General features: G+C 46.7%; 42 protein-coding genes, 2 tRNA genes and 2 pseudogenes (1 of these 46 running past the window's edge). 19 read left to right on the plus strand and 27 right to left on the minus strand.

Annotated elements, in window-relative coordinates; translation table 11 throughout:
- Positions 1 to 804 precede the first annotated feature (804 nt).
- Positions 805 to 1320 (plus strand): TlpA family protein disulfide reductase, encoded by a 516-nt coding sequence (locus CFT61_RS13050; RefSeq protein ID WP_089544855.1) that lies wholly within the window; start codon positions 805 to 807, stop codon positions 1318 to 1320.
- 64 nt (positions 1321 to 1384) lie between these two features.
- Here CFT61_RS13050 and CFT61_RS13055 read toward each other — a convergent pair whose 3' ends face one another.
- The 4 genes from CFT61_RS13055 to rsmA are packed head-to-tail and all read right to left on the minus strand — an operon-like array spanning position 1385 to position 4713.
- Positions 1385 to 2305 carry a helix-turn-helix domain-containing protein gene (locus tag CFT61_RS13055; RefSeq protein ID WP_089544856.1) on the minus strand — a complete coding sequence of 307 codons (921 nt, stop codon included), beginning with the start codon at positions 2303 to 2305 and terminating at the stop codon, positions 1385 to 1387.
- Positions 2306 to 2342: 37 nt separating this feature from the next.
- Positions 2343 to 3275, minus strand: coding sequence for a ribosome small subunit-dependent GTPase A (gene rsgA / locus CFT61_RS13060; protein ID WP_089544857.1), 933 nt, complete (start codon positions 3273 to 3275; stop codon positions 2343 to 2345).
- 43 nt (positions 3276 to 3318) lie between these two features.
- Positions 3319 to 3879, minus strand: coding sequence for a ribosome recycling factor (gene frr, locus CFT61_RS13065; protein WP_089544858.1), 561 nt, complete (start codon positions 3877 to 3879; stop codon positions 3319 to 3321).
- A gap of 24 nt (positions 3880 to 3903) precedes the next feature.
- Positions 3904 to 4713, minus strand: coding sequence for a 16S rRNA (adenine(1518)-N(6)/adenine(1519)-N(6))-dimethyltransferase RsmA (gene rsmA, locus CFT61_RS13070; RefSeq protein ID WP_089544859.1), 810 nt, complete (start codon positions 4711 to 4713; stop codon positions 3904 to 3906).
- A gap of 193 nt (positions 4714 to 4906) precedes the next feature.
- On the opposite strand from rsmA, the gene CFT61_RS13075 reads away from it, so the two are divergent.
- The 4 genes from CFT61_RS13075 to CFT61_RS13095 all read left to right on the plus strand — a co-directional run bounded on the left by CFT61_RS13075 (position 4907) and on the right by CFT61_RS13095 (position 10647).
- Positions 4907 to 5905, plus strand: a complete 999-nt coding sequence (locus CFT61_RS13075; RefSeq protein WP_089544893.1) for a lysylphosphatidylglycerol synthase transmembrane domain-containing protein — start codon at positions 4907 to 4909, stop codon at positions 5903 to 5905.
- A 78-nt stretch (positions 5906 to 5983) separates the two neighbouring features.
- A complete protein-coding gene (locus CFT61_RS13080) occupies positions 5984 to 7447 on the plus strand; it encodes an aminoacyl-histidine dipeptidase (RefSeq protein ID WP_089544860.1) in 1464 nt (487 codons plus the stop codon).
- Between the two features lie 311 nt (positions 7448 to 7758).
- Positions 7759 to 8685 (plus strand): magnesium transporter CorA family protein, encoded by a 927-nt coding sequence (locus CFT61_RS13090; RefSeq protein WP_089544862.1) that lies wholly within the window; start codon positions 7759 to 7761, stop codon positions 8683 to 8685.
- A gap of 201 nt (positions 8686 to 8886) precedes the next feature.
- Entirely contained in the window at positions 8887 to 10647 is a 1761-nt protein-coding gene (locus CFT61_RS13095; RefSeq protein WP_089544863.1) for a DUF349 domain-containing protein, read from the plus strand.
- 155 nt (positions 10648 to 10802) lie between these two features.
- On the opposite strand, the gene CFT61_RS13100 is transcribed toward CFT61_RS13095, so the two are convergent.
- Both CFT61_RS13100 and CFT61_RS13105 read right to left on the minus strand, forming a co-directional pair.
- Positions 10803 to 10873: transfer RNA gene (locus CFT61_RS13100), tRNA-Gln, on the minus strand.
- 35 nt (positions 10874 to 10908) lie between these two features.
- Positions 10909 to 10979 (minus strand) — tRNA-Gln (locus CFT61_RS13105).
- 213 nt (positions 10980 to 11192) lie between these two features.
- Here CFT61_RS13105 and rsfS point away from each other — a divergent pair.
- From rsfS to CFT61_RS13120, 3 genes are all read left to right on the plus strand, one after another.
- Positions 11193 to 11552 carry a ribosome silencing factor gene (gene rsfS, locus CFT61_RS13110; protein WP_089544864.1) on the plus strand — a complete coding sequence of 120 codons (360 nt, stop codon included), beginning with the start codon at positions 11193 to 11195 and terminating at the stop codon, positions 11550 to 11552.
- A 132-nt stretch (positions 11553 to 11684) separates the two neighbouring features.
- Entirely contained in the window at positions 11685 to 13856 is a 2172-nt protein-coding gene (ftsH, locus tag CFT61_RS13115; RefSeq protein ID WP_254918979.1) for an ATP-dependent zinc metalloprotease FtsH, read from the plus strand.
- An 11-nt stretch (positions 13857 to 13867) separates the two neighbouring features.
- On the plus strand, positions 13868 to 14734 hold the full coding sequence (locus CFT61_RS13120; RefSeq protein ID WP_089544865.1) for a phosphatidate cytidylyltransferase: 867 nt from the start codon (positions 13868 to 13870) through the stop codon (positions 14732 to 14734).
- A gap of 427 nt (positions 14735 to 15161) precedes the next feature.
- Here CFT61_RS13120 and lpxB read toward each other — a convergent pair.
- Positions 15162 to 16301: pseudogene (gene lpxB / locus CFT61_RS13125) on the minus strand (lipid-A-disaccharide synthase); the annotation flags it as partial.
- Positions 16298 to 17062 carry a 5'/3'-nucleotidase SurE gene (surE, locus tag CFT61_RS13130; RefSeq protein ID WP_176425608.1) on the minus strand — a complete coding sequence of 255 codons (765 nt, stop codon included), beginning with the start codon at positions 17060 to 17062 and terminating at the stop codon, positions 16298 to 16300. The gene surE and the pseudogene lpxB, both read right to left, overlap by 4 nt.
- 154 nt (positions 17063 to 17216) lie before the next feature.
- On the opposite strand from surE, the gene CFT61_RS13135 reads away from it, so the two are divergent.
- The 6 genes and pseudogenes from CFT61_RS13135 to CFT61_RS16640 form a co-directional block, all read left to right on the plus strand.
- Positions 17217 to 17981: a ParA family protein gene (locus CFT61_RS13135; protein WP_089544868.1), complete on the plus strand. Its 765-nt coding sequence runs from the start codon at positions 17217 to 17219 to the stop codon at positions 17979 to 17981.
- 61 nt (positions 17982 to 18042) lie between these two features.
- A complete protein-coding gene (locus CFT61_RS13140) occupies positions 18043 to 18954 on the plus strand; it encodes a ParB/RepB/Spo0J family partition protein (RefSeq protein ID WP_089544894.1) in 912 nt (303 codons plus the stop codon).
- 86 nt (positions 18955 to 19040) lie between these two features.
- Positions 19041 to 19799 carry a DUF5683 domain-containing protein gene (locus CFT61_RS13145; RefSeq protein WP_089544869.1) on the plus strand — a complete coding sequence of 253 codons (759 nt, stop codon included), beginning with the start codon at positions 19041 to 19043 and terminating at the stop codon, positions 19797 to 19799.
- A 69-nt stretch (positions 19800 to 19868) separates the two neighbouring features.
- Positions 19869 to 21245: a lytic transglycosylase domain-containing protein gene (locus CFT61_RS13150; RefSeq protein WP_089544870.1), complete on the plus strand. Its 1377-nt coding sequence runs from the start codon at positions 19869 to 19871 to the stop codon at positions 21243 to 21245.
- A gap of 92 nt (positions 21246 to 21337) precedes the next feature.
- Positions 21338 to 23620: a RelA/SpoT family protein gene (locus CFT61_RS13155; protein WP_089544871.1), complete on the plus strand. Its 2283-nt coding sequence runs from the start codon at positions 21338 to 21340 to the stop codon at positions 23618 to 23620.
- Between the two features lie 151 nt (positions 23621 to 23771).
- Positions 23772 to 23906 (plus strand): annotated as a pseudogene (locus CFT61_RS16640) (pectinesterase family protein); the annotation flags it as partial.
- Between the two features lie 56 nt (positions 23907 to 23962).
- Here CFT61_RS16640 and CFT61_RS13160 read toward each other — a convergent pair.
- The gene (locus CFT61_RS13160; protein ID WP_089544872.1) at positions 23963 to 24310 is read right to left on the minus strand and encodes a MerR family transcriptional regulator; all 348 of its coding nucleotides are present in this window, start codon (positions 24308 to 24310) and stop codon (positions 23963 to 23965) included.
- 180 nt (positions 24311 to 24490) lie between these two features.
- On the opposite strand from CFT61_RS13160, the gene alaS reads away from it, so the two are divergent.
- Together alaS and CFT61_RS13170 are read left to right on the plus strand one after the other, a co-directional pair.
- Positions 24491 to 27154, plus strand: a complete 2664-nt coding sequence (gene alaS, locus CFT61_RS13165) for an alanine--tRNA ligase (protein WP_089544873.1) — start codon at positions 24491 to 24493, stop codon at positions 27152 to 27154.
- A 178-nt stretch (positions 27155 to 27332) separates the two neighbouring features.
- Complete coding sequence (locus CFT61_RS13170) at positions 27333 to 27842, plus strand: gamma carbonic anhydrase family protein (RefSeq protein WP_089544874.1); 510 nt, start codon at positions 27333 to 27335, stop codon at positions 27840 to 27842.
- 220 nt (positions 27843 to 28062) lie between these two features.
- On the opposite strand, the gene CFT61_RS13175 is transcribed toward CFT61_RS13170, so the two are convergent.
- The 6 genes from CFT61_RS13175 to CFT61_RS13200 form a co-directional block, all read right to left on the minus strand.
- Positions 28063 to 28392, minus strand: a complete 330-nt coding sequence (locus tag CFT61_RS13175; RefSeq protein WP_089544875.1) for a cation transporter — start codon at positions 28390 to 28392, stop codon at positions 28063 to 28065.
- 44 nt (positions 28393 to 28436) lie between these two features.
- A complete protein-coding gene (locus tag CFT61_RS13180) occupies positions 28437 to 30560 on the minus strand; it encodes a TonB-dependent receptor plug domain-containing protein (RefSeq protein WP_176425609.1) in 2124 nt (707 codons plus the stop codon).
- A gap of 165 nt (positions 30561 to 30725) precedes the next feature.
- On the minus strand, positions 30726 to 31139 hold the full coding sequence (locus tag CFT61_RS13185) for a hypothetical protein (protein ID WP_089544876.1): 414 nt from the start codon (positions 31137 to 31139) through the stop codon (positions 30726 to 30728).
- A 157-nt stretch (positions 31140 to 31296) separates the two neighbouring features.
- The gene (locus CFT61_RS13190; RefSeq protein ID WP_176425610.1) at positions 31297 to 32535 is read right to left on the minus strand and encodes a DUF4421 family protein; all 1239 of its coding nucleotides are present in this window, start codon (positions 32533 to 32535) and stop codon (positions 31297 to 31299) included.
- A 181-nt stretch (positions 32536 to 32716) separates the two neighbouring features.
- Positions 32717 to 34444, minus strand: a complete 1728-nt coding sequence (locus tag CFT61_RS13195) for an alpha-amylase family glycosyl hydrolase (RefSeq protein WP_089544896.1) — start codon at positions 34442 to 34444, stop codon at positions 32717 to 32719.
- A gap of 66 nt (positions 34445 to 34510) precedes the next feature.
- On the minus strand, positions 34511 to 36613 hold the full coding sequence (locus CFT61_RS13200) for a glycoside hydrolase family 97 protein (protein WP_089544878.1): 2103 nt from the start codon (positions 36611 to 36613) through the stop codon (positions 34511 to 34513).
- A gap of 216 nt (positions 36614 to 36829) precedes the next feature.
- Between CFT61_RS13200 and CFT61_RS13205 the strand changes: the two genes are divergently transcribed.
- The gene (locus tag CFT61_RS13205; RefSeq protein WP_089544879.1) at positions 36830 to 38464 is read left to right on the plus strand and encodes a DUF6377 domain-containing protein; all 1635 of its coding nucleotides are present in this window, start codon (positions 36830 to 36832) and stop codon (positions 38462 to 38464) included.
- Positions 38465 to 38753: 289 nt separating this feature from the next.
- On the opposite strand, the gene CFT61_RS13210 is transcribed toward CFT61_RS13205, so the two are convergent.
- Both CFT61_RS13210 and CFT61_RS13215 read right to left on the minus strand, forming a co-directional pair.
- Positions 38754 to 40385, minus strand: coding sequence for a RagB/SusD family nutrient uptake outer membrane protein (locus tag CFT61_RS13210; RefSeq protein ID WP_301331336.1), 1632 nt, complete (start codon positions 40383 to 40385; stop codon positions 38754 to 38756).
- A 44-nt stretch (positions 40386 to 40429) separates the two neighbouring features.
- Complete coding sequence (locus CFT61_RS13215; RefSeq protein ID WP_089544880.1) at positions 40430 to 43582, minus strand: SusC/RagA family TonB-linked outer membrane protein; 3153 nt, start codon at positions 43580 to 43582, stop codon at positions 40430 to 40432.
- A 539-nt stretch (positions 43583 to 44121) separates the two neighbouring features.
- On the opposite strand from CFT61_RS13215, the gene CFT61_RS13220 reads away from it, so the two are divergent.
- The gene (locus tag CFT61_RS13220; RefSeq protein ID WP_089544881.1) at positions 44122 to 46383 is read left to right on the plus strand and encodes a glycoside hydrolase family 3 C-terminal domain-containing protein; all 2262 of its coding nucleotides are present in this window, start codon (positions 44122 to 44124) and stop codon (positions 46381 to 46383) included.
- A gap of 92 nt (positions 46384 to 46475) precedes the next feature.
- On the opposite strand, the gene CFT61_RS13225 is transcribed toward CFT61_RS13220, so the two are convergent.
- Complete coding sequence (locus CFT61_RS13225) at positions 46476 to 48119, minus strand: DUF6377 domain-containing protein (protein WP_089544882.1); 1644 nt, start codon at positions 48117 to 48119, stop codon at positions 46476 to 46478.
- Positions 48119 to 48298 (minus strand): hypothetical protein, encoded by a 180-nt coding sequence (locus tag CFT61_RS13230; RefSeq protein WP_089544883.1) that lies wholly within the window; start codon positions 48296 to 48298, stop codon positions 48119 to 48121. Before CFT61_RS13230 ends, CFT61_RS13225 begins: the two co-directional genes overlap by 1 nt.
- Before the next feature lie 166 nt (positions 48299 to 48464).
- On the opposite strand from CFT61_RS13230, the gene bglX reads away from it, so the two are divergent.
- Positions 48465 to 50810: a beta-glucosidase BglX gene (bglX, locus tag CFT61_RS13235; RefSeq protein WP_089544884.1), complete on the plus strand. Its 2346-nt coding sequence runs from the start codon at positions 48465 to 48467 to the stop codon at positions 50808 to 50810.
- Between the two features lie 158 nt (positions 50811 to 50968).
- On the opposite strand, the gene CFT61_RS13240 is transcribed toward bglX, so the two are convergent.
- The 8 genes from CFT61_RS13240 to CFT61_RS17040 all read right to left on the minus strand — a co-directional run.
- Complete coding sequence (locus CFT61_RS13240) at positions 50969 to 51922, minus strand: helix-turn-helix transcriptional regulator (RefSeq protein WP_089544885.1); 954 nt, start codon at positions 51920 to 51922, stop codon at positions 50969 to 50971.
- A gap of 289 nt (positions 51923 to 52211) precedes the next feature.
- On the minus strand, positions 52212 to 52685 hold the full coding sequence (locus CFT61_RS13245; RefSeq protein ID WP_089544886.1) for a DIP1984 family protein: 474 nt from the start codon (positions 52683 to 52685) through the stop codon (positions 52212 to 52214).
- A gap of 54 nt (positions 52686 to 52739) precedes the next feature.
- On the minus strand, positions 52740 to 53648 hold the full coding sequence (locus CFT61_RS13250; protein WP_142990640.1) for a hypothetical protein: 909 nt from the start codon (positions 53646 to 53648) through the stop codon (positions 52740 to 52742).
- Positions 53617 to 54432, minus strand: coding sequence for a hypothetical protein (locus CFT61_RS13255; RefSeq protein ID WP_089544888.1), 816 nt, complete (start codon positions 54430 to 54432; stop codon positions 53617 to 53619). Before CFT61_RS13255 ends, CFT61_RS13250 begins: the two co-directional genes overlap by 32 nt.
- Positions 54395 to 55162, minus strand: a complete 768-nt coding sequence (locus tag CFT61_RS13260; RefSeq protein WP_089544889.1) for a hypothetical protein — start codon at positions 55160 to 55162, stop codon at positions 54395 to 54397. Before CFT61_RS13260 ends, CFT61_RS13255 begins: the two co-directional genes overlap by 38 nt.
- 74 nt (positions 55163 to 55236) lie before the next feature.
- Positions 55237 to 55851: a hypothetical protein gene (locus tag CFT61_RS13265; RefSeq protein WP_089544890.1), complete on the minus strand. Its 615-nt coding sequence runs from the start codon at positions 55849 to 55851 to the stop codon at positions 55237 to 55239.
- A 3-nt stretch (positions 55852 to 55854) separates the two neighbouring features.
- Positions 55855 to 56445, minus strand: a complete 591-nt coding sequence (locus CFT61_RS13270) for a DUF4112 domain-containing protein (RefSeq protein ID WP_089544891.1) — start codon at positions 56443 to 56445, stop codon at positions 55855 to 55857.
- A 5-nt stretch (positions 56446 to 56450) separates the two neighbouring features.
- The coding region annotated (locus CFT61_RS17040; protein ID WP_176425611.1) for a hypothetical protein crosses the window boundary (this coding region is incomplete at its 5' end): on the minus strand, positions 56451 to 57671 show 1221 of its 1480 nt. The annotated region continues 259 nt past the right edge of the window.

Here is a 57671-nt window from a genome sequence, read left to right on the forward strand (position 1 = left end):
CGGAGCCGCTTACCGAAAAATCTGTGTAAATCTATGAAATCTGTGGGACATAAAAAAAGTGGTTTCAGCCCCCCAACCGAACAGGGCGAGCTTCCGTTTCAATTCCGTGCGCAATCCGAAGGTGAAGAGTGGTGAAGAGTGGTGAAGAGTGGTGAAGAGTGGTACGTAACTCTTCACCTCTCGCAACCCCAGTGTTTATCGGGGTTTCAGCCGATTTGGTGAAGAGTGAAGAGTAAAAAGAAGAGTGGTGCTTTTATAAAAAAAACTCCCGACGTATCGTTTTGTGCCTGGCAATGGCAGATTATTGCCCTGGTAAGGGGCAATGTTGTGCCATAGTGAGGCAATAATCGCTACAAGCTGCTTTACGCATCGTCAGTACTATCATCGTGCCTTGTAAGTGCTATCATTGTTGCATCGGTTTAACGTAAGAAGTCTTCGGAGTAACCTTTACTTGTTGTCAGAAGGATTAATGGTATAAGCCGGAGAAGCCTATATCTTCAGCCGCACAACAGGTGTTGTGCGCTTGCATATCAGCTGTTATGCGCTCGCCCAACACCTGTTGTGCAAGCGGAAATCAGCTGATGGGAGATAAGTTGTTGGATATAAGTTCTGTGTATGTATATGAACGAGCCGTAAACGGCAAAGCCTATTCTGAGAAAGTGATCTTAAAATAAAACAGAAAGTAGAGGCAAAAACAATGCCGGGCCATCTTTTTCAAGATGCACCCGGCATTTTTTCTTTCATCCGATAGCAAATTCAAAAAAATATCCGTATCTTTGCAGCAGTTTTTAAATACAAAGAAAAATGAAAAAAGCAATATTCTCTTTGCTCCTCATGACAGCATCTGTTATCGGAGCCAGCGCTCAGGGCAGCGCAACAACTGCCCAGAACCCACAGGATGTGGATGTACTCTATGCCAAGAATCTCCTGGCTGCAGGAACTGAGGCCCCAGCCTTCCCTGCTCTCAAGAAGGGAACATGGACGGTATTGGATTTCTGGGCTACCTGGTGTCCTGATTGCCGTAGAGAGATTCCTACCGTCAAGGAGATGTTCCAAAAGTACGGCACCCGTGCCAAGTTCATCGGTGTATCCATGGATACCGACAAGCAGAAGCTCGACAACTACACCCAGGCAAACGGTGTGGAATGGGAGCAGTACAGCGAGTTCAAGAAGTGGAAGGAAACCCAGATTTCCAAGGATTACAAGATTTCCTGGCTTCCTACCATGTATCTCATCAACCCGGAGGGCAAGGTAGTTTATACCACCGTACTCGCTGAGCGTATGGCAAAGAAACTGGCAGAAATCTTCCCAGAGAAGTAAGAAAGAAAAATGGCAACCGAATTATTTCCGGTTGCCATTTTTCTTGAGATAGCATAGCAAAACGCTATTTCTTCCTCAAACTTTCGCGGTATTTCAATGGCGACATGTGGAGATGCTCCCTCACATACTTGCCAAAGAAAGATGTGTTGGAGAAACCAAGAATGCCTGAAATCTCCTTGATGGTCTTCGAGGTGGAACGGAGGAGATAAGTGATGTCGGCAAGCGTATATTCCGTAATCCACTCTATCGCCGTCTTGCCCGAATGGCGCTTGCAGATGATGGAGAGATACTTCGGGGTGATGCAGAGCTTGCGGGCGAAATTCTCCACCGGCTGATGCTTCACCTCCGCCTGCTGCAACAGCTCCAGAAACTGATCGAAAAGTTCGCTAGAACTGGAATTCAGCTCCTCCTTCGGCATATCCTCCAGCAGCATGTTGCTCACCGCCAGGAGCGCACTCTTCAAGAGCGTCTCCACAATCTCTCGGCGATAAGGCTTCCACGAAGTGCGCTCGCAGAACGACGGATCCAGGCACAGACGCACCAGATCGGTGAACTTGGCATAGAATACCATATCCACCTCGTTCATCTTCAGCACAGACACCTTGCTCACATACATCGCCCGATTCCATACCGAAATATGAGAACGAAGGATATTCAGCATGCCGTGATTGCTCACACACATCGCCGTGCACGCAAAATCGCCCGACACTTCCACGATGTCGAGTGTAGAGTTGGGAGGACAGATAAAGATATCGCCCTTCTCTACCAAGAGGATATTGCCATTATACTCTACTTTCAGACTGCCACGCAAGCAGGATGCTATCATGTTCATCTGCAATCTCACGGGGTCTGGATTCTGCAACACCTTGACATTGTCTATGATCAGGATGTCTTCGTCGAGATAACTGGCAGAAATCTCTGCGCTCTGTGCAAATTCGCCTTCCTCTACGCGCTGTTTAAAATCCTTCAGTTCCTGTTTTGCCATAATTCTTATTTTATATCCACTCCGGAAACCATGGTTTCTAGAATGCCTCACGATACTTATTCTCGTCCTTATCCTCGAGCATAGAAAGATAGCTCTGATAGCGGCTGGCAGCAATATAATGCTCCTCCACAGCCTTGATGACGGCACAGCCCGGTTCGTGGGTGTGGGTACAGTCGGAGAACTTGCAGTTCTGCGAAAACTTGAAAATTTCCTTGAAATAGCTGGTGAGTTCCTCCTTCTCGATATCAAAGGTACCGAAGCCCTTGATGCCCGGAGTATCAATGAGATAGCCCCCTTCCGGCAGTTCCAGCATCTCGCTGAAGGTGGTGGTATGCATACCGCTGTTATGCGCCTCGCTGATTTCGGCGGTGCGCTGTCCGGCATCCGGAATGAGCTGGTTGATGAGGGTTGACTTGCCTACGCCACTGTTGCCGCTGAGCAGCGACTTCTTGTCTCGGATGAGCGGACGCAACTCATCTACGCCCTCACCGGTAGCAGCCGAAATCTCTACACACTGGTAACCAATGGTCTCATAGAGGGTGCGCATCATTTTCTCGTAGCGCAGCTCTTCTTCGGTTAGAAGGTCGCACTTGTTGAACACGATGATGACGGGCACTCTGTATGCCTCGGCTCCAGCCAGGAATCGGTCGATGAAGGTGGTGGAAGTCTCAGGGTAATTCACGGTAACCACAAGCAGCGCCTGATCGAGATTAGCCGCAAGGATGTGACTCTGCTTGCTGAGGTTGGGTGATTTACGGATGATATAGTTCTGGCGGTCTTCGATGGAAGAGATGAACGCCGTGCCCTCCTGGTTGGTGATGAGCTGCACATAGTCGCCCACAGCCACAGGATTGGTGCTGCGGATGCCCTTCAATCGGAAATTGCCCTTGATTTTGCTTTCAATCAGCTGGCCATCGTCAGTCTTGACGGTGTACCAGCTGCCTGTATTCTTAATAACGAGTCCTCTCATTATCACATATTAATAATGTAAGTCTGATAAACATGACGTCTTTCTAGACAGTCATGATTTCCTTTTCCTTCTCGTCCATCAAACCTTCGAGCTGCTTGATGTACTTGTCGTGAAGCTTCTGCAAATCATTCTCTGCATCCTTCTCCAAGTCCTCTGAAAGACCATCCTTGATAGCCTTCTTCAGCTTCTCCTTGATTTCCTGACGCACGTTGCGAACCTCAATCTTGGCACGCTCCGCAATCTTGTTGCACTGCTTAACCAGCTCCTTACGGCGCTCACCAGTAGGCTGAGGGATTCCGAGGCGTACGATTTCACCGTTGTTCTCTGGTGTAATACCCACGCCACTGTCCATGATAGCCTTCTCGATATCCTTGATAGCCTTCTTGTCCCAAGGGCGGATGGCGATAGTGCGGGCATCTGGAGTGGTTACGGTAGCCACCTGGTTCAATGGAACCATGCTGCCATAGCTGTTAACACGCACGCCGTCGAGGATAGCCACGTTGGCGCGACCAGCACGAATATGAGAGAGCTCTTCTGCGAGATACATTGCAGCCATCTCCATACGCTCTGCTGCAGAATTCAAAGTTTCTTTTACGTCGATCATAGTCTGTATATATTTTTTTGTTTATTATTTTATTAATTCCAATCGTTTCAGTTCTTCGCCCACATAGTTGGTGAGTTCCACAAACTGCTGGATGCTGAGCTGCTCAGGGCGCTTGGTCATGATGTCGGTGGTGTAGAAATCCTCACGTGGGGTTACACCCGGGAACATCTGCTTGAGGCTTACTCGGAGCATCTTGCGGCGCTGGTTGAACACGGTCTTCACCAGTCGCTTGAAGAGTTTCTCATCACATCCCAGATCGGTCACCTTGTTACGGGTCATGCGGATGACGGCACTCTTCACCTTTGGCGGTGGATTGAACACGCCCTCATCTACGGTGAAGAGATACTCCACATCATACCATGCCTGGATGAGTACGCTGAGGATACCATACGCCTTGTTGCCCGGCTCGGAAGCCATGCGCAAAGCCACCTCTCGCTGAATCATACCCGTGCAGCAAGGAATGAGATCCTTGTAATCGAGCATCTTGAAGAAGATCTGCGAAGAGATATCGTATGGATAGTTGCCCGTGAGCACGAACTGCTTTCCATCGAATATCTGGTTGAGATCCATCCTCAGGAAATCCTCTCCGATAATGTTATCCTTCAGTGTCGGGAAATTCTCGTGGAGATATGCTACCGACTCAGAATCGATTTCCACCGCCTTTACCGGGCGAGGCTTCTCTACGAGATATTGGGTAAGAACGCCCATACCCGGTCCAATTTCAAGAACAGGTATATCAGGGCAGGCATCCACCGTGTCGGCGATGCGCTTGGCTATGTTGAGGTCAGTAAGGAAGTGCTGACCTAGATTTTTCTTTGGCTTTACAGCTTTCATACGTTCTATACGATATTGATATATTTATTTTGCAAAAATACGATTATTTTTCGAGAAATCACCCCTTGAATGCTTTTTTTTCATCTTTTATATAAAAAAGAGGAAATAAAAAGGAGTCTAACCGTTTATTTATGCTAAAAATATGCGAAAGTAGTGCCATATAAGCGATAAAAGTGTTACCTTTGCAGCTATGATGGAAAAGAAAAAGATAGCAAACAATATTTGGCAGGTGGCACTCTCCTTGTTTCTGGGCGGTGCCATCCTCTATTGGATGTATCGCGGATTCGATTTCAAGCAGGTGGAGGAGGTACTGCTCCACAAGATGAGCTGGACCTGGATGCTGCTGTCGTTCCCCTTCGGTATCTCGGCACAGCTCTTCAGAGGATGGAGATGGAAGCAGGCGCTGGAGCCCATCGGCGAAAAGTCGCGCAGCAGCGTAAGCATCAACTCCATATTCCTCTCGTATGCCCTGAGCCTCGTCATCCCCCGCTCGGGTGAATTTGCAAGATGTGCCGTACTGAAGAGATGGGACGGCGTTTCGTTTCCGAAAGCACTGGGTACCGTGGTGACCGAGAGAGCCATCGACTCGCTGCTCGTACTACTTATCACAGGACTGGTGTTCCTGATGCAGATTCCCGTCTTCCTGAACTTCTTCGACAAGACGGGCACGAGTATGGACAGCATCCTGGGCAACTTCACAGCCACAGGATACCTGGTTACCACCATCTGCGGCATCGCCGTACTCTTCCTGGCTCACATACTGCTCAAGAAACTGTCTATATATAATAAGGTGAAAGCTACGCTGAACGGACTCTGGCAGGGAGTAATCTCGCTGAAGGGCGTGAGAAACGTACCGCTCTACATCGCCTTCACCCTGGGCATCTGGCTGAGCTACTTCCTGCACTACTATCTCACCTTCCAGTGCTTTGAATCTACGAGCCATCTCAATCTGATGTGCGGACTGGTGACCTTCATCGTGGGAAGCATAGCTGTAATCGTACCTACACCCAATGGAGCGGGTCCATGGCATTTCGCAGTGAAGACAATGCTTATCCTCTATGGCATCCAGCAGAACGACGCCCTCTACTTCGTGCTCATCGTTCACTCCGTACAGACCCTGCTCGTCATCCTGCTGGGCATCTACGGATGGATAGCACTGGCGTTTACAAAGAAGCTTCAAATTCAGAAATAAGCGATGTTTTCGAACACAGGAACAAGAAGCATAACATTCAAAAACAAATAGAACATTAACAATTTAAATAAAGATATTATGGCTGACATTAAGAATCTTAGTCCAGTGGAAATCTGGCGTAATTTCGACAAGTTGACACAAGTTCCACGTCCATCAGGACATTTGGAGAAAATTCAGGCTTATTTGCTCGACTGGGCAAAGGAAGCTGGCGTAGAGGCTTTCCAGGATGCTGCCGGAAACATCGTGATGCGCAAACCTGCTACTCCAGGCATGGAGAACAGAAAGGGTGTTATCATGCAGGCACACATGGATATGGTGCCTCAGAAGGCTCCTGAAAGCAACCACGACTTCGAGAACGATCCAATCGAGACCATCATTGACGGAGACTGGGTACGTGCCAATAAGACTACTCTGGGTAGCGACGACGGCCTGGGTGTAGCTACCATCATGGCTGTGATGGAGGCTAAGGACCTGCAGCACGGACCAGTAGAGGGTCTGATCACTGCAGATGAGGAGACAGGCATGTTTGGTGCCAACGGTCTTCCTGAGGGCGAGTTGAACGGTGACATTCTCCTGAACCTCGATACTGAGGTATGGGGCGAGTTCGTAATCGGCAGCGCCGGCGGTATCGACATTACAGCAACACTCGACTATAAAGAGGTAGAGACAGACAAGGAAGATGCAGCCGTGAAGGTTACCTTGAAGGGACTGAAGGGCGGTCACTCCGGCATCGAGATCAACGAAGGCAGAGCCAACGCCAACAAGTGCATGGTTCGCTTCGTACGCGAGGCCATCTCTGAGCTTGACGCACGTCTGGCTTCATGGCAGGGCGGCAACATGCGCAATGCCATCCCATTCCAGGCACAGGTAGTCCTCACCCTGCCAAAGGAGAACGTAGAAGCACTGAACGACATGGTAGCCGACTGGAAGGACGAGATCTGCGATGAGTTCAACGGCATTGAAAACATCGAGAACATTGAATTCTTCACCGAGAACGTAGAGACTCCAGCTACAGAGGTTCCTGCAGAGATTCAGGACAACCTGGTAGATGCCATCTATGCCTGCCACGACGGCGTATTGCGTATGGCTCCATCTATGCCAGGCATCGTAGAGACATCTTCCAACCTCGCCATCATCGAGATTGGCGGTGGCAAGGCTGCCATCAAGATTCTGGCCCGTTCCAGCCACGAGTACTACAAGATGTATCTCGCTACCATGATGGAGAGCTGCTTCAACATGGCTGGCATGAAGGTAGAGTTCAGCGGCGCTTACGGCGGCTGGAACCCTAACCCTAAGAGCGACATTCTGGAGCATGTACTGAAGGTTTACAAGGAGCAGAACGGCAAGGACGGCGTAGTACAGGCTGTTCACGCAGGTTTGGAGTGCTCTATCATCCTGGGCAAGTATCCTCACCTCGATGTAGTTTCATTTGGCCCTACATTGCTCAGCCCTCACACAGCCAACGAGCGCTGCCAGATTAGCTGCGTAGCTCCTTTCTGGAACCTGATGAAGCAGCTCCTGGCTGAGATTCCTGCTAAATAAGAAAAAAGAAATTACAAAAAGATGAAAAAAGAAAGCCGAGAAAGAAATTTCTCGGCTTTTTTGTTCCTTTTCTCAATTAAAATCATTACCTTTGCAGGCGATTTGGCAAGAACTGTAAAACTGCGAAGAACAGAATACAGAAAAGCTTGCAGATGTTTCATTAAATAACAACCAAAATGGACGATTATCACGCGGAGAACAATAACGAATTGTAAGGCGTGGAGATTCAGCAACCGTAAGCCCACAAGAAGGGCGCAACCCAATGCTCATCTCCATACCCAAACCTTTTATTATTTGGAGATTAGCAAACAATGAAGACTTTCTGGAATATCGATAAGAATCTGACTGCACTCAATGAGTGGCAGCCAAACTGTTGGGTACAGGTAACATGTCCAACCGATGAAGACCAGCGACTGCTGGAAGAAGAATTCAAGATCCCTGATTATTTCCTTTCGGATATCAGCGATACCGATGAGCGTGCCCGCTACGAATACGACGACGGTTGGATGCTCATCATCCTCCGTATCCCTTACGTCAAGGAAATACGCAGCCGCACCCCATATACCACAGTGCCGCTAGGCATCATCCATAAGCGCGACGTAACCATTACCGTATGCTTCTACGAAACCAATATGATGATAGACTTCGTAAGCTATCAGCAGAAACGCGGCGAAGGATTCACCGACTATGTGGATATGATATTCCGACTCTTCCTCTCTTCTGCCGTATGGTATCTGAAACGACTCAAACAGATCAATTCGCTCATCGAGAAGGCCAAGAGAAATCTTGACCACGGCGTGAACAACGAGAGTCTGATAGGCCTGAGCCGCCTGCAGGACTCCCTCACCTACTTCACCACCTCTATCCGCGGCAACGAAACCCTGCTCTCTAAACTGAAGTTCAAGCTGCAGGTGGATGAGCTGGATGCTGACCTGATTGAGGACGTAAACATCGAGATGACGCAGGCTAGGGAAACCACCAGTATCTACTCCGACATTCTGGAATCTACGATGGATACCTACTCGAGCATCATCAACAACAATATGAACACCACGATGCGTACCCTCACCAGTATCAGTATCGTCATGATGTTGCCAACGCTGATTTCATCCTTGTTCGGTATGAACCTGATCAACGGCATGGAAGAGAGTCCTTACGGATTCGCCTTCGCTCTGGTGCTCTCGTTCATCGTCTCAGGCTTAAGCTGGGGCTTCCTGAGATACAAGCGACTGTTATAAATATTGGAACAATTATAGCTGGAAAATGCAGCCCTAAGGGCTTCTATTGTTATAAAAGTATAAAAAATCGAATATCTTGACTAGATATTCGATTTTTTTGTTTAAGTTTGCAGAATTAATATAATAAATATTTTTGTGGGTCGAATCGTCTGAGACGACTACCGGCCAAAGAAACTCGAATCATAAACTAAACAAAGTGACATGATGGACTCTCAAGAAAACGCTCTGTTGCAGCAGAGCACCCTGGATCCTGCCAAGAAGGCATACGCCACCAAGCAGGAAGTACTCGAAAGAGTAAAAGAAATTGCTCATAGTGCAGAAGTTCCTAACAAAGAGGAGCTTGATATGCTGAAGACAATTTTCTACAAGATTCATCTCGCAGAAAGAGATGCGCAGACAAAAGAGTATCTCGCAGCAGGTGGTGATCCTGAAAAGTATGTTCTCTTACCAGATGACACAGAAGAAGCCTTCAAGGCCGAAATGCAGATTATCAAGGAAAAGAGAGCCAAGATCTTCCTTCAGCAGGAAGAGGAAAAGCAGGAAAACCTTGCGAAGAAACTTGAGATTATCGAAAAGATCAAAGCAATGACCACTTCGCCAGAAGAGGCCAACAAATCATATCAGGAATTCAAGACCCTGCAGCAGGAATGGAAGGAAATCAAGGCTATCCCTGCCGACAAGGCAAACGAGGTATGGAAGAACTACCAGCTCTACGTGGAGCAGTTCTACGACCTTCTGAAACTCAACAACGAGGCTCGCGAATACGACTTCAAGAAAAACCTTGAGGCAAAGACCAAGCTCTGTGAGGCTGCCGAGAAGCTCGCAGAAGAGCCAGATGTAATCTCAGCCTTCCACCAGTTGCAAGACCTGCACCAGGAATACCGCGAAATCGGTCCTGTAGCAAAAGAGCTGCGCGAGGAAATCTGGACCCGCTTCAAGAACGCAAGCACCGTAATCAACAAGAAGCACCAGCAGCACTTCGAGGATCTGCGTGCCAAGGAGGAGGAGAATCTTGCCAACAAGACTGCCCTCTGCGAAAAGATTGAGGCTATCAATCTGAAGGAGAAGAAGCAGGCTTCCGATTGGGAGGATGCTACCAAGGCTATCATCGAAATTCAGGGTGAATGGAAGAAGATAGGCTTTGCTCCTCAGAAGATGAACGTGAAGATCTTCGAGCGCTTCCGAATCGCCAACGACGAATTCTTCAGCAAGAAGGCTGAATTCTTCAAGAATATCAAGAGCCAATATGCAGAGAATCTCGAGAAGAAACAGAAACTCGTGGAGAAGGCTAAGCAGTTGGCAGATAGCACTGAGTGGAAGAAGACCGGCGACAAGCTGATCCAGATGCAGAGAGAATGGAAAAACATTGGCTACGTGCCTCGCAAGCAGGGCGACCAGCTCTGGAAGGAATTCCTCGGCGCATGCAACAAGTTCTTCGATGCACGCAACAAGCTGAATGCCGGTGCACGCAGCGAGGAGCATGCCAACCTGGACAAGAAGCGTGAGATCATCGCCAAGCTCAACGAGTTGGTTGAGAACGCCGGCGAGCACCTGCAGAAGAATATGCAGGACCTCATCGCAGAGTACAACGCTGTAGGTCACGTACCATTCAAGGAGAAAGACAAGGTTTACCAGGAGTATCACGAAGTGATGGACAAGCTCTACAAGACCTTACGTTCCAACAATGCCAAGCGCCATATCCACAACTTCAAGAACAACCTCAAGAATGTTGCCGAGAAAGGTGTCAACGCATTAGACAACGAACGTGGCAGACTGCTGCGCCGCTACGATCAGCTGCGCGCTGAGATTACAACCTACGAGAACAACCTCGGCTTCCTCAATGCCGCAAGCAAGAAGGGTAATAGCCTGGTAGAGGAAATGAACCGCAAGGTAGAAAAGCTCAAAGAAGACTTAAAGCTCGTAAAAGAGAAAATCAAGGCTATTGATGCAGAGAACAAATAAAAGATTTTATTGAAATCAAATAAGAGGGTGTGCCATAAGTCCATGACACACCCTCTTTTCTTTTGAAGAACATAGTAGAATGCAAAGTTCTCCCTCAATCTCCAAAAGGTAAATATACGAAAAAAGCATCTTTCGAAATGAAAGATGCTCTCTAGTTGGGATACCCGGACTCGAACCAGGAATGACAGGACCAGAATCTGTAGTGTTACCATTACACCATATCCCAATTTTACTTTTAAGAAGAATACCTGAATGATGAAGTTGGGATACCCGGACTCGAACCAGGAATGACAGGACCAGAATCTGTAGTGTTACCATTACACCATATCCCAATATCATTGCAATCTCAAGCATATTGTTTCTCAATTGCGGGTGCAAAGGTACAACATTTTTTTGAATCACCAAAATTTTTCAGCACTTTTTTCTAAAAAATCTCAATTTTTTCTGTTTTCTATGGCTTTTTCGGGTATTTAGCGTATCTTTGTACCATAATTACATATAATAAGGTAGTAAATAAAGAAAATAAAAAAATAAAGAAAGATTAAATGAACACAGTTAAACAACTCGTAGAGACTATTAAGGAAGGAATACAGGAGAAAAAAGGTCAAGACATCGTTATCGCCGACCTCAGTGAAATGGATGGCACCATCGCCAAATATTTCATCATCTGCCAGGGTGGATCACCTACACAGGTAGAAGCCATCGCAGAATCAGTGGGCGACATGTGCCGCAAGAACCTTGGCGAAAAGCCGGTGAATGTGGCAGGTCTGGGCAACGACCAGTGGGTGGCTATGGACTTTGTGGATGTTCTCGTTCACATCTTCCTGCCAGAAGTACGCGCCTATTACGATCTGGAGCATCTCTGGGCAGACGCCAAGCTTACCCATATTCCGAATCTCGACTAATTCCCAAGAATACCGAACTTGGCAGCAGACTCTACAGATGCTTCAAGAACGGCATTAAGGAAGATGATGCACTAAAACAACGCATCAAGAGAGAAAAAAAGAGCATACATCAAATAGAAATAAACAATAACAATGGAACAAAGCAACAACTTCAATAATCCTGGCGGAGGAAAAGGTCCGAAGATGCCTAGGTTTAACATGAATTGGCTCTACACCATTATCCTCATCGCCCTCATCGCTTTGTTTTTCAGTGGCGGTGGTGATGCCTTGGGCGGAAGCGCAGCCAAGGAAGCCACCTATACCGAATTCAAACAATATGTAGATAAGGGATACGTGCTGAGCGTAGTAGCCAACAAGACGGAAAGTACTCTCAAGATATATATCAACCCGAAATATACGAGAGATGTCTATAAAATGAGTGCCCAGAGCGTAGGACCGAATCCTTACGTCAAGGTACAGTTCGGATCGATCGACGAGGTAGATCGCTACGCCAACGAAATGGTGAAGGAGAAGAAAATCCGTTCCTTCAGTTACGATAACCAGAAGAGCAATGATTTCTGGAATCTCGTAATGAGCGTTGCCCCTCTCCTCCTCTTCTTCCTCTTCATCTACTGGATGTCAGGCAGAATGGGAAGCGGTATGAGCAATATGGGCGGCGGCATCTTCAATGTAGGTAAGAGCAAGGCAAAGATGTACGAGAAGGGAAATTCCCTGGGAATCACCTTCAAGGATGTTGCCGGACAGGAAGGTGCCAAGCAGGAAGTAGAGGAAATCGTGGAATTCCTCAAGAATCCGCAGAAATATACCGATCTTGGTGGTAAGATTCCTAAGGGCGCATTGCTCGTTGGTCCTCCAGGAACCGGTAAGACTCTCCTGGCAAAGGCTGTAGCTGGCGAAGCTGGCGTACCATTCTTCTCCATGAGCGGTTCAGACTTCGTAGAGATGTTCGTCGGCGTGGGTGCATCGCGCGTCCGCGACCTCTTCCGCCAGGCAAAGGAGAAGGCTCCTTGCATCATCTTCATCGATGAGATTGATGCTGTGGGCCGTGCCCGCAGCAAGAACCCGGCAATGGGCGGAAACGACGAGCGAGAGAACACGCTCAACGCCCTGCTTACAGAGATGGACGGTTTCGGTACCAATAGTGGTGTCATCATTCTGGCAGCTACCAACCGTGTAGATATGCTCGACAGCGCCCTGCTCCGTGCCGGCCGTTTTGACCGAGAAATCCACGTAGATCTCCCAGGCTTGAACGAGCGTAAGGCAATCTTCCTGGTCCACCTCAAGCCTATCAAGATAGATGACACTGTAGACGTGGACCTCCTGGCTCGCCAGACCCCTGGCTTCTCGGGTGCTGATATTGCAAATGTATGTAACGAGGCAGCCCTCATTGCTGCCCGCCACGACAAGAAGGCGGTATGCAAGCAGGATTTCCTTGATGCCGTAGATAGAATCGTAGGCGGACTGGAGAAGAAGACCAAGGTGATGACTGCCGATGAGAAACGAAGCATCGCACTCCATGAGGCAGGCCATGCAACCATTTCCTGGTTCTGTCAGTATGCCAATCCACTCATCAAAGTTACGATCGTGCCTCGTGGTCAGGCACTCGGAGCAGCCTGGTATCTCCCTGAGGAGCGACAGATTACCACCAAGGAGCAGATGCTCGATGAGATGTGCTCGCTGATGGGTGGACGTGCAGCCGAGGAACTCTTCACCGGTCATATTTCTTCCGGTGCGATGAACGATCTGGAACGCGCGACCAAGAGTGCGTACGGAATGGTGGCTTATCTGGGTATGAGCAAGACTTTGCCAAATATCTGCTATTACAACCAGAACGAGTATTCATTCCAGCGTCCATACTCAGAGACTACAGCCCGCGAGATAGACAAGGAGGTTCTGCAGATGGTGAACGAGCAATACACCCGTGCCAAGAACATCCTGATGGAGCACAAGGAGGGTCACAACGCCCTTGCCGAGCTGCTGATTCAAAAAGAGGTGATTATGGCCGAAGACGTGGAGCACATCTTCGGCAAGCGTCCTTGGCTGAGCCGTTCTCAGGAAATCATGGAGGACGAACAGCCTAAGATTGATGATGCCGTAAAGGATATGCCTGAGGTTCAGGCAGCCATCAAGGAGCACGAAGAGGCAAAGAAAGCTTCGAAGGAGGAGGCTGAAGAGAATACTTCAGAGAAAGCTCCCGCAAAGGTTTCTGAGGATGCAGAAGAGAAGGGTTCCGAAAAGACTTCAGATGATGCTTCAGAGAAGGAGTACGAGAAAACTTCTGGAAACAAGAAAAATAACGAATAAAAAGCAAGATCATGACTGAGAAACAAAAAAATCTAGTAATTAGATCCATCACAGGCGTACTCTTCGTTGTGTGTATGGTATCTTGCTTCCTGAATCCTAGGGCGATGGTATTCCTGTTCGCCCTGATTACAGGCCTAAGCATCTGGGAGTACTGCGGACTGGTGAACCAAAAGGAAGACGTAACCGTCAACCGATTCATTACCACCGTGGCAGGAGTATATTTCTTCCTTGCCGTAGCTGGATTCCGCACAGGTATCGTGGGCAACTTCGTGGTATTCGTACCATACTTGCTCACCATCATCTACCTCTTCATCGGAGGGCTCTATACAGCCAACAAGAACGCCATCAACGACTGGGCTTACACCATGCTTTCGCAAATGTACATTGCCCTTCCATTCTCGATGATCAACGTGTTGGCATTTGAGACTTCGGCATTCGATGGTCAGATTCATTACGACATGCTCTTGCCTCTGAGCGTATTCATCTTCCTCTGGACCAATGATACGGGTGCTTATTGCAGCGGTTCGCTTTTTGGCAAGCATAAGCTGTTTCCTCGCATCAGTCCGGCGAAGAGTTGGGAAGGTAGCATCGGTGGTGGTATCTTCGTAATTATCGCAGCCATCATCATCGGTTACATTGCCAACGATGGCGAGGCTCACCGCCTCAGCATTCTCGGATGGGTAGGTTTAGGAGTAGTTGTAGCGGTTTTCGGAACCTGGGGCGATTTGGTAGAAAGTCTCTTCAAGCGCACCCTGGGAGTAAAGGATAGTGGTAATATCCTGCCGGGCCATGGCGGAATGCTCGACCGCTTCGATTCATCACTTATGGCGATTCCAGCTGCCGTGATTTATCTCTACACCCTCCAGCTTTTCGGATAGACTCCATTCTGAAAAAATACAATAAGAAAAAATCCAAGCCAGATTCATTCTAGCTTGGATTTTTTAATTTATAACGGTACCCATAGAGCAACTATTTCAATTCCTCCTGCTGCGACTCATTAAGCTGTTCTTCTGCCCTTCTGGCTCTTTCGGCTTCTTCATCTGCCAGTCTTCTAGCCTCTTCCGCCTTCCTTCTGGCTCTTTCGGCTTCTTCATCTGCCAGTCTTCTAGCCTCTTCCGCCTTCCTTCTTGCCCTTTCGGCTTCCTCTTCCGCTCTTCTTCTTGCGGCCTCAGCCTGTTGTTCCGCTTTCTTTTTTGCAGCTTCAGCTTCGGCCAGGGCTTTCAATCGGGCACGCTCGGCAGCTTCGGCAGCAGCCTTGGCTTCAGCTTCGGCTCTCTCCTTAGCAAGTCTAACCAGCATTTCACGACGCTTGACCAAAAGATCTAACATAATGGCAGCAGCCTCATCAGGAGCAACCTGGTTGCCCAGACGCTCTCTCACCTCACGATATTCAGAAAGCATACGCTCCCTACCCTCCTTGCCTGGCAAAATCCGATAAAGCTGGTCGGCGATGGCATCCACTTGAAAACGGTCAGCAAACATCTCCTGCACCACTTCCTTGTCGGCAATCAGATTCACCAGCGAAATATACTTGCACGACATCACATGCTTAAACGCAAGGCGAACCAGATGCGGCAATGGAGTCTCATAGCAAACCACCTGCGGAACCTCGAACAGCGCCGTCTCCAAAGTAGCCGTACCACTCGTTACCAAAGCCGCCGTACTGTGACTCAGGAGCGGATAGGTCTTATTGCGCACCATCTTGACAGGCGTACCCTTCAGGAACTTCTCATAATAAGAATCCTCGATGGAAGGAGCTCCTGCAAGCACCATCTGGTAATCCTCAAACCGCTCTGCCACCTCAATCATGGCAGGCAGATTATCCTTAATCTCCTGCAAACGGCTTCCGGCAAGCAAAGCAATAATCGGGCGATGCCTGTCCAGATTATTCTCTTCACAAAACTCCACGAAATTCTGATGATATTCCGACCGAAACTCATTCACCTCTTCTGCCGTAGGATTACCTACATAATGGATAGGATAACGGTGCTTTTTCTCGAAGAAAGGCACCTCGAAAGGCAGGATGGAGAAAAGTTCGGCGATATCACGCTTGATACTGCGGATTCGCCATTCCTTCCACGCCCAGATTTTAGGCGAGATATAATAGTACGCCGGAATATTAGTCTTCTTTTTCAAGAACTTAGCGATATTCAGATTAAATCCAGGATAATCTACAAGGATTACCACATCCGGTTTCCATTTCACAATATCTTCCTTGCATCTTTTCATATTAGAAAAGATGGTACCCAGATGCATCAGCACAGGAACAAAGCCCATATAGGCAAGCTCCTTGTAATGCTTGACACGAGTGCCACCTTCGGCAGCCATCAAGTCACCACCGAAGAACCTAAATTCCGCAAACTCGTCAACATTTTTTAGCGAACGCATCAATCTACTGGCATGCAAATCACCACTCGCCTCTCCTACAATCAAATAATACTTCATAATTCAAAGTTCTTGATCCAATCATAATCCGTGATATCAATCTTGGTCGGCGTGATGGCAATATAGCCATGATTCACCGCCCATTGATCTGTATCCGCAGCATCCGGTTCGTCATTGCGATAATCGCCCACCATCCAATAGTATTCATACCCATGAGGGTGCGTACGATGTTCCACCTCGTTGATCCACGAACCATGTGCCATTCTGCAAGCCTTGAAGCCCTTGAACGGAGGCTGTGCCGGGAAGTTAACATTCAGGCAGGTATATTTCGGCAAGCCCTTCTCCAGAACCATCTTCACCACCCGGGTTACACCGTCTCGCAAAGGCGAGAGATCGGCATTCTCATCATAGTTGCAACTACTGAAGGCAATGCTAGGAATGTGCTGCATACATCCCTCCTTGGCTACGCCCATCGTACCTGAATAGTGATTGTTCACACTGGAATTATCACCATGGTTGATACCACCGATTACGAGATCAGGGCGACGGTCCTTGTAGAACTGGTCGAGCGCCAGTTTGACACAATCCACCGGCGTACCGCTGCACGACCAAACCTCCACATCTTCGCCCATATTATGACGGCGCTTCAGTCGCAACGGAGTGGTAGCCGAGAAGGCACAGGCGAATCCGGAGCGGGCACTTTCGGGAGCCACAACGAGTACGTCGCACCAGTCTTTCAGAAAGCGCACGAGGGTCTTGATACCATTGGCATGATAGCCATCATCATTTGAAATTAACACTAAAGGTCTCTTATTTTCCATAAAAATATCTTTCTTTTTGGTGCAAAAGTACGAAAAAACCTTTAAAGAAACATATTTCTCGCATATTTTTTGTATCTTTGCCGAAAAATTCTGTGCGCAAAAGCCATTTTAGACTCGCAGGCGCACACTTCAGGTTATTATATAGACTTTAAAAATGGGAAAAATCATAGCATTAGCTAATCAGAAAGGTGGCGTCGGAAAGACAACAACCACCATCAACCTGGCTGCATCGCTTGCTACCCTGGAGAAAACGGTACTCGTCATCGATGCCGACCCTCAGGCAAACGCATCCAGCGGTCTGGGTGTGGACATCAGCGAGGTAGATTGTTCACTCTATGAGTGCATCATCAACCATGCAGATGTGCGTGATGCCATCTACACTACCGACATCGACGGACTCGACATCGTGCCGAGCCACATCGATCTTGTAGGAGCTGAGATAGAAATGCTCAACCTTAAGAATCGCGAGAAAGTAATCAAGAAACTGCTCGACCCCATCCGCGAAGAATACGATTATATTCTCATCGACTGTTCCCCATCGCTGGGTTTGATAACAGTGAACTCGCTTACCGCCGCAGACAGCGTGATCATCCCAGTGCAATGTGAATACTTTGCACTGGAAGGAATCAGCAAGCTGCTCAACACCATCAAGATCATCAAGAGCAAGCTGAATCCGAAGCTCGAAATAGAAGGTTTCCTGCTGACGATGTACGACAGCCGCCTCCGACTCGCCAACCAAATTTACGACGAGGTGAAGCGCCACTTCCAGGAATTGGTATTCAAGACTGTCATCCAGCGCAACGTGAAATTGAGCGAGAGTCCGAGCCACGGCCTCCCAGTCATTCTCTACGATGCAGAATCAAATGGTGCCAAGAACCACCTGGCACTGGCAAAGGAAATTATCAACAAGAATAGATAAGATTTGGAAATTGAACCCATCAGGAAAGTTCAATGTTCAAAATTCAAAGTTCAAAGCAAAAATGGCAGTACATAAGAAATTCAATAACGGCATAAGAAACAACGCCCTGGGCCGCGGACTCGATGCCCTCATCTCGACAGAGGGAGTACGTACTCAGGGCAGCAGCACCATCAACGAGATACCTCTCGATCAGATCGAGGCAAACCCAAACCAGCCACGACGGGAGTTTGACGAAGAGGCGCTGCGCGAACTCGCCGATAGCATCAGTGCCATCGGCATCATCCAGCCTATCACCCTGCGACAGATTTCGGAAAACCGATTCCAGATTATTGCGGGAGAAAGACGATGGAGAGCTTCACAACTAGCTGGACTCATGGCAATACCTGCCTACATCCGCACCATCAGCGATGAAAACGTGATGGAGATGGCGCTCGTGGAGAATATCCAGCGCCAGGACCTCAACGCCATAGAGATTGCACTCGCATACGAACATCTTCTGGAAAACGAGGGAATGACCCAGGAAAAAATTTCCGAACGTGTGGGCAAAAGCCGTGCTGCCATTGCCAACTATCTCCGACTCCTGAAGCTGCCGGCACAGGTGCAGATGGCGCTCCAGAAGAAAGAAATCGATATGGGACACTGCAGAGCGCTCCTAGCACTCGACAGTCCGTCACTTCAGATCAAGCTCTTCAAGGAAATCCAGAAGAACGGTTACTCCGTGAGAAAGGTGGAAGAGATGGTACAGCGACTGAAAAGCGGTGAAGACGTGGAAAGCGGCAAGAAAACCATCACTGCCAAGACACAGATACCCGAGGAATTCACCATGCTTAGAGAAAAGCTCTCCAAATTCCTCAATACCAAGGTGCAATTCACCTGCTCTGCCAAGGGCAAGGGAAAAATCAGCATCCCATTCAGTAATGAAGAGGAACTGGAGCACATCATGAACGTTTTCGATAAACTGAAACAGGAATAAATCTTGTTTTAATAGAAAGAAATAGATTATTTCGATAAACAGGAACAATTTCATCTGTTCCGAATAAGATATAGAAGAATAAAAAAGTGAATTTAAGATTATCACATATTTGCATTTCGGCTTTACTGCTGGCAACCTCGCTCCAAGTTTCGGCTCAGAAACAGAAGGCGAAGGCAGAAGTAGCCGTTCCTGACTTCGCTGCTGCCGACTCGGCAAGGATGGCGACAGAAGCGGCAAAGACTTCGGTAGATTCTGCCATCACAGCCAAGGACAGCATGAATCTGGCTAAACTCAACAGTTCGCTCAAGCCGATGCAGAAGAAGAAGCGCGATTGGGCTACCTGGCGACCAGATGCCAAGCGCGCCATGTGGCTTGCACTGGTTTTGCCCGGAGCAGGACAGATCTACAACCGCAAATACTGGAAACTACCTATTATATATGGTGGTTTCGTAGGCTGCGCTTACGCCATCACCTGGAACAACCAGATGTATCACGACTACTCGCAGGCCTACCTCGACATCATGGATGATGACCCGAACACGCAGAGTTACAACCAGTTTCTGCATTTGGGAGCCACAATCGATGCCTCTAACATAGAACGCTACAAGGAAATCTTCCGTAAGCGTAAAGACAAATTCCGCCGCTGGAGAGATATGGGAACCTTCGTGATGATTGGCATCTACGCCTTCTCCGTCATCGATGCGTATGTAGATGCATCGCTCTCAGAATTCGACATCTCCGACGACCTCAGCCTCAGAGTGGAGCCTGCCGTGCTCAATAACGGCAGATACAACAACCCGCTGCGTTCAGGCGCACTCGGACTGCAATGCTCACTCACATTCTAAAAGTAACCATCAGAAAACTAAACGAAAAAGAAGCATATAATTAAAATAGAAAACAATAGACATTAGATAATGAAGAAAATAATCATCATGGCAGCAGCGATGCTGTTTAGCTGGCAGGGCATTCAAGCCCAAAACGACAATGCAGAAGACAATGACGATGTGATTACCGTAACCGACAAGGACGGTAAGCAGGAGGAAATCGAAGTTCCTGAAGGTTTGGAAGACAACCTCGACAGCCTTCTTCACCTCTACAATACACAGGCTTACATGATGGCCGACACCTCTTGCAAATACCGTGATGTGAATCCGGTTTTCGAAACACAGGTATATATCGACCGATTGAAGCGACTCCCTACACTTATTGAAATGCCATACAATGAGGTAGTACAGAAGTTCATCGACCGCTACAGCGGCAAACTTCGTCGATCTGTAAGCTTCATGCTGGGTGCCAGCAACTTCTACATGCCTATCTTCGAAGAGGCATTGGAAGCATACAACCTGCCACTGGAGCTGAAATATCTGCCGGTTATCGAGTCGGCACTCAACCCCAAGGCTGTTTCCCGCGTAGGAGCCACAGGTCTCTGGCAGTTCATGCTGAGCACAGGCAAGCGCTACGGTCTGGAGGTGAATACCCTCTACGATGAGCGCCGCGACCCAGTGAAAGCATCTTATGCCGCAGCCCACTACCTGCGCGATCTCTATAAGATCTTCGACGACTGGAACCTCGTTATCGCAGCCTACAATTGCGGACCAGCCAAGGTAAACAAGGCAATCCACCGTGCCAAGGGCGAGACTGACTATTGGAAGATTTATCCATACCTGCCAAAGGAGACACGTGGATATGTACCAGCTTTCATCGCAGCCAACTATATTATGAACTATTACTGCGACCACAACATCTGTCCGATGGTAACCGAGTTGCCAACCAAGACAGACACCGTGGAAGTGAACCAAGATGTTCATATCGAGCAGATTGCCAAGGTTCTCAACATCGATGCCGAGCATCTTCGCAACCTGAACCCACAGTATCGCCGCGACATCATCAACGGCAGTCACAGACCAATGCCTGTACGTCTGCCGGAATCACTCATCGGAGCCTTCATCGACAACAAGGATTCCATCTTCAGTTACCGTGCTGATGAGCTTCTGCAGAAGCGTGATGTGGTAGAAGTCAACGACGATGAACCAAGCTACAGCCGTTCACGCAGCAGCCGTTCACGCAGCAGCGTATCATCTTCACGTAGCAGCCGAAGCAAGTCTTCACGCAACAGCCGCGGCAAGAAGGGCAAGAGCAAGAACGCAAGAAGCAAGAGCGTAACCATCAAGAGCGGAGATACACTCTCGGAGATTGCTGCTCGCAACGGAACAACCGTGAAGAAGCTCAAGAAGCTGAACAAGATTTCGGGCAACAGTATTCGTGCCGGAAAGAAGATCAAAGTGAAATAAAAAAAATAAAATCTATATACTGAAGCCCACGCCCAGGATCGTGGGCTTCAGTAATACATCATTAATCATTTTATAAATAGGAGGGTACAGCTATGGATGACCAGAACTTGAAAGACCTAGAAAGAGAGCAAGCCGACAACAAACTGATCGGTGATGCCTTTCAGCATTTACTCGACACCTACCTCAGCTCGCGACACCGCAAGAAGGTAGATATCGTGACAAAAGCCTTCAACTTCGCCCGTCAGGCGCACAAGGGCGTGCGCCGATTGTCTGGCGAACCGTATATCATGCACCCTATCGCCGTGGCACAGATTGCCTGTGAGGAAATGGGATTGGGTTCTACCAGCATCTGCGCAGCACTGCTCCATGATGTGGTAGAAGATACAGACTATACGGTAGAAGACATCTCCAACATCTTCGGTGCCAAGGTGGCACAGATTGTGGATGGACTCACAAAAATCAGTGGTGGCATCTTTGGAGACCAGGCTTCTGCACAGGCAGAAAACTTCAAGAAGTTGTTGCTCACCATGAGCGATGACATCCGAGTGATTCTCATCAAAATCTGCGACCGACTGCACAACATGCGCACCCTGGAATCGCAGCCAGCCAACAAACAATACAAGATTGCAGGCGAGACCTTATATATATATGCGCCACTCGCCAACCGTCTCGGACTTAACAAAATCAAGACCGAACTGGAAAACCTCAGCTTCCGCTACGACCATCCACAGGAGTATGCCAACATTGAGCATAAGCTTGCAGATACCGAATCGCAACGCGACACCCTCTTTGCACAATTCACCGCTCCTATCCGTGAGGAACTGGATAAGCTGGGTGTGGATTACAAGATCAAGGCACGTGTCAAGAGCCCTTATTCCATCTGGAACAAGATGCAGAACAAGCACGTTTCCTTCGATGAAATCTACGATATTCTTGCAGTTCGCATCATCGTGACTCCAAAGAGCAGAGCCAACGAGGTGAACGAATGCTTCAATGTCTATGTTGCCATCAGCAAGATATACAAGAGCCATCCCGACCGTCTGCGCGACTGGCTGAACCATCCGAAAGCTAACGGATACCAGGCTCTCCACGTTACCCTGATGAGTAAGCAGGGACGCTGGATAGAGGTACAGATTCGCTCCGACCGCATGGACGAGGTGGCAGAAAAGGGATTTGCAGCCCACTGGAAATACAAGGAGGGTGGCGAATATACTGAGGATGAAAACGAGTTGAACGACTGGCTGAGCACCATCAAGGAGATTCTGGACGATCCGCAGCCAGATGCGATGGACTTTCTCGATGCCATCAAGCTCAACCTCTATGCATCCGAAATCTTCGTCTTCACCCCGAAGGGAGAAATCATCACGATGCCTGCCGGATGTACTGCACTCGACTTCGCCTTCCAAATACATACCTTCCTGGGAAGCCACTGCATCGGAGCCAAGGTAAACCACAAGTTGGTGCCTCTGAGCCACAAGCTGAACAGCGGCGACCAGGTGGAAATCCTCACATCCAAGAGTCAGCACGTGCAGCCTGCATGGGTGAACTTCGTAAGCACAGCCAAGGCAAAGAGCAAGATCATGGCGATATTACGCCGTGACTCCCGCGAAGTGCAGAAGAAGGGTGAGAGCATCCTCACCGAATGGCTGCAGAAAAACAACTTAGAGATGACCAACTCGGTAGTGGACAAGCTCTGCGAATTCCACAACATACAGAAGCGCGACAACTTCTTCCAGTCGCTGGGCGAGCACTGCATCCTGCTCGGAGAGAAAGACCTCGATGAGCTGCAGGGCAAGACCAAGAAGCAGAAGCAATCATCGAGCTGGCGCGACTACATTCCATTCCTGGGCAAGAACAAGCAGAAGGAGGAAACGGGCGGCATCGTAAAGCCACAGGAACTCTTTGTGGTGGGCAAGGACTTCAACAAGAAGAAGCCGCTCATCCTGACCGAAGAAAACATCAATCAGTTTATCTTCCCTTCCTGCTGCCACGCCATTCCGGGCGACGACGTGATGGGATTCATCGATAACAAGAACCGCATCGAGATTCACAAGCGTTCGTGCAATGTAGCTGCCAAGCTGAAATCAAGCTATGGCAACCGCATCGTGGATGCCAAGTGGGATATGCACAAGCAGATGCTCTTCGATGCAACCATCGAAATCAAGGGTATCGACCGCAAGGGCATGCTCCTCGATGTGAGCAAGATTATCAGCGACCAGCTGGGCATCAACATCCACAAGCTTACCATCAGCAGCGACAATGGTATCTTCGACGGAACCATCGAACTTCGTATTCATGACCGTGATGAAGTGAAGATCATCATGGATAAGCTCAAGACGATTGAGGATCTGCAGGAAGTGCAGAGAATCTTATAATCTGAAAAGAACAGAGATGGTATCATCATCAAAAAAGAACAAAGATGATATCATTTGAAATCTGGAGCTGGAAGCCTACTGCTTCCGGCTCCAGAATTTCATCAAGCCAAATAAACTACAATCATTAAAACAAAAACAAACAAAACAATGAGTTGATAAGGTATATTTGGGTCGTCCTTGGCGCCCATACGCCAAGACCCTCTTCATGGCCTGGAGCCATCAGCTCAGCAAGAAAGAGGCCAGCAAGATTACCATCGCCGAGGTTTTCGGCGAAGAATGCTGGTAATCCCCTACACTTTACTAATCATAAAGTTCAAAGCTCAATGTTCCAAGTTCAAAGTATTAAACCAGTCCGTCTAGCTGTTTCTTGAGTTCCTTGAGCTGATCTCTTACAGAAATGAGGGTGTCGAGAACGTCAGACGATTTCTCGGCACCCGTTCTGTTTTGACTCAGATACTTACGTGCCGCAGCAATCTTGAATCCCTTCACCTTGATCAGGTTATAGATGAGTTTCACCTGCTCAATATCCTTGTCAGAATATTGACGCACCTTGTTCACACCCACCTTAGGCCTGAGGAAAGGAAACTCCTTTTCCCAATAACGGAGAGTTGACTCCGTTACACCCACTTCCTCAGCCACTTCCTTGATGGAATAGTACAATTTTACGTTTTTATCTGTATTTAAAGCCATTTTTCCAAACTTTAATTTCAAAAATAATTAATTTTGTTGCAAAATTAAGCAATTCTTCTTATCTTTGCAAAGTTTTTCGGAAGAAAATGCCCTTAAGGGCAAAAAATAATCAAAACAGAGGAGAAATACAGCCTCTGAAACAATATTTGAGAATTAAAAAAGATTAATATAAAAGATAATATGATGACAGCTAATGAAGTGCGCGAATCCTTCAAGAAATTCTTCGAAGGTAAGGGCCACAAGATTGTTCCATCAGCACCTATGGTTATCAAGGATGACCCAACGCTGATGTTTACAAACGCTGGTATGAACCAGTGGAAAGACATCATCCTCGGTACAAAAGACCCAGGCAAGGATGTTCGTCGTGTTGATACTCAGAAATGTCTCCGTGTAAGCGGTAAGCACAACGATCTCGAAGAAGTAGGTCACGATACTTACCACCACACCATGTTCGAGATGCTCGGTAACTGGAGCTTCGGCGACTACTTTAAGGAGGGTGCCATTGATTTGGCATGGGAGTATCTTACTGAAGTTTTGAAGCTCAATCCTGCCGATCTCTACGTTACCGTATTCGAGGGTAGCAAGGAGGAAGGTCTGGAACGCGACAACGAGGCTGCAGGTTACTGGGCTAAGCACGTGCCAGCCGACCACATCATCAACGGTAACAAGCACGACAACTTCTGGGAGATGGGCGAAACAGGTCCTTGCGGTCCTTGCTCAGAGATTCACGTGGATTCTCGTACTCCAGAGGAGAAGGCTCAGGTGCCAGGCCGCGAATTGGTTAACAAGGATAACCCTCAGGTCATCGAAATCTGGAACATCGTGTTCATGCAGTACAACCGCAAAGCTGACGGTTCTCTCGAACCTCTCCCAATGCACGTTATCGATACAGGTATGGGCTTCGAGCGCTTGGTTCGCATGTTGCAGGACAAGCACTCTAACTATGATACTGATATCTTCCAGCCAATCATCAAGGAAATCGAGGCTATCTCTGGCAAGAAGTATGGCTTCACTACTCCTACAGGTGAGAATGGTGAGGGCAAGGATGAGCAGGAGAAGATTGACATCGCTATGCGTGTTTGTGCCGACCACCTCCGTGCCGTAGCCTTCTCTATCGCCGATGGTCAGTTGCCAAGCAACGCCAAGGCAGGTTACGTAATCCGACGCATCTTGCGCCGTGCCGTACGTTACGCTTACACATTCCTCGGTCAGAAGCAGGCATTCATGTACAAGCTCGTCAATGTATTGGTAGAGCAGATGGGTGCAGCCTTCCCAGAGTTGCCAGCTCAGCAGGAGCTCATCACCCGCGTGATGAAAGAGGAAGAGGATTCATTCCTCCGCACCTTGGAAAAGGGTATCAACCTCCTCAATGGCGATATGGACGAGCTCAAGGCTCATGGCGAGACTCAGCTTGATGGCGTAAGCGCATTCCGCCTCTTCGATACCTATGGTTTCCCTCTCGACCTGACAGAGCTTATCTGCCGTGAGAATGGTTACACCGTAGATGCTGCAGGCTTCGACGAGGAGATGAAGAAGCAGAAAGAGCGTGCCCGCAATGCTGCTGCCGTAGAAAACGGCGACTGGGAAGTTCTGAAGGAAGGCGACCAGAACTTCGTAGGTTACGACTATACAGAATATGAGTGCCACATCCTGCGCTACCGCAAGGTGACTCAGAAGAAGAACTCTTTCTATGAGTTGGTACTCGACAACACTCCATTCTATGGTGAGATGGGTGGACAGGTTGGCGACAAGGGTGTGCTCGTAAACGAGGATGAGACCATCCAGGTTATCGACACCAAGCGCGAGAACAACCAGAGCATCCATATCGTAAAGGAGTTGCCAAAGGATGTAAACGCTGATTTCATGGCTTGCGTTGATATCGAGAGCCGCGAGGGAAGCGCTGCCAACCATACAGCTACCCACTTGCTCGACTACTGCCTGAAGCAGGTTTTGGGCGAGCACGTAGAGCAGAAGGGTTCTTATGTAGATAAGGATACATTGCGTTTCGACTTCTCTCACTTCCAGAAGGTAACTGATGAGGAGCTCCGCAAGGTAGAGCACATGGTAAACGAGATGATCCGTGCCGACTACGCCCTGGATGAGCACCGCGATACTCCTATCGAGGAGGCTAAGGAGCTTGGCGCTATCGCCCTCTTCGGCGAGAAGTATGGCGATAAGGTTCGTGTGGTTCGCTTCGGTCCATCTGCTGAGTTCTGTGGTGGTATTCACGCCAAGAGCACCGGTAAGATTGGTTTCTTCAAGATTATCTCTGAGAGCAGCGTAGCAGCCGGCATCCGCCGTATCGAGGCTTTGACAGGCAAGGCATGCGAGGAGGCTATCTACGGCTTGCAGGATACCATCGTAGCCTTGAAGGGCTTGTTCAACAATGCCAAGGATCTCGAGGGTGTTATCAGAAAGTACATCGACGAGCACGATGCCCTGAAGAAGGATGTTGAGAAGTTCCAGGCTCAGGCTGTGGAGCGTGCCAAGGATAAGCTTGTAGAGAATGCAAGAGAAATCAACGGTGTGAAGGTTGTTACAGCCGTATTGCCAATGGAGCCAGCAGCTGCCAAGGATTTGGTATTCAAGGTTCGCGAGGCATTGCCAGAGAACATGATCTGCGTAGTAGGTTCTGTTTATAACGACAAGCCAATGCTCAGCGTGATGTTCAGCGATGATATGGTAAAGGATCACGGTTTGAACGCTGGTAAGATGATTCGCGAAGCTGCCAAGTTGATTCAGGGTGGCGGTGGCGGTCAGCCTCACTATGCTCAGGCTGGCGGTAAGAACAAGGACGGCTTGAGCGCTGCAGTAGATAAGGTTGTAGAGTTGGCTCAGCTGTAATAAGCTTCCACATTTGAATATATGATAGAGTTATCTTAACTCTTATATATAATTAAGGTATAAAGGGTTGCAATCCATCTTTTCGAGGATTGCAACCCTTTTTCTGTAAAATGCTGCGCATGATTTCAATATTTTTATTACCTTTGCACCCGAATTGTAAAACATATACATATTTAATATGGCTATCATAAAGACAGTAGAGGGAAAGACTCCCCGATGGGGAAAGAATTGTTTTATCGCTGAGAACGCAGTACTGACAGGTGACTGTATTCTTGGTGATGACTGCAGCATCTGGTATAGTGCGGTATTGCGCTCTGACGTGGATGCCATCAGATGCGGAAACAGAGTGAATGTGCAGGATTGTGCATGCATCCATCAAACCGGTACGATGCCTTGCATTCTGGAGGATGATGTATCTGTGGGACATGGTGCCATCGTCCACGGAGCCACAGTCAGAAAAGGTGCACTCATCGGAATGAATGCCACTGTGCTTGACAAGGCTGACATTGGAGAAGGTGCTATTATTGCAGCAGGTGCTGTAGTTACCCATGGCACCAAGGTTCCTGCACATGAGATTTGGGCAGGTATTCCAGCCAGGAAGGTGAAAGCTTGCGCTCCCGGACAAGCCGAGGAGTTTGCCAAACATTATTCCGGATACATCAAAGACTGGTATCTGAAGGAAGACTAATAATCACTTTTTATAATTATCATAAAATGATAATAAAACGCCATTTTTTATCTTTTATAGAAGATAAAAGTAAAAAATTCCAGTTTTTTATCCATTATAAAAGATAAAAATCGTATATTTGCAGAAAATTTCATTTATAAGTGATAAAAATATGGCAACTATTATTCGTCAATCATATCTCTCCAAGATATTCCTATCTTGGAGAGATTAGCTTCTAAAATTACATCAAGTCACACTTCTCCCCAGTGTTCTTCTCAACCTTCTCGCCATCTTTCAGGATGCGAGCCTTATAGCCAAACTTCTCAAAACCTTTCTGGAGCTTCTCTGGGGTTGTCTTGTCGGCATTATACTGTACTGTGACTGTCTGGTTTGGCACAGAAGTCTCAATGCTTTTGATTCCCTTTTCAAAGCGAAGGTTGCTCTTGATTTTATTCTCACAAGCCGCACAGTGCATCTGTGGGGTTGTGGTGAACACTACGGTCTTGATGTCCTTGGCAAAGGTTACCATTGCCACCATCATCATTGTGAACATTACCAAAATCTTCTTCATAACTTTTCTATTTGCTTTAATAATTCAACATTAAACATTCTCCCTTAAAAGTGTACTCTCACTCCTGCGTAGAACATCCTGCCCTCTACAGGTCCCCAAACCAAGGTTGGCTCGAAATCGCTTCCCCATGGGTTGCTGGCACCATAGATAGGAGTTTTCTGCTTGAAACCAGTCAGGTTCTCGCCTCCCACATAGATACTCCAATGGCGGAACCATCTCGTAACCTGTGCACTCACTTGCCCGAAGCTATGGAAACGAGGAGACCATGACTGGCTTCCATCTGCCAACTGGTAAGGCTCAGGATTTCTGCCTCCACCATTCAACTGCATGGTGGCATCAAATTGCCAAAGGCCAAGTGGTGTCTTATAGGAAGCCGTGAAGAGCGCCTTATACTTACTGGTCAATGGCTTCTCTTTCAAGGTTTTGCCATAATCGTAGGTACACTTCACATCGTTCAGACGATAAGCCGCTGTTATCTCCAAGCCCTTCAGCAATGGATAAGAGGCATCTATCTGGAAGGTGTGCGAATAAGACTTGCCCATCAAATTGCAGATGGAGATAAGCCCCTTGTTGGCATCATAATCCACCACCGCTTGATTCTTGAAGTCGGTATAGTAATACTCAGTGTTCAGTTTCAGTGTCTTGCCAAACATCGGGATGTAGAAAGCGGTACTCATACCATAGTTCCAAGCCTCCTCTTGCTTAAGTCCATCACCCGCAATCTGAAACTCCCTGCCGCTCGCCAAGAGATAGTTGTACTCTGCCAAGCCAAATACCGTGCGATAGCCCTTACCTGCTGACAAGCGGATGCTGATGGCATCGACAGGCGAATACTTCACGTGGAAACGAGGGGTGAAGAAGCTGCCATAAAGCGAACTATGGTCGAAACGGACACCTGCCATCGCTGTCAACTTCGTGCCTAACGTATAGGTGTATTGGGCGTATGCTCCAGGAGTCGTCTCCTTCTCGTTCATTCTCTGCATCTCCGACAAAAGGTAAGGAGAGTCTTCTAGCCCTACAGTCGGTCTTGGTGAAATATTCACATTGGCGCGCTGTCCCAGGTAATCATGGTTGACACTCAAACCTACCGACAAATTGTGTTGATGAGTAAAATTGGTCTCAAACATCAGCGAGCCATAGAGATTTTTCTCATTGAGGTTGTAGAACCTGTTGCCATACTGGGCATCGAGCTGGTGCATCGAAGCCGAGGACATGAAGGCAATATTGGTGCCATGCTCATGATTGAGAATGAAGGCATGTTTCATATAACCCTCATAACGGTTGGTATGGAGCTTGATTCTGTAAATATCATCACTATGAACATGCTCCTCATCCTGCCCGCTGGTACGAATCTCCTTCAAAGCCCCAAGTCCACCATGGAAGATGTAGTTCTTGTCTTTATACACCCAACGGTTTTGCACATTATATTGTTCCCTGCCTGGCATATCATAGAAACCATCACCATTATCATCATGGTTTTTGAGGATATTCTCATGATGCAACAATATCTCCGTTGCCCACTTATCCGACAGATGAACATTGGCATCGGCATTTGCCTCGATTCGGCTCTTGGTATCGCCAAAGAGGTTCACCTCCACCTGTTGCTCATCCTCTGGTTGCAAGTAATCCACATTGATTTGCCCCGTAATCGACTCATAGCCATTCTTCACCGAAGCACAGCCCTTCGATACCTGAATGCCTTTCATCCAAGGACCTGGCACATACCCCAAAGCGTAAGGGATGGCTGCACCACGGAAGTTAGGGAGATTCTCGGTGAGCATCTGTACGTAAGTGCCCGAAAGACCAAGGAGTTTGATTTGTCTTGCGCCCGTCGTGGCATCATTATAAGCCACATCCACCGATGGATTGGTCGTAAAACTCTCGCCCAGGTTGCAACAAGCCGCCTTGAAGAGTTCATCCTTGTTCACGGCGATGCCATTCACGGCACCAGCCAATCGGGAAGTGCCCGACTTGCGAGCCACCACCTTCACCTCCTGCAAGGTCTCGTCCTTGAAAATGGAATCCAGAGAGGAGGAATCTACAGAGTTATTTTCTACAGAATTATTATATGATGATGACAGAGACACAACCTCTGTCTTACTATTTTTTGCATAAGTCTCAGCACCAATAACCAGCAAGGTACTGAGCAACAGATATCTTGAATACATAAATATATTTCCTTTTATCCGAATCTTAAATCTTCGCTTCGGATGATTTTACCTTTTTATATATGTATGCAACCCTAAGATTTTACTGATAGGGATAGGCATACGACAATTTTGGTTGCAAAAGTACAAAAAAACTTTTGCAACCTATTTGCAAATATGGAAAAATCAAATAATCAGGATGTTAAGGAGGGCAAGATAAGCCCTTGGAGGCGAATGCGGAACATTCTGATTCCAATATCTTGCCTTTTGAATGCTACAGATAACAGGACGAGGCAACTTCTGCCAAAGAGCTGGCGCAATGCCTGCAAACACTGGTGCTGCATCGAAATCCAAGTGTTGAGTAGAGACCGTAGGCGATAGCTTCACCTGCTTCACATCCATGCAATGCTTGTTCACCTGTGCGCCCAGCTTGCCTTGGCAACAGTCATGGTCCATGCTACGTTTCACGCAACAGTCAGTCACCATACCCACCATCACCTTGTCATAACGAAGGCAGTGCATGACGGTTGTACCCACGCTCAAGTAAACCACCATGAGCGAGAGCATCAAAGCCATCAATATGTTGAGCGAACGTTTCATACCTATTTTTTGCACCCCTTCCTTTTCTCGGGTTGCAAAATTAAGCATTTTCATCAGAATAAGAACTTAATACCCCCATAATTTAATGACCTTTAACGGTTGGCAAGGAGACCATCATAGTATTAGCAGGTCAACGTCATGTAGGTAAAGAGTTTTCCTAGAACCGGAATCCAAAGAACATTCTTACTCTCCATTTGTTTCTCTTCACCTGGAGGTGATCCTCATCTCCTGCTACAGAGAAATTATAAACCGCAGTGGCACCGGCAAACTTGTTGCGCCAGGAATAGACGGCCGCTCCCCGCCCCGTAATGATCGCAGATGGGAAATGATATTTCATACTGTTACGAACGGTTGGAACCTCTGCATCACTACTCCCCTCCTCTGCTTCTGCCCTCATCTTGGTATAGTCGTGGGAATATACCGTTATGGTTGGCAAGGCTGACAGATGGAACAGCAGATGGGAGGATGGGACAAGATTATATCCATACCCTGCACCGAGCGCCAACTCATTAAGACGGATGTTCATACCCTTCACCTTCGTCTTGGAACCGTCAAAACTGGCACCTATCATCCAACTTCCGGCGCTTCGTTTCTGTATGTAGCTCTGGCTGAAGGCAGCCGGAAAGGAGAATTTACGATAGTTGAAGGCATAATAGAAATTGAGATTCAGAGCCTTCTGCGATATATCACCCTTATGGACATCAATCTCGCAGGAACCCACTTTCTGGTGACCATGGAATGTCTTGGACGAGAGATAGACCACATCGAAGCCATAGCGGTTGCTGTAGGAGTTGAGATTGAACTCGTAGTCCTGGTTCTTGCCAGCCAGCTTGGCTGGATTTACAGCCAATCCAAGTCCCAATCCACGATAAGCCACGGCCATGGAGAGAGTTCCACGGCAGTCTGCCATCACTTTGGTATGCGTTTTCATTCCATCCGTCTTCGCCGTAGTTTCCAAATCTGCTCCCGAAAGATTACCTCTCAGTTTGATGGTCCATCGGGCATTGGGACGGGAGATGTAGTTAGTATCATACTTTATCTTGTAATAATTGGCAGCCAGCAGGGAATCTCCTCTGAACAATTGGCGGTCGTAGAGGCTCAATCGTCTTTGAATCTTGGCATAATGCTTCATGAACCTTTGCTTTTTCTTCTCACTCATCTTACTTTTACCCAATTCTGTCATGAGAAGAGAGTCGCCCCATTGGAGCATACATCCCCTATCGGCAGATTGCCGCAACTGGAGTCGCAGGCTATCTGCCATCATCAGCAGTTCCTTCAGCTTCTTTCGAGGCTTCCTGTTCTGTTTATTTTGGGCGATGGCAGGAGCAATCACTCCCATAGAAAATACCATTACAAGAAATGATGCTTTCAACGCCATCATTGAACCAATTTTCATTTTCCGTCTATTCATCTTACTTATCTTTTTCCTATTCCGGTACAAAAGTACAGTAAAACTCCGAAATAGGAAAGAGAAAAGCAACAAAAATAAGAATTGAAGGCTTTTTTAATAGATATCGCTTGCAAAAAAGTAAGAGAAGGAACGTTTTCTCATTCAGATAAACGTTCCTTCTCATAAACTATCTTTCCACCTTGAATATGGCGGCACTTATACCTGAAGCTTTAATCACATCAGTCTTTTTTCCTGATTTATACACAACCTTTCCTGTGGAAAGAACAGAAACAGCCTTACCACCTACGGAGCTGATATTGAGAGAGGCTGCCTTGACACCAGGATTCACGACAACAACATACTTCTCCTCACCCAAAGTACGCTCATATACCATCGGATATTCCTGACCCTTCTGGTTCAGGAGCTTCCAATCTCCCTCATTGTCAAGAGCCTTTGCAGAATGACGCAAAGCGGTCAGCTTACGGGTATATGACAGCAGAGAATTCTGATCTCCCTGCTGAGCTTCAACGGTCAACTTTCCGTTTTCCGTATCTACAGGGAAGTAAAGCTTATCGGGTGCACTCGTAGAGAATCCGGCATTCTTGCCCTTGGTCCACTGCATCGGAGTACGGGTACCCGAACGCTCATTGCTACCCTCCTTGTTAGGGAGATTCATCTGATACTTCATACCAATCTCATCACCATAATAGATAAACGGAATACCTGGCATGGTGAGGAAGAAGGTCATCGCCACCTTCAACTGGTCAGGCGTGTTGCGGGTACCGATGTTAGGACGCTGGTAATCGTGGTTGGCAGATGGAACAGCGATGTAGCCGAGATTCTTGGTGGCATTGAAAGCCTTGGTATAGTTCTCGCTAAATTCCTTAAGCGAACCCTTGCCCTGCTTGTCGAAATAGCAGTTCTTATAGCTCTGCTCCCATTTGCCCCATGGAGTCTTGCGGTCGAAGAACAGAGAAGCATATCCCTTGAGACCGAAATGGATGTAGAAATCGATGTTGAAGCCGGCAGGAATGGCTTGCTGCGGATTAGCCCACTCAGAAATCAAGACGGTCTCAGGATAGTACTTGTCCTTCCAGGCACGCATCTCATTCCAGAGTTTGGAAACCTCCTTCTTGTCGGGGTCGTTCTTGATAAGCGATGATGCCATATCTACACGGAAGCCATCCACACCCTTATCAAACCAGAAAGCCATAATGTTACGTATTTCCCTGCGGACAGCCTGTGGTCCAGGCGCATCTACGCTCTGCTCCCAAGGATGATTTGGGTCTGGATGAGCAAAGCCATAGTTCAAGGCTGGCTGGCACTCGAAGAAATTCTTCTCATAATACTTGGCACGAGGAGCATTCGCCTCCACATATCTGCCTCGGGTACTAGACTCCGGACTTGCCTCCTGATGACGAGCTTCTATTTCTTTCTTCTCACTCTCAGGGATATCATTCATCCAGATATAATAGTCGCTGTAACGCTGGTTAGGATCTTTCTCGGAAGACTCCTTAAACCAGGAACACTTGGTGCTGGAATGTCCTGCCACCAGGTCGAGACAAACCTTGATGCCACGCTTATGGGCCTCATTGACCAATGTAACCAAATCGGTATTGGTACCGAATCGAGGATCCACCTTGTAGAAATCGATGACATCATAGCCACCATCAAACCATCCCGACTCAAAGATTGGATTGAGCCAGAGGGCGTTCACCCCCAGAGACTTGATGTAATCCAACTTGGAAGTGATACCCGGCAGATCGCCAATACCGTTGCCATCAGTATCCATATAGGAAGATGGATAAATCTGATAGAAAAGTGCATCACTCAACCAAGCCGGTCCCTTCTTCTGTTCTGCCTGAACAGAAAGTGTGGTTGCCGCCAAAGCAGCAACCAACAGCATTTTATTCATTCTTTTCATGAGCATAATTATTAATTCAAGAAAACTTTCTTTCATAATAACTCAAAATTCTGCATTTTATTGTGCAAGAATGCTAATTGCAAATCCGCCACCTGCAACAGAGTTCAACTTCAAGACAGACTTGCTGGTTACAGTCTTCTTGGTGATGACATAAGCCTGAGGATTTGTCTTGTAGTTGGCATTCTTTGCATCCTGATAGATGGTAGCCACATACTTCTTTCCCTTGTCGAGGAAATCGAGCTTTACGGTAGATTGATGAGCCTTCATGCCCGTAACACCACCGACAAACCAGTTATCAGAACCCTTTGCCTTGCGGGCAGCGGTGATATACTCCATTGGTTCAGCCTCCAGATAGATAGACTTGTCCCAATCTACGGCCACATCCTTGATAAACTGGAAGGCATCCATGTGCTTCTCGTAATTCTCAGGGAAATCAGCAGCCATCTGCAATGGACTATACATGGTAACATAAAGTGCCAACTGACCGCAGATGGTAGAGTTGCAATGTGAACCATTGGCACAATCCATCTCAAAGATACCAGGGGTATAATCCATCGGACCACCCTGCAGACGGGTGAAAGGCAAGATGGCGGTATGTCCCGGTTTGGTTCCTCCGAAAGCCTGATATTCTGTACCGCGAGCACTCTCGTTGCCAATCAGGTTAGGATAAGTGCGGCAGAGACCGGTAGGACGCACAGCCTCATGGGCATTTACCATGATTTGATAATCGGCAGCACGGGTTACGGCATGCAGATAGTGATTGATTTCCAACTGACTGTAGTGATGCTCGCCACGAGGAATGATGTTGCCCACATAACCGCTCTTCACAGCATCGTAGCCATAATCCTTCATCAACTGGTAAGCTCTGTCCATATACTTCTCATAGTTCATCACAGAAGAAGAGGTCTCATGATGCATGATGAGCTTCACTCCCTTGGAATGTGCATACTCATTGAGCGCCTTGATGTCGAAATCTGGATATGGAGTCAGGAAATCGAATACCTTTTCCTTCATATAACCACTCCAGTCTTCCCAACCGATGTTCCATCCTTCTACCAAGACTGCATCGAAACCATGGGCTGCAGCAAAGTCAATGTAACGGCGCACATTGGCATTGTTGGCAGAATGCTTGCCCGATGGCTTGGCATGTACATAGTCGGTTCCATCCAACTTCACGGTAGGATAATCATGGGTATAGGCCCACTCTCCCTTACCGGAAATCATCTCCCACCATACACCCACGTACTTCACTGGGTGAATCCAGGAGGTATCCTTGATCTTGCAAGGCTCATTGAGGTTGAGAATCAAGTTGGAAGACAGAACCTTGCGGGCATCATCTGTAATGACCATGGTACGCCAAGGGCTCTTGAACGGAGTCTGCATGTATCCCTTCATTCCCTGGGCATCAGGGGTAAGCCAAGAGGTAAAGGTCATGGTCTTGTCATCCAGATTCAGGTGCATGGCTGGATAATCCACCAGAGCAGCCTCATGCAGATTGATGTAGATACCATCATCAGTCTTCAACTGGAGCGAGGTCTGTACACCGGTATCTGAAAAGACAGTCTGTGAGAGATTGCTGCTGACAGCAGCATGCAAGGCTGGACGGATGCCCGACAGGCGGGTCTTGGTGTATTCATATTCCTGGGTATCGTAATCACCAGGAATCCACCAGGCGGTATGATCGCCCGTCATGGCAAACTCTGTACGTTCTTCCTTGATGGTAAAGTAGTTGAGACTGCCTTTCTGAGGAAACTCATAGCGTAATCCTACTCCATCATCATAGACACGGAAACGGACGTTCATATAACTGTCGGTGGAATTCTGCTTCAACTCTACCAGCATATCATTATAATGATTGCGGATAGACTTGTTCTCTCCCCAAACAGGAGTCCAAGTCTCATCGAAAGTGGAAGTTTTCTCATCGATGACGCTAAAATCGGCAAGCAGGTCCTTGCCATCCTTACCACCCTTGGCGAGCTGATAACCCAGACGGCTAGGCTTGATAATGGTCTTGCCCTGATAGGTCACACTATAGGTAGGCACAGTGCCATCCAAGGTGAAGTTCACCTTGATTTGTCCGTTAGGAGAAGTGATGTCTCCAGCATCTGCCGAGATGCCAAAAGCCAACAGAAGGCTTGCGAGCAAAAAAAGTTTTTTCATGTTTTTTTGTTTAAAATTGTTTGTTGCCACAAAAGTACGGCAAAAATCAATAAGTTGGTGCGAATAGTAGGCTTTTGGTAGATTGTCGGTATCTAGAACCAATCTCATAGCTCTGAATATCAAGATTTTGCGAATTCTCAAAAAAAGCGGCTAGTAGATGCGAGATTCTCAATGTTTTTTATTATTTTTGCAGCGGAATCTAAAAACATAGGAAATATGAGACATCTTATCGTTATAATCATCACCCTGATGATACAGCCGATATACATAAAAGGAGACAACAACCAGCAATACAAGCAGCTGGATGCTGCCCTGACACAACGTGCCCATTATGTAGAGTTAAAAGAGAAAAGCTTAAACGAAATCAAGCAAGGAGCCAAGTATGTTACCAGCAACGAAGACAAATTAAAACTATACGAACAACTCGCCAACGACTACAAAGCCTACGAGTACGACTCGGCGATGACCTACGTAAACAAAGGCCTTCTCCTTGCCCAAAAGAGCAACAATATCTTATTTAACAAAAGATTCCGCCTTAGCCAAACCAGGTTATTGATCACACGGGGATTCTATGCAGAAGCAAAGGAAATTTTGCAGAAGATAGCCCCCCAAGAAGATTCACATAACTACCAGTTTCTATATTATTATACACTTTACGAACTATACAACAACTGGGCAGCCTACTGTGAAAACAATGAATTCAGCAAGAATTACAACCAGAAGAAAATGGAATACCTGAAGAAAGCAATAGAACTATCTCCAAAGAAAGATGCATTCTATTACTATCTGTTGGGAGAATTATACTATTACAGCAATCATCCCAACAATAACAGGACCATACAATACTACAAAAAAGCACTGAGCATGGAAAAGGCCAATAGCCGTCTGCATGCCATGACCGCCTTTGCGCTTTCTGAGATCTATCAGAAAGCCAACAACCTAGAGCTAATGGAGCATTACCTTCTGGTTGCAGCTATCTCAGACATCACTTCTGCCACAAAAGAAAACTTAGCCCTGCAAGACATCGCTCTCTTCATCTACAAACATAAGACAAGAAGTCTGAAAAAAGCACAGGAATACATCAACCTGTCCCTGGAAGATGCTTATGCATACAACAACCGGTTACGCCGCATTGAGATTTCATCCAAATTACAATTGATTACCAATGCCTATACAGATGACATCAAAACAACTAACAGATTGCTCAACATCGCCCTATTGGTCATTATCCTGCTCCTACTTGGAGTAGGTATTAGCAGCCTGTTCATCCGCAAGAAGAACAGGCTGCTGAAACAAAAGAAAGATGAAATCACAGCAACATCCGCAAAAATGGAAATTCTCAATGGACAGTTGCATCTCATCAACGACGAACTGAAGGATACCAACCAGAAGCGCGAAAGACTGGTAAAGGTGTATATTGACCTGTGTTATAAGAATATAGAGAGAAACAGCAAACTGCGCACCTTGGTAGTAAGAAAGATAAAAGCCAACCAAAGCAAGGAACTTCTGAGCCTCCTTTCTTCCTCAACCAATACAGAGAAAGAGAACAAGGAGTTTCTGACGGAATTCGACAAAGCTTTCCTATCTCTATACCCAACTTTTATAAGCGAGCTGAACCAGCAACTCACAGAATCGGCACACATCCAACTGAAAGAGAATGGGGAAATGCCACCCATCCTTCGTGTGTGCGCCTTGTTGCGATTAGGCATTACTGAAAGTTCCAAGATTGCCGGCATCTTGTCTTATTCACCACAAACTGTATATAACTATCGTTCCATACTCAAGAACAATGCCATAGACAAGGAGCACTTCGAGGAGAACGTACTCAAGCTCTGTATGATAATCGCATAAGATCCACTCAAGAATATCAAATCTAGAAAGGGGCTTATTACAGAACGTTGAGAATGCCAAGTTTCAGAATTCGTGCCTCAAGCTGGATATATCAAGTCTATGGGACTGAAAGCAGAGTAATATATGAATGCTGAGTAATGACATATAAAAAAGAGTGTGAGTTTCTCGGATAGAAGACTCACACTCTTTTTTATATTATCACTTATTCCTAGGAATAAAAGTTTTTAAACTACGAAGAAATCTATGTTCAGCAGTGCCGAACATAACTTATTACTAGGAGAACAGACTATTAATACTCATTCTGCTTTAAAGTACCCTTAGCAGCCTCTATTTCATCCTGAGGGATTGGCAAGTATTTCTTGCTTTCCGTCCACTGGATACGCTCAGGTATACCAAGCACATCGTATGCAGTCTTTGCCTTGTTGAGTACCTTTCCTCCACCAGGCTTCAATACCTCGGCAGCCTTGCCAAAGCGAATCAAGTCGTAGTAACGCTTGCCCTCGCCAACAAATTCCAAACGGCGTTCCTCCAAGAGATTATCAAGAGAAACAGTACGGGCAGAAGCATGAGCTCGATTGCGAACCTCATTATAATATCCCTGTGCCTTGGCTACATCACCGCCAGTGCGGAGAATCAACTCAGCGGCATTGAGCAGAGTTTCAGAATAACGATAGATACGCTGGTTGTTATCCCAACCCATGTCGACTTCACCCACAGCCCCATCATTACCACCATGGCGGCCCAAATACTTCAAAAGGAAGATTCCTGTGTTCTGATAACGGCCATTGTAAGTTACCTCATCACCCGTACGAGCCTTGTAATCGGCAGCATAATCAGCCATGTTAACAATTCCACCAGTACGGCGAATGTCATCTTTTTCATAAAGATCGTACACCTCCTTGGATACATCGCCGAAGCCCCATCCACCATTCAGCTCCTGTTTAGGAGCGTAGGAAGGATTTTCTGCCAGATGGGCAGCAGAAGCCTTATAGCTCAAGCCATCGATACCAATCAAGGTTGGCACTACGGTACCACCAGCCGCATCGGGACTTCCCCAACTACGTTTACTACCCTTGGCACAATAGTTGATTTCGTAGATTGACTCATCACACCACTCACCACTCTGTTCCCAGATGCCGGCATAATCGCTCATCAGTCTATACTTCCTGCTATTGATGATATCCTCCATATAACCGAGTGCCTGCTGATAGCGGCTCTCATCCTTCTGATACATCACGTAATCGGCAAAAAGCATCTCGGCAAAAGCCTGAGTAGCATGTCCGCTGCGGGCGGCAGTTTCCTTCATCGGCAGGGCATTGCTCTTGATAACCTCTTCCAACATGGCTATTACCTTATTATATACCTCGCTGGCTGAAAGCTGCTCGGCAATATAAGGGGACTCCAGATTCTTCTCGTAATAAGGCACATTGCCCCAGAACTTCCAAAGCTGCAGATAATAAAAAGCCTTCAAGGTCTTTGCCTCTGCAATATAAGTAGCCTTCTCGGCATCAGAAAGCACTGTAGTCTCATCGACATCCTTGATCACCAAGTTGGAACGGTTGATACCCGAATAGCTGGTTGTCCATGCACCCTTGAAGTTCAACAGACTGGTACTCTTATACTGCGAAGCCAAGTGCATTTCTGTCTGGTCGTTAGTATTGCCACCACCCACATAGATATCATCGCCCTGCGCATCAGATACCAGGAAGAGAGGACATATGCCATTATATTGATCATACCAAGCCATAGGAGCGTATGCTGCGGTAAGCGCTTCATCCACATGCGCCTTGGTGTTGTAATAACCATCGATAGGCAAGCTGCTTGCTGGATCTACGCTTAGGAAATCATCGCCGCAAGAAGACAACGACAATGCCATACCTGCCATTGCACTATATAATAATATATTTTTTGCTTTCATCATTGTTTCTTTTTAATATGTTCTACTTAATTCTGAATGATATTTATTTAGAATGTCACATTGGCACCCACGGTGATGGTTCGATTCTGCGGATAGAATCCACGGTCGATACCCGACTGTGTACCACTGTAAATCTCCGGTTCCATACCCTTGTAACTTGTAAAAGTGAGCAGGTTTTCGGCTGCTACATAGAAACGGAGATTAGAGATGAATACCGTCTCCGTCCATTTCTTCGGCAGGGTAACCCCCAGCTGGATGTTCTTCAGACGAACATAGGAACCATTCTTGATGTAGAGGTCAGACACCTTATTATTATCAATGGCTGTTGACCAGGCGAAACGCGGCATAGTATTGGATGTGCCCTCACCGTGCCAACGACCCATAAACGCTTCAGGAAGATTGGCATAACGGAGATCCACACGGCGAGTGGTATCGAAGATTTTGTTGCCGAAGGAACCTGCCCACAACATAGAGAAGTCGAGCATCTTCCAGCTGGCCCCCAGATTGAAACCGAAAGTCCAATCAGGATCACCCTTACCGATATTAGTCTTATCGGCATCATCAATCTTTCCATCACCATTATAATCTACAAAGATTACATCACCCGGCTGCGCATTTGGCTGCAATTTCACTCCCTTATCATTCACATAAGCATCTACCTGAGCCTGATTCTGGAAGATACCAGCCGTCTTGTAACCATAGAAGAAAGGATATGGCTGACCGTTTTCTGCACGGCTCACATTACCGATCAGGTGAACCTCGTCCGATGTTTCATAACCGGTATCATTGCCCAGATTGATCAACTTGTTCTTCAGATAACTGGCATTGGCGTTGATGTTGAAAGCCCAATCGCCCTTACGGAACTTGTATCCCAGTTCAAACTCGATACCGCTATTCTCCATATCGCCCACATTACCCCAAGGCTTTGATTCGCCCAAGTAAGAAGGCACACTCATGGTTTTCAGCATACCATTGGTTTTCTTCTTAAACCAATCTACCGTGAACGTCAGGGCATTATTGAAGAAGCTGAAATCCAATCCAGCATCATACTGCTCGCTCTCCTCCCACTTCAAGTCGGCATTAGGAGTTCCCGATGGCTTACTACCACCTATGATTACCTGGTTGCCAGCACCACCAAAGGTATAGTTGTTGCCTATAGCCACATTGGCAGTATATCTGAAAGCACCGATAGCCTCGTTACCATTCTTACCCCAACTCAGGCGGAGCTTCATCTTGCTAAACCACTCAGGACGTTTTTCCATGAACTTTTCATTCGTCACATTCCAACCCAATGATACAGAAGGGAAGGTACCCCACTTGTTGTTCGGGCCGAAATTGGAAGAGCCATCACGGCGAATGGTAAACTGAGCCATATAACGCTCGGCATAGTTATAAGAGAGTCGACCGAAATAAGAAGCCAAGGTATGAGGGCTGAACAATCCACCCGATACATCCCGCTTGCCATCGGTAGCCATACCAGTGGTGAAATCAAGGTTTGCCTTGCCAGGATCCAGAGCTATCATATCCTGAGCAGAGCCACTAATATTACGTCCGGAATATTTGATAGCAGATTGTCCAACTACAGCCGAGAAATTATGCTCTCCCAACTGCTTATTATAGGTCAGGATATTCTCAACCTGCCAACGGTTGCCACGATTCATGGAACTCCAGACAGATGACTTGTCATTATGCCGATCAGCATTCAAATAGTATGGAAGAGTCCATCCGTCAGTCCCCCAGAAACTGAGATCAACGCCATAAGAAGTCTTAAACTTCAGGTTATCCCAAATGCCCAGCTCTGCCCAGAAGTTAGCAACGAACTTATCAGAATTATTCTTTTCTCCAGGCAGAGAGAGCCATCCCAAAGGATTGGAAAGATCATTGAAGTTCTTGTTTGGCACATTAAGCAACCTGCCCGTTTTCTTGTCTCTTACCAAAGGACCATATTTCGCAATTTCTCCAGCATACTGCGAATTGAGAGCAGCCTCATCTTCAGCATAGACACTCATCAATGGAGAAAGGAACATGGCATTACCAAGGGCAGAAAGACCGCCAATATCGTTGATATTCATACTGGTATTGTTGATGCGGGAATAAGCCAGATTAACACCCACCTTACCCGTCTTGAGCCAGTTACGCACCTTGCTCTGGTCGAAGACAACATAGGTATTGTTACTTCTTACTGTCATACGCTCGTAGTTGGCACGTCCATAATCTCCACCTATCACACCTTCACTCTTATAGTAACCCAGAGAGAGATAGTAATTAAACTTCTCTGATGCACCGCTGATGCTCAACTGATGATTCTGTACAGGAGCATTATCATTGTAGAGCACATCCTGCCAATTGGTATCGCTGGAACCCATATTCTTCAGGATATTATCGATATCTTTTTCACCAGCGTATGCAGCAGCCTCCTTCATCAGGGTAGTATATTGCTCGGCATTGAGCAGTTTGCGCTTACGCCAAGGATTCTGCCATCCTATGGAGAAATCATACTTAACCATCGTCTTGCCGATACTACCAGTCTTGGTGGTAACAAGAACTACACCATTGGCTGCACGCGCACCATACACAGCACCCGAAGCAGCATCTTTCAGGATTTCGATACTCTGAATATCACTAGGATTCAAATAGTCGATACCACCCTCAATAGGCATTCCATCTACGATGTAGAGAGGGTCGGCACTATTCACGGTACCCGTACCACGTATGCGAATCTTGCTGCCAGCACCAGGCTGACCACCGGCAGTAGTAACCTGTACACCAGATACCAATCCCTTGAGAGCAGCATCCACACGCACAGGCTGAGTTTTTCCCAGTTCATCAGCTCCAATCTTGGCAATAGAAGCGGTAACTACGCTCTTTTTCTGCGTACCATAACCTACTACCACCACTTCGTCGAGGGTTTTATCATCTTGTTTCAGGGTGATGCGCATATTAGCAGATGGCTTCACCTCTACATTCTGATAACCCACATAAGTAATTACCAGAGGTTGGCTGGCATCTGTCTCAATGGAGAAGTTACCATCCAGATCGGTAATTGTACCTGTTCCCCTATTGCCTTTCACCTGGATGGTGGCACCGATAACAGGTTCACCTTGGTCATCCAACACAACACCTTTAAAGATGTTCTTCTGTGCAAACGTTGACGCCGACATTAATAATGCGGAAGCCAGCAATAAACTTTTTGTTTTCATATTTTGAAAGTTTGTTTAGAATTGATTTTATTCATTATTAATATATGTTAGTTGCGAAGTATTTCTCCGTTGTTGATACGAAGGTTGGTTTCGTGCCAATTGGAGAATGCACTTAGGCATTTATGCGATTGCAAATTTAATAGGATTTTTCGAACTTTCCTAACCCCATTAATAGAATAGTGGAACGAAAACAACCCTAGAACGCAATAACGACCTCATTTACAAAAGGTTTTCATAATCTTCCATACCATTGAAAGTGGATGGAATAAAAATTGTATTTTGTACCCTTCTTATCCATCAATTATTTCTACAACTCTTTCATCATTTTCATTTATTTCCACTTTTAGCCACATTTCTATTTTTCATATCTCACTTTTTATCAAGCACTTATAAAAATCACAGATAACATTTTTCCACTTTTTCTTTACAAGCACTCGGTTTATACCTTATTATTTAGTAACTTTGCAACCGAAAATGACAGATACGCATTTTCATAACTAACAATTTTATATTCATAAGAAATAATATTCACAAGAAACATGAAACACTTCATTCTATCCTGCGCACTATCGATGGCGGCTATAGCCACCTCCAGCGCACAACAAACTGGTCAGTTGCCTGTCTATCTCGACAACACCAAACCTGTAGAACAACGCATCGACGATGCCATTGCCCGAATGACACTTCAAGAGAAGATTCGCATCATTCATGCACAGAGTAAGTTTTCCTCAGCAGGAGTTCCCCGTTTGGGATTTCCAGACTTCTGGACAGATGATGGCCCTCACGGTGTTCGCCCTGATGTATTGTGGGACGAATGGGAGCAGGCTGGTCAGACCAATGACTCCTGCGTTGCCTTCCCAGCCCTCACCTGCCTGGCAGCATCCTGGAACCCACAGATGAGCAGAATCTATGGAGAAGCATTAGGCGAAGAGGCACTGTATCGGGGAAAAGACATGATTCTAGGTCCTGGCGTGAACATCTATCGCACCCCATTGAACGGACGCAACTTCGAATATATGGGTGAAGATCCTTACCTGGCAAGCATCATGGTTGTACCTTATATCCAAGGATTACAGTCTAAGGGAGTATCAGCCTGCGTAAAGCATTACTGCCTCAATAACGAGGAGGAATACCGTCATCAGGTAAACGTCATCGTGAGCGACCGTGCCCTCCATGAAATCTATCTCCCAGCCTTCAAGGCTGCTGTAGAGAAAGGTAAGACTTGGGGAATCATGGGTGCATACAATCTCTACAAGAACGAACACAACTGCCACAACCAGTGGACACTGAACAAGATTCTGAAGGGCGACTGGAAATATGACGGCGTAGTGGTAAGCGACTGGGGAGGCGCACACGATACCGACCAAGCCGTGAAGAACGGGCTCGACATAGAGTTCGGCACATGGACGAACGGATTGACCATGGGTGCCAGCAATGCCTACGATAATTACTACCTTGCCGTACCATATATAAAAGGTATCCAGGAAGGTAAATACACCACCAAGGAGTTGGATGAAAAGGTGCGCCGCGTATTGCGCCTCTTCTATCGCACCACCATGAATCCGAACCGTCCTCACGGTTTCCTCTGTTCTGAAAGTCACTATGCTGCAGCCAGACAGATTGCCGAAGAAGGCATCGTACTACTCCAGAACAAGAGCCATGTGCTTCCTATCAATACCCAGAAAACACAACGTGTTTTGGTAGTAGGAGAAAATGCCGTGAAAATGATGACCGTGGGTGGAGGCAGCTCTTCTCTCAAGGTACAGCGGGAGATTTCGCCACTCGACGGATTAAAATCTCGACTGGAAAAAGATAATGTAGAAGTGGAGTTTGCCCGAGGTTATGTAGGCGATGTAAGCGGAAATTACAATGGCGTAACTACCGGACAGAATCTGGAGGACAAACGCAGCGAGGCTGAGCTGATAGCCGAAGCCGTAGAAAAAGCCAAGCATGCTGATTACGTGGTGATGTTTGGCGGCTTGAACAAGAGTGATTATCAGGATTGCGAAGGTCACGACCGCAAACAGCTTGAATTGCCATACGCTCAAGACAAGCTCATCGAGGCTTTGGCTAAAGCCAACAAGAACTTCATCTATGTGAATATCTCAGGTAATGCTGTGGCTATGCCTTGGAAAGAAAAAGTGGCTGGCATCATTCAGGGATGGTATATCGGTAGCGAAAGCGGTAAAGCTCTGGCTTCTATCCTCACCGGCGACAAGAATCCTAGCGGCAAATTACCATTCACATGGGTAAACTCATTGCAGGAAGTGGGTGCCCACGCATTAAACACCTATCCGGGCACCTGGCGCAAGGAAGGTGGAGCCAAGACTGAGGGCAACATCATTGATGAGGAGTATAAGGAAGGCATCTACGTAGGTTACCGTTGGACTGATAAGAAAAACATCAAGCCAGCATTCGCCTTTGGACATGGATTGAGCTACACTCAGTTTGCCATCTCTAATCTTCGCAGTGATAAGAATCTGATGAATCAGAATGACTCTATAACCTTTACCGTGAATGTAAAGAACTCTGGTAAACGTGCCGGTGCAGAAACCATCCAGCTCTATATCCATGATGTAAAGGCTTCTGTCGATCGCCCTTACAAGGAGCTGAAGGGATTCCAGAAGGTTTACCTGCAGCCGGGAGAGAGCAAGGATGTAAACATCACCATCAATAAGCAGGCACTCAGCTTCTATGATGAAACAGCTGCATCCTGGAAGGCAGAAGCAGGCAAGTTTGAGGCACTCGTCGGAAATGCTTCCGATCAGCTGAAACTCAAAAAGGCGTTTGAACTGAAATAAAACAAAAAAAAGGTTCCTTTGGAGATTTTCAAACTCCACAAGGAACCTTTTTTATCACCCAGTATAAGTTTGCACCAAACTTATACCGAATATCATCTCATTCCAATCTGCTTTACCTTTGTTTCAAATTCATCTCTTTCACAGATGGCTCCATTCTTTACCTTGGCACGGTAATTATAAATGGTGTTTACCGAATAATGCAGAAATTCTGCGATTTTAGAACTATCTTCGATACCCAGGCGAATAAGAGCAAAGATGCGAATGGTGGTAGAAAGTTTACTGTCATCCTCCAAGACGATACGCTCCTCAGGCTTCAAAAGAGCATTGAATTCCTCCACAAAATCAGGGAAGAGTTTCAGAAACGCAGCATCAAAGTAATCGTATAACTCGCCGATATACTCATGATCGGTTTGCATCATATCTATCAATTTGGTCAACTCACGCTGCTTGACCAGCTTCACCACGCGCTTGCGCATGGTTTCTATCTTATCCACATAGATAGCACAGAGACGCAAGAATCGGCCAATATAGACTTCTTTCATCTTATTGCTCTCATTCAAGCTACCATAAGCCTGCTCTAAGTTTCTGTTGGTTTGCTGCAATTCCCTATTGGTTTGTTCCAGATTCTTATTCGCCTTTTCCAATTCCTTATGAGCCAAGGCAAGACGACGGCGCTGCTTGTTTACATACAGAAGCAGGGTACATACTAATACTAAAAGTACTACAGATACTGCTATCATCAGTTTAAGCTGCCGGTTACTCTGCGTAATTTCCTTCTGATAAGTACCCTCAACGGCAGAGAGCAACGGCATGATTTGGCGACTTCGAAGAGCGGTATTGAAAATGCGGGCTGCATTCCATGCAAACTTGATGTAAGTATAGGTATGGGCAAACTCCTTTTGGTTTTGATTCAGAAGATTGGCAAGTTCCCACATTGAGCCCTGATCCATCACCGCCGTACGGACATCACAAAGAGCCGAGACAAGGAGGTAATAGATGGCATCCTCATCCTTATTGAGCTGCTTGCAGATCACCGCCCTATAGTAAGCCACGATAGCATATTCATGCGTTCCAGGCTTTACCTGCTTCATACGCAAATTGCTATAATACAAAGCACCCTTCAGGTCGTTAGCACTACGACAGTCTTCCTCCATCATCTGCAGGTATCTATCGTCTGTATGCGAAAAAATTCTGGCTATCTGTTTCTTCATCACTTGCGCCTTTTGTGCATAATGCTCTTTCAATGACGGCACATTGCTATAAAAAGCCAGCTCTCCATAAAGATGCTGACCAGCCCAAAGATAGTTGCGATACCCTTCTGCATCAAGCTTAGTAGTATCCATCTTGTTCAGCAGACTATACGATTCCACATAATCACCTATAGTAGAACTCTGAAAAGCAAGCAGCGATATAGCATTGCCCTTTTTTGCCTGATCGCCCATACGCTCAGCCAAGGCAATGCAACGATTCAGATAACTCACGGCTGAATCGTTTTTATAAGCCTGATACTCCTGAAAAAGAGCAAAACTCATTTGGTACCTTGCTCCATCATTCTTGCAAGCATTCAGTTGACTTGCAAGTTTGGCTATACGTCCCTCACGCACTGCCACATAACGAGGCGACTGCAGAATGGCTTCATCCAGACATTGATAAAGAGAATCTAAATTATACTTTGCAGCATTGGCTATATGCGTCAACAGCAACAAGCATATCAGTAAGAACCATCTATTCTTCATTATTTGTTACGCTTTAAGAAATTGTATATAGGTTTGATTTTTTTTAAATCATTTTCAACTTTTTGACTTCCTTTGCAGAATGCCGATGCAAATATAATCATTTTTTCAGATAATGCCAAAACATAAGGATATTTTTTTGCCTTTTTCTGCTGTTTTACATCCACTTTTTCATCTGGCACGCCAATTCATAACGACATCATTATCAACTCCTTTTTCTTCTTTAACAGAAAAAACAATCCACATTTTCACCCTTTATGCTATGTGGGCTCAAGTTTTTTTATTACTTTTGCAAAACAATACTAGCAATGATATAAGTTGCATAATAACCATACTAACATTATAAACATGAGAACAGCATTCATATCACTATCATTTCTGCTGGCTGGCTCGCTGATGGTTCCTGCCATCGCCCATACACCCGCCAGCAAGAAGAAAGTTGCTACAACAACTCAAAAAGGTAAAATCCTGCCGATGAAGGAGTATATCGACCAGCTGATGGCAAAGATGACTCTGCAGGAGAAAATCGGTCAGCTCAACCTGATGGTGGCTGGCGATATCACTACCGGTGGAGCCCTGGACACCCAGGTAGGTGGCGACATTGCAAAAGGCAACATGGGCGGCGTATTCAACATCAAGGGACTCGACAAAATCAAGGCTCTCCAGGACATCGCCATCAAGAACAGCCGTCTGGGCATTCCGCTGCTGGTGGGCATGGACGTAATCCATGGTTACGAGACGATATTCCCTATCCCCCTCGCCCTCTCCTGCTCCTGGGATACAGAAGCGATGAAGAAGGTAGGCGAAGTATCGGCTAAGGAAGCCAGTGCTGCAGGAATCAACTGGACTTACTCGCCTATGGTAGATATTGCACTCGATGCCCGATGGGGACGAATCAGCGAGGGTAACGGAGAGGATCCTTACCTGAGCGGCGTGATGGGTGCCGCACTCACACAGGGTTATCAGGGTGCCGACATGCGCACAGAGGAGATTTTGAGAGCAGATAGAATCATGGCTTGCCTCAAGCACTTTGCCCTCTACGGAGCCGTGGAGAGCGGAAAGGAATACAACACCGTGGATATGAGTCGCATACGCATGATGAACCAATACCTGCCTCCTTACGAAGCCGTGGTAAAGGCTGGCGTAGGCAGCGTAATGTCTTCGTTCAACCTGATAGATTATACCCCTGCCACCGCCAACCACTGGATGATGACCGATGTCTTGAGAAAACAATGGGGATTCAAGGGCTTTCTCGTAACAGATTATGCATCTATCGCCGAGATTCTGAACCACGGCACTGCCAAGGATCTGAAAGAAGCTTCAGAACAGGCACTCCTGGCTGGTACGGATATGGATATGTGCTCCAATGCCTTCGTCAAGCATCTGGCACAAAGCGTGGCAGAGGGCAAGGTGACGGAGGAAGACATCAACACTGCCTGCCGCCGCATCCTCGAGGCAAAATACAAACTGGGATTGTTCAGCAATCCTTACCGCTACTGCAATACCAAGCGAAACAAGACCGACATCTACTCTGCCGAAAACCGACAGATAGCTCGCGACGTAGCAGCCGAGACCTTCGTGCTTCTGAAAAATGAAGGAAATCTTCTTCCTCTGAAGAAACAGGGAAAGATAGCGCTGATTGGTCCTCTTGCAGATACCCGCAACAATATAGCTGGCACATGGAGTGTAGCTCAGGCTCCAGAGAAATACACCACTATCAAGGAGGCGATGGAGAAGGCACTCGATGGCAAAGCCACCTTATTATACGCACAGGGCAGCAATATCTGGCGCGATAGGGAACTTCAGAAGAACGGCGAACAGGGCAAATCTATCGCCTGGGGAGATGAAGTAAAGATGAAGAACGAGGCACTGCAGATAGCAAAGGAAGCAGATGTGATAGTATGCGCCATGGGCGAAACTGCCGACATGAGCGGTGAATGCGCAAGCCGTACTAATCTGGAAATGCCGGATGTGCAGCAAGAACTTCTGGCAGAACTCGCAAAGACGGGAAAACCAGTCGTATTGCTCAACTTTGCCGGTCGTCCTACGGTTTTGTCATGGGAGAATGAACACATTCCTGCCATCATGAACGTATGGTTTGGTGGTTCTGAAGTGGGAGATGCACTTTGCGACGTCATCTTCGGCGACAAGGTTCCATCAGGTAAGCTCACCACTTCCATGCCAAAGACAACCGGACAGGAGCCTCTCTACTACAATCATCAGAATACGGGAAGACCAGTACCTGATGACAATCAGAAATTTGCCAAGTTTGCCAGCAATTGTCTGGATGTAAGCAATGGTCCTCTCTATCCATTCGGCTATGGATTGAGCTACACCACTTTCGAGTATGGCGATTTGAAGCTGAGCAGCCATGAAGTCAATATGGATGACCGGAAGATTACAGCCACCATCAACGTAAAGAATACAGGCAGCCGTGATGCCGACGAGATAGTTCAGCTCTATATCCGTGATATGGTTGCCAGCATCTCCCGCCCTGTCAAGGAACTGAAAGGTTTCCAGCGCATCCATCTGGCTGCAGGAGAAAGCAGGGAAATCAGCTTCTACATCACCCCTGAAATGCTCAAATTCTATAACGCTGAATTAAGGCATGTGATTGAACCAGGCGACTTCCAGATTATGGTGGGAGGAAACAGTAAAGAAGTAAAGACCCAGAATCTTACTGTTAAGAACTAGTGCCAAAAGCAAATGAACATGCAATGATAGATACAAGACTGTAAGTTTTCAGGAAATCCCGGCAGGAGATGGCATACAGCTATTCTCTTGCCGGGATTTTTAGTAATGTAGCTTAGCCCCTTGAATTTTCCATTTTCCAGGAGATAAATACTAAGCCCTTATTCCTCCCCATTCAGGCATTCGCCCGTCTCATAACTCTTCGTCATATCCTTTAAGATACCAATCATCTCCTGCCTCAGACTCTCGGGCTTCAGTACGATGATATTTCTGCCATGCCACAACAATTCCTGAAGAAAATCACGGCTGGGGCGAATGGTGAGGGTATATTCCCGATACATTCCATCTTTCGACTCCTTTACTTTCTGCTGACTCTCGTGCAGCGGAACCTCCTCTATGTAATTGTATTCCGGATAGAAGGCACGGATGCGGATTTGCTCCACGGGCACATCTTCCATCCGATAAATGCCAAAGCAATCTTCATAATAATTCTCTGGAGTCAGGAACTTCTTCATCTTTGCCGACAACGGATGCTTCTCGCAAATAAGCTTCAGGAAACTGATGCGGTCGAAAGGAAGACAGCGAACGAGTTTTCTCACATCTACCTCTGCACTTGAATTCTTAACTCCCACAACGTACCACCGTTGTTTGAAATATCTCACGAAAGCCGGTTGTAACACGATATCGCTCTCTGCTCCAAACCCCGAAACATACTTAAACTTCAGCAGATATTGCTTATCTATCGCTGCAAGAATATCATCCAGATATTCCGTGTTGTATGGCGGCGTATCGAGCATCACCTTGTTATGAAATTTCAGCATATCACCAAGCGAAGCCAACCGCAGGGAACTCAGCATCCATTCCGTTACATCATCATTAGCGATCGGATCACGCTTCAGATAATACCGATAGCCGTCGCTCTTGTCGCATTCCACAGTAATGCCAAACTGCGACTGGATATTTTCACGATAACGATGAAAGGTACGTTTGTCCAGCTCATCCTCATCCTGATTAGCGTTGGCATCACGCCACTCATTAGCAATCTCCTCAAAGGTAAGATGCTTACGATCCAAGAGGCCTATCAGCCAACTATAGAATTTTACACGATTGTCCATATATCTAATGAATATTTACGAGAAATGCCTAAAAAGAAAAGGAGAAAAGATAGCCAACAAAATGGTAATGCTAAATGCTGGCGTTTCTGACTTTTGTCATATACCAATGCGCGATACACTTGTGCCCGATGCTTGAAATGAACTGTGAACAAACTCGTCTCTTTGCATGAAACACATGAATTTTTAATAATGCTAACACAGACCTATTGCCTGATGTCAGCCTCTTGCTGCCTCTATCTTTTCTCCGAAAGTTTTAATCTACTCAATGAAAATTTCAATCCTCGCTCCATTATCGGGGCAAGTCTTGCAAATCCACCAAATCTACAGTCCAGTTCAAACTCTGAATTTTCAGGTCGAGCTCCCGATACTGCTTGGCATAGGTATCAGCCTCCTTACGAAGAGCCTTTATATCTATGGTTCTAACATATTTCAGTTCGTTTCTGCCAAAGCGTGTATCGTTGGCAGCGACGTAGCTCACCACCTCTTTCAATGCCTTGACACGCAACGACAAGACGTCTCTCTTGGCAATCAATCGAGTCAAGGAGTCTCCGTCCTGAACTATCTGAACGTTGGTGATGTTGATGCGATAAACCAAGTCTTCCAACTGGACGAGTGCTTCATCCAGTTCCTTGTACAGTTCCTCTACGTTATCGCAAGGCTCATCACCCTCCTGTACCTTGGCGCTTTCCTTGATACGCTCTTTCAGTTGAGCCACTTTCTTCTGCAAGTCGGCTCTGATGCTCAATGCTTCTGCTAACTTCATAATCTTCTATTTTTATATATGTCGTTAAACTTCTTGTTTTATTATGTCAAGGTCTCAGCCTTTTTGTGTTCTACCCAAGCAAGGCACATCCTCAGGCCAATGAGGGTCGGTTTCATTTCCATCATCAGCATAACGAATATCTCGCTGTTCGGATATATTGCGGTCGTATTTCAGTTCCACGCTCACCGTGAAGTCATCCATACGAAGAATGTCTGGCAGGCACCAAGGCTCATGAGTATGCAAGGCATGCATCGTATAACAGATACACAAATGGTCGTACGCCTTGTTGTGCAGATAGCCTTCCGCCCACGACGTGCCATCGTCGAGCGTATCAGTCAACTTTCTCAACGTATCCTCTTCGTTGCCGAAAAAGTTGGCAGACGCACCATTCACGATGGTATCCATCTTGCAATGTCCTGTACTGAGCAACTCATCTGTCAGATGAATCATATAGTCGAAGTCGGAACCATAATAGTCATCATTTTCCAGATGCAAGACCGAGTCTTTGTCAGCATACTCGAATCGAAGCGTACTGTCCAAGTCGTAGCAGAAACGGTCGTCCACCTTGTATGGCGAACGGTAGAGCGTAAGCCAAAGGTTACGGCACTGCTCAAAACACTCCAAGGTGAGCTTGTAGAGTTTGTCGTTCAACTTGCTCAATCGTTCCACCTCGGCAGCAGTAGGATGAAGCATCATCTCGTCGAGCGTCACCTCACGAAGCCCGAGCAAATCGTCCAGCAAATCCCGCTCCGTATCACTGAAGTTACGGAAGAACCCATCTGGATTATTATCCTCACGATTTACCACCTTCTTGATACGACGTTCCACCTCTTGCACGATGGCACGCTTATCCTCTATCGTAGACTTTTCTCTTATAAAGTCAAAAAAATTGAAGATAGGATCAGTATTATAGCTACGGTCGTTCTCTACATCATCTATCAGTTTCATCCATTCCTTTTCCATTTTCTTCATGTATAAAAAACACGTTTCCTTTTTTCCATTGATACACCTCTCGCTCATATCTCAAGCTGACATCCGTCCAAAAATCATCCATACGGAGGATGTCTGGCAAAGAGTAATGCTCATGACTATGGAGCGAGTGAAGGAGATGGCAGATGCAAAATCTGTCGAAAGCCTGATTGTCGAGATAATCCAAATTCCAGTTGGTCCCATCATCAGCCACTAAAGGTTCCCCATACGAATACCGCCCACTATCCCTAAAATTGCAATGAAAATGAAGCATATACTCGAAGTCTGAGCCATAATAGTCATCATTATCCATCTTGAGGACAGAATCCTCATCATTCCAACTGAAATCAACGTGCTCCTCCACATCATAATAATCCTCGTTTGCCATCAAGCTCGGTGAGTGCGACAAAGACTTCCAGAGGTTGCGACCTTGCGCAAAGGCATCCTTCGACAGTTCATGAAGTTTATCGTTCTGATGTCCCAAACGCTCGATTTCTTCCTCTGTAGGATTTAACATCATCACATTGAGAATCTTTACCCGAGTACTCCAAAGGGAATCAAGCACCTCCCGCTCCTGTTCACTGAACTTACGGAAGCGGAAACTCTTGTCCGCATCATAACGGGCAATCATCTTGATGCGACGCTCTACTTCTTGTACAACTCTGCGCTTGTCATCATCCGACGCTTCGCCCACATACTCCATCAAAGCGAAGAAAGCCTCCGTTTCAAACGGATCTTTCTCAATTGTATCGATAAGTTGAATCCAATTTTCCTTCATCTTCACCTACGATTTCACCATTACTAACTTCTATTATCTTATCATCGCCAAAGCTTCCTCCCCGTATCTTGTAGGGAGAGTTTCGCTTCAACGTCTTCTCCAAATACTCCAAGTCCTTGGGACGGAGATGAGTGAGAGCGAAATCCACCTCATTCAGCTGTGACTGATTGCTCAAGGCAAGATGCTGGAGATTGTGACACATGAAGATGTCCAAGCGACGCAACTTGTCGTTCCTGCTCAAATTCAAAGACACCAAGTCCTTGGCACCCTCGATATGCAACTCCTCCAAGAGAGGATTGGCAGAGAAATCCAACTTCTCGTTTCTTATCTCGTGGAAGTCGATGAACTCCAGCAAAGGATTCTTGCTCACGTCGAGTTTCTCCTCGCCATACCCAGAATAGCCCAAGATACGCAAGTTAGGACATTCCGTGAGAATCACATCCAAGGTTTTCACCTCGAACATGCCACATCCATCAAATCCGATAATGGCATCCTCCTCTTCCGAACAGATGGTAATGGTGTAGTACACGCCCTTCTCAGGATAGGAATGACCTGCCTCCACCCAAGCCAACTTTTCGGAAGCAGGTTTCTGTTTACCTGTCACGACCTGTACCTTTCCATCGCCCCAAGCGATTCTTGCCTTGCTGCCTTTCTTCAGCATCAAGTGCAAGCCTACGATCTCCCCCATTGTCCAGTCCAAAGTCTGGATATTGATTGTAATCTGTGCCATAATTCCTTGTTTTTAATGTTTACGACGGCAAAGATAATGGTATGGTGTGTCAAATCGTGACGCAAGCGAGAAAATTATCTCAAAAATCTTTGTATCACCTTGTACCAATAGTCCCAGGAGTAGCCTACGGAAGGATGATTTACCGCCATCACTTTCACCTGCTTACCATTACTCAGAAGGTAAGCACCTGTAGCAACAGGATAACTGTCGTCGCCATCCTGCCAGCCTACATTAGGAAGATTATTCCAAAGCCTCTTGCCCCATACGATGACATACTCAGGCTGGTACTTTTCGATGACCTCAAAGAATGCCTTGCCAGCCTGGTGATATTGTTCGGCTGCGCCAGCCTCGCGAGGACCACCCATCGCTGCTTGCAGATAGTTGAAGAAGATGACCGAGTTCCAAATCTTCAGCCTCATCGCTTGATTGGTCTCTTCACCTACCAACGAACGCTCAAACTTCAGGAAAGTCCGCATCCAGTTTTGCCGTTCATTGTTCTCATTGAGATAATCACCAAGCACCTGCTGCGTAAAGTTCATACACTCCCGATGTAGCTGGCAGTCGCCACAATCCGTACAACTCTCATCACAATAATGACTCTCGCCCAATATCATGATTCGCTTGCCGAATATCCCCCCGTTGGCATAATCCTTGCCAATGAAGGGTTGAAAGAAAATGTTGCTATTCATATTTTAAAATAATGAAGCTATCCAATCATAAGCCATGGTTCCCAAGCGAATGGCCCATGATATCACCACATAAATCAACCAGCAAAGCACTACTATGAACACAGCTGTCCAGAATGCCTTCTTATTCACCTTGTTGATAATCTCCTTATCATCCTCGATATAGCCAGTAATCAATCTCAGGTTCTCTACATACGAACGCTTGAATACATCCAGCACATCACCTATATAGAAAGGTATGGCACCAATCAGCACATCCATCAAGATATTATAGATGACAGCCAAAGTCAGCGGAATCGACTTAACCACGCAAAGACTGTAATAGATAAATGGGAATGCAAACACGCTCGTCAAAGCATCACCGATACCGACAGGAAGGATGAAGCCAAGGATAGGATCCAAGAACCACTTGTCCATATACTTCGCCGTACCAACCATCAGACGATATGATGGCATGTTCATCATCTTCTCACGCTTAGCAGCTTTTTTATCAGCCCTCGCCTGTTCTTTGGCAAGAGCCGCCTCTCGCTTTTGATCTTCTTTTGCGAAATCCATGCCCAAATCAGCCTGGGCCTGCTGTCTTCTTGAACTTTCCATACACCTTATAATTCTATTTGTTTCTTACCATTTATAAATTCCGTGAACTCCTGTTCCGAAAGAGAAAAACCGCTCAAGTCGCTCATCAACTCCATAGCTTGCTTACGTTCCTCCTCACTACCAGCCAGATTGATACGCTTGAACACCTCACGAAGATAAGCACTCTTGTTGTCTATCTTAGCCATCTCACGCTTAAACTCATCTGCATGTTTCTTCAACTCCTTATCGTATGCAGCCGAAGCCAAGCTACCACTGAGCTGCTGCGCTTTGAGCTTAGCGAAACTATCAAACAGAGCAATACCTTTCTGTAAGGATTGTTCCATAGCACCAGTTACCTGAGCCAAGTCTTCCTCGCTATACTCTGCAGGTTTATTCTGTTGTGCGGTCTTACCCTCTATCTTCTTATGGTCTTTCGTGTATGCTTCCACTCCATCGAGCAAATTCTTAGCCATATCTTTGTCAGCATGAAGATTATCTGCCAACATTCCTGTAAACAGAGAAAGGTTTTGCTCCACATCAGCAGGAAGTTTGGCAGCCTCCCTATAATCAGGAATATCGACCGTATGCATCAACTTTTCATCTATCTTGCTCTCCATGATTTCACGTCCAAGTTTCAGCATGGCAACCATATCACGAAGATGTTTCAGCATCTTCAGCTTCAATTCATCAGAGCAAACTATCTTGCTTCTGATCTCCTTAGAAACCTTATCCAGTTCACTGGAGAGTTGGGCATACTCATTTTTAATACGGGTTTGTTCCTCACGATGCGATTCCAATTCCTCCTTATCCAACTTCAAATCTACCTGATAGCTCTCATATTCTCTCACAAGAGGGAAGCATACAGCATTCCATTCAGCGAAGTCACGATAGTAGTTCTTGTTGGCCATACCAAAGGTGATCCAGTTGACGAGGAAGAAAGGCTTGGAAGGCTTCTTCGCCTTCGCTTCCATATAGCTTCCCTGCTTAGACTCCAAGGTAGCGGTGATGTCATTAATCAGCGAGGTATAGACATCGATGTTCTGAAGATGATCGTTCATTTCCATGTCCAGCGCCTTCATCTGCTGAAGCAGACATTTTCGTTGCTCCTCCAATGGACGAATAGTCTCATCAGCATACAAAGCATCAAGCGTCGCCTTCAAGTCAGAAGCCAACAGTTTTTCTCCATAACGCAAGAACACATTCGCCTTCGGGATTACCACATCATTGAGCGTTTTGCAGATCACCAA

The sequence above is a fragment of the Segatella copri genome (assembly GCF_002224675.1).
GTDB classification, from domain to species: Bacteria; Bacteroidota; Bacteroidia; order Bacteroidales; family Bacteroidaceae; genus Prevotella; species Prevotella copri_U.

Bases quoted from the DNA above. Each gene is read 5' to 3' on its own strand.
- CFT61_RS13265 (WP_089544890.1), bottom strand. From the start codon at position 55,851: ATGAATAGCAACATTTTCTTTCAACCCTTCATTGGCAAGGATTATGCC.
- CFT61_RS13075 (WP_089544893.1), top strand. From the start codon at position 4,907: ATGGAAAAGAAAAAGATAGCAAACAATATTTGGCAGGTGGCACTCTCC.
- CFT61_RS13050 (WP_089544855.1), top strand. From the start codon at position 805: ATGAAAAAAGCAATATTCTCTTTGCTCCTCATGACAGCATCTGTTATC.
- CFT61_RS13120 (WP_089544865.1), top strand. From the start codon at position 13,868: ATGACTGAGAAACAAAAAAATCTAGTAATTAGATCCATCACAGGCGTA.
- CFT61_RS13090 (WP_089544862.1), top strand. From the start codon at position 7,759: ATGAAGACTTTCTGGAATATCGATAAGAATCTGACTGCACTCAATGAG.
- CFT61_RS13245 (WP_089544886.1), bottom strand. From the start codon at position 52,685: ATGAAGTTAGCAGAAGCATTGAGCATCAGAGCCGACTTGCAGAAGAAA.
- rsgA (WP_089544857.1), bottom strand. From the start codon at position 3,275: ATGAGAGGACTCGTTATTAAGAATACAGGCAGCTGGTACACCGTCAAG.
- rsfS (WP_089544864.1), top strand. From the start codon at position 11,193: ATGAACACAGTTAAACAACTCGTAGAGACTATTAAGGAAGGAATACAG.
- CFT61_RS13190 (WP_176425610.1), bottom strand. From the start codon at position 32,535: ATGAAAATTGGTTCAATGATGGCGTTGAAAGCATCATTTCTTGTAATG.
- CFT61_RS13140 (WP_089544894.1), top strand. From the start codon at position 18,043: ATGGCAGTACATAAGAAATTCAATAACGGCATAAGAAACAACGCCCTG.
- CFT61_RS13095 (WP_089544863.1), top strand. From the start codon at position 8,887: ATGATGGACTCTCAAGAAAACGCTCTGTTGCAGCAGAGCACCCTGGAT.
- CFT61_RS13155 (WP_089544871.1), top strand. From the start codon at position 21,338: ATGGATGACCAGAACTTGAAAGACCTAGAAAGAGAGCAAGCCGACAAC.
- CFT61_RS13180 (WP_176425609.1), bottom strand. From the start codon at position 30,560: ATGTATTCAAGATATCTGTTGCTCAGTACCTTGCTGGTTATTGGTGCT.
- alaS (WP_089544873.1), top strand. From the start codon at position 24,491: ATGATGACAGCTAATGAAGTGCGCGAATCCTTCAAGAAATTCTTCGAA.
- CFT61_RS13185 (WP_089544876.1), bottom strand. From the start codon at position 31,139: ATGAAACGTTCGCTCAACATATTGATGGCTTTGATGCTCTCGCTCATG.
- frr (WP_089544858.1), bottom strand. From the start codon at position 3,879: ATGATCGACGTAAAAGAAACTTTGAATTCTGCAGCAGAGCGTATGGAG.
- CFT61_RS13055 (WP_089544856.1), bottom strand. From the start codon at position 2,305: ATGGCAAAACAGGAACTGAAGGATTTTAAACAGCGCGTAGAGGAAGGC.
- CFT61_RS13160 (WP_089544872.1), bottom strand. From the start codon at position 24,310: ATGGCTTTAAATACAGATAAAAACGTAAAATTGTACTATTCCATCAAG.
- CFT61_RS13205 (WP_089544879.1), top strand. From the start codon at position 36,830: ATGAGACATCTTATCGTTATAATCATCACCCTGATGATACAGCCGATA.
- CFT61_RS13225 (WP_089544882.1), bottom strand. From the start codon at position 48,119: ATGAAGAATAGATGGTTCTTACTGATATGCTTGTTGCTGTTGACGCAT.
- CFT61_RS13260 (WP_089544889.1), bottom strand. From the start codon at position 55,162: ATGGCACAGATTACAATCAATATCCAGACTTTGGACTGGACAATGGGG.
- CFT61_RS13220 (WP_089544881.1), top strand. From the start codon at position 44,122: ATGAAACACTTCATTCTATCCTGCGCACTATCGATGGCGGCTATAGCC.
- CFT61_RS13170 (WP_089544874.1), top strand. From the start codon at position 27,333: ATGGCTATCATAAAGACAGTAGAGGGAAAGACTCCCCGATGGGGAAAG.
- CFT61_RS13255 (WP_089544888.1), bottom strand. From the start codon at position 54,432: ATGAAGGAAAATTGGATTCAACTTATCGATACAATTGAGAAAGATCCG.
- CFT61_RS13150 (WP_089544870.1), top strand. From the start codon at position 19,869: ATGAAGAAAATAATCATCATGGCAGCAGCGATGCTGTTTAGCTGGCAG.
- CFT61_RS13270 (WP_089544891.1), bottom strand. From the start codon at position 56,445: ATGGAAAGTTCAAGAAGACAGCAGGCCCAGGCTGATTTGGGCATGGAT.
- ftsH (WP_254918979.1), top strand. From the start codon at position 11,685: ATGGAACAAAGCAACAACTTCAATAATCCTGGCGGAGGAAAAGGTCCG.
- CFT61_RS13250 (WP_142990640.1), bottom strand. From the start codon at position 53,648: ATGGAAAAGGAATGGATGAAACTGATAGATGATGTAGAGAACGACCGT.
- CFT61_RS13210 (WP_301331336.1), bottom strand. From the start codon at position 40,385: ATGATGAAAGCAAAAAATATATTATTATATAGTGCAATGGCAGGTATG.
- CFT61_RS13200 (WP_089544878.1), bottom strand. From the start codon at position 36,613: ATGAAAAAACTTTTTTTGCTCGCAAGCCTTCTGTTGGCTTTTGGCATC.
- rsmA (WP_089544859.1), bottom strand. From the start codon at position 4,713: ATGAAAGCTGTAAAGCCAAAGAAAAATCTAGGTCAGCACTTCCTTACT.
- CFT61_RS13240 (WP_089544885.1), bottom strand. From the start codon at position 51,922: ATGGACAATCGTGTAAAATTCTATAGTTGGCTGATAGGCCTCTTGGAT.
- CFT61_RS13135 (WP_089544868.1), top strand. From the start codon at position 17,217: ATGGGAAAAATCATAGCATTAGCTAATCAGAAAGGTGGCGTCGGAAAG.
- CFT61_RS13175 (WP_089544875.1), bottom strand. From the start codon at position 28,392: ATGAAGAAGATTTTGGTAATGTTCACAATGATGATGGTGGCAATGGTA.
- bglX (WP_089544884.1), top strand. From the start codon at position 48,465: ATGAGAACAGCATTCATATCACTATCATTTCTGCTGGCTGGCTCGCTG.
- surE (WP_176425608.1), bottom strand. From the start codon at position 17,062: ATGGAAAATAAGAGACCTTTAGTGTTAATTTCAAATGATGATGGCTAT.
- CFT61_RS13215 (WP_089544880.1), bottom strand. From the start codon at position 43,582: ATGAAAACAAAAAGTTTATTGCTGGCTTCCGCATTATTAATGTCGGCG.
- CFT61_RS13080 (WP_089544860.1), top strand. From the start codon at position 5,984: ATGGCTGACATTAAGAATCTTAGTCCAGTGGAAATCTGGCGTAATTTC.
- CFT61_RS13195 (WP_089544896.1), bottom strand. From the start codon at position 34,444: ATGAATAAAATGCTGTTGGTTGCTGCTTTGGCGGCAACCACACTTTCT.